This is a genomic window from Alteromonas sp. KC3 (assembly GCF_016756315.1).
Taxonomy (GTDB): domain Bacteria; phylum Pseudomonadota; class Gammaproteobacteria; order Enterobacterales; family Alteromonadaceae; genus Alteromonas.
Genome location: NZ_AP024235.1, coordinates 3,460,291 through 3,517,961, shown reverse-complemented (window position 1 = coordinate 3,517,961; position 57,671 = coordinate 3,460,291). Strand labels below are relative to the sequence as shown.

Below are 57,671 nucleotides of genomic sequence, written 5' to 3'. Positions count from 1 at the left end.
GTATACATCAATATTGGCGAGTCAAACAATACGCGGTCTGCGTAGCCTGAGGTTTCGCTAAATACGTTTTGTTCACGACCAATACAGGTTGCTAACGACATAACGTGGTTTTCACGTAGTGGGTCAATTGGCGGGTTAGTTACCTGAGCAAATTGCTGACGGAAGTAGTCATACACTGTGCGCTGACGCGATGACATCACCGCCATTGGCGTGTCGTCACCCATAGAGCCTACGGCTTCTTGGCCGTCTTTTGCCAGTACCTTAACAACCTGTTGAATTTCTTCGTAGCTGTACGCGTGAAGCTTGTGATACACCGCCATGGCGTCGTCATCGAACACACGCTTACCAATAAGCGATGCATCGAGTTGTTCAATCGGTGTTAAACGACGAATGTGCTTTTCTAGCCACTCTTTATAAGGATGACGTTCTTTTAAGTCATCATCAATTTCGTTTGAGCGCCAAATTTTGCCGGTGTAAGTATCAACGGCAAGCATTTCACCAGGACCAACGCGGCCCTTTTCAATAACGTCGGCTTGCTCGTAATCCCAAATGCCCACTTCTGAGGCAAGGGTAATAAAACCATTTTTGGTAATGACGTAGCGAGCAGGGCGTAAACCATTTCTATCGAGGTTACACGCAACATGGCGGCCATTAGTCAATACGATACCGGCTGGACCATCCCACGGCTCCATGTGCATAGAGTTGAACTCATAAAATGCACGAAGGTCGTCATCCATGGTTTTGTTGTTTTGATATGCAGGTGGCACAAGCAAACGCATAGCACGGAATAAATCCATACCGCCTGCCAAGAACAGCTCTAGCATATTATCAAGAGACGACGAGTCTGAGCCTTCAGTGTTTACAAAAGGTGCTGCGTCTTTCAAATCTGGGATAAGCGGTGTAGCGAATTTTGCAGCACGTGCCATTGCCCAGTCGCGGTTTCCTTTAATGGTATTAATTTCACCATTGTGCGCAAGGAAACGGAAAGGTTGTGCCAATGGCCAGCGTGGCAATGTGTTAGTAGAAAAGCGCTGGTGGAATACACAAATAGCGCTTTGCATGCGTTCGTCAGCCAGATCGTGATAAAACGCTGGCAAGTCTTTAGGCATTACCAAGCCCTTGTAAATAGTTACAAGACCTGACAAGCAAGCAACGTAAAAATCTGGATCGGCTTCAAGGCGTTTTTCTGCTCGACGGCGGATCATATAAAGGCGACGCTCTAAGTCGCGTTTACGCCAACCCGCAGGGGCATTCACAAATACTTGTTCAATTTGCGGTACGCCCGTGAGTGCGAGTTCGCCGAGTACTGAGCGGTCGACAGGCACTTCGCGCCAACCCACTACTGATAGCGTTTCTCTTTCTAGTTCTTCATTTAGTATCTCACGCGCAGTTTGCGCAAGTACTGGGTCCTGACTTAAAAAAATCATGCCCACGCCGTATTTTTTGCTGAGTTTCCAGCCATTTTCTTCGGCGATTGCATGGAAGAACGCATCCGGTTTTTGCAGTAGTAAACCACAGCCATCACCGGTTTTCCCGTCTGCGGCGATACCGCCACGATGCTGCATACGGTCTAGGCCGTGAATTGCAGTTGTTACCAATTCATGACTGGCTTCCCCGTGGGTGTGGGCGATTAAGCCAAACCCGCAGTTGTCCCGGGAATCATTGGGATTATATAAACTCATCTCTTAACTCCTTCAACCTTTTGACTGGGCAAGGTATGCGTTGCGTGTAGATGCGCCTAGGTTTGCGTATCACAACATGGTTAGACGTCTTTTGTGCTCACACGCGTTATTGCGTGCGGCCTGCGCCTTTCTTGTCGTTTATTTATTATTAGAGGATTCCAGTCTTTCCGCATTTTTATGCATTATTGCGATGCGGGCCGTACAAAATACCCACATTAAAATCTAAAATCAAACGTAAAAAGTGTCACTGATATAGTGAATTAGTATAACTCGGTAAAAATCTATATTTTTCAGTGTCATATAGTCGTGAAATATAGTTTGTAATGGAGTTGTTATAATTTTATTAACGTCTTGATTAGTGTATCTTCAAATGATAACGGCTCTCATTTAAAAAGTGGTTGTGAATAATTATGCTTTGATTTTATTGTTTTATGTTGTCAATGGGCTAAGGAATGTATTTTTATGTAGATGTAAACATCAAGTTCCACTTGAAATTGATGTTTGCTATATTGGTTAAAAAGTGAGCTAATGTAAAGTGTGGTGATCTTAATCAAGCCAATAAATATGCACTGAATAGATGTACGCAGTGCTACTGCAAACATCTACTTAAAAGGATTTTTATGCCGACTTCATCTTTCGTACCATCAAGTACCCTCGTGATGAAATCCCATTTACTCAATGGTCCAAATGTCAGTTTCTCCCCATCGCCTAATTCTTCTGGCAGTTTTGATGAAGATTTGCCTGACACAATTGTCATTCATTTCACAGCTGGAAGTAGTTTAGCCTCTTCTGTAGATGTAATGACAAATCCTGATAGCAACGTTTCCGCCCACTTTGCGATTGGCAGAAATGGTGACATTGTCCAAATGCTGCCGACCAATAAGATTGCATGGCATGCGGGTAAAAGTAGTTACAAAGGCAGAACAAATCTCAATCGGTATTCAATAGGCATTGAGTTAGATAATGCAGGACAGTTAACGCAAAATAGTCGAGGCGAGTTTAAAACGTGGTTCGGAAAAACATGCCACCAAGATGATGTTGTTGAAGCTGTACATCGAAACCAAACGGCAAAAACCTACTGGCACAAGTTTACCGATGAGCAAATCGCGAGAACGTATGCTTTGTGTAAAGCGTTGTGTCAGCGTTATCACATAAAGGTGATTGTTGGCCACGAAGAAATCGCACCAGTAAGAAAGATTGACCCGGGTCCTGCGTTTCCCCTTGACGAATTGCGCGCGAGGTTGCTGAACATAAAAATAGAGCCTGCGAGAGAAACAAAAATATCAGCGAAAAGTGCTTTTAACAGCGCTGAACGGGAAGTTGTGAGCAAAAAGCGAGCTAGTGTGAATGCAAGCACACTAAATGTCCGCTTAGGCCCGGGTACAGACTTCGAGAAAATACAAGGTGAGGTCAACAAAGGCGATAAGCTTACCATTATCGAAAAGCAGGGAGAGTGGGCCAGAGTGTCATACACTGCTACGGGTTGGGTAAACACGCGATACATCAATGAAGTTAGTGAAAAGTTACCAAGTAAATGACGGCAATTACGTTGTACATTCCCGAAGCGCACAAAGCCTGCTAGGATAGGGGCAAAATAAGCTTAGATTAGACGTACATGCATTCAGATTCACCAAACGATTCTTGGGCAATTCGGTTTGCTCAATTTGTTCAACGTTTTGGCACATTGAAACTCAGCATTCTCTTCGTAGTGCTGTCATTGGTGTTCACGTTGGGCGGTTCATATGTTATCCGCGTGAGTATGGGAAGCCAAGTTCAGCCCGATGATTTCATAAGCGCAGTTGTGCTCACCATGCTATCCGCTCCATGGGTGCTGTATTTTTTCAGCGAGCTTATTAAGCAACTGGAAAATTCACGCACAAATTTGAAAGAAGTGGTAAGCCAACTTGAAAGTCTTCGCGAAGAAGACGTGTTCTTGAATCGAGAGCTTCAAAGCAATATTCGCCAGCTTAACCATGAAATAGAGCAGCGTAAGCAAGCACAAGAAGAGCGCGAAGCCCTGTTTAAAGACTTGGAAAAAGAAATACAAGACAAATCTGAACAGGAAGCACAAGCCAGACGTTTATCAACACTCTTGCGGTCAATTATCGATGCGTCACCGGATCTTATCTACTATCGCAATGAAGAAGGTCGCTTTGCAGGTTGTAATCGTATTGCCGAGTTGATGACAGGCAAAACGGAACAAGAGCTTCTTGGGCTAACGCCAAAAGATGTGTATGAAGAAGAACTCGCTCGTCAAATCGTTGCTAGTGACCATGAAGTTTTAGAGACAAATGCAAGTATCACCGAAGAGTTATGGCTGCGCTTTGCCGATGGGCGTCGTCGCTACTTCGAAATGAAGCGTGTGCCGTTTTTCGATAAAGAAGGTAACCGCTTAGGTTTGTTATCGTTTGGTCGAGACATGACAGAGCGCAAGCAAGCAGAAAATGCAGCAGCGAAAGCGAGTACCGACAAAACGCGTTTTATTGCAACGATTAGCCATGAGTTGCGTACGCCGCTTAACGGTATCGTTGGGCTTAGTCGTATGTTACGTGACACTGATTTAAGCGATGAGCAGTTCAGTTGGGTAAGTACAATTTATGCCAGTGCAATTACGTTAGGTAACATTTTTAACGACATTATCGACCTAGATAAACTCGACAGAGATAAATTAGAACTTAGCCTTAAAACGGTATCGCTTAAAGATTTTACGGAAGAGCTAAGCAGTATTATTCGCTTACTTGCTGCGGATAAACAGTTAGAACTGAAAACGACAATCAACGAGCCGTTGCCACGCTTGGTTGAAATTGACGGTACACGCTTACGCCAAATTTTGTGGAACATATTGTTCAATGCGGTCAAGTTCACGCAAAAGGGGCACGTAAGTTTGTCGGTGTCATCGACGAAACCTGACGGTGATAAGGCGTATGTTACCTTCATTATTGAAGATACCGGCGTGGGTATTCCAGAGAGCGAAATAGAGAAGATTTTCGCCATGTATTACCAAGTCGATCATCCAGATCATCAGTCAGCCACAGGTACCGGCATTGGACTTGCTATTTGTAAGCAAATGGTCGACTTGATGAAAGGCGAAATCCACGTTTCAAGCCAAGTGGGCAAGGGAACTCGATTTGAAATTGTACTACCCGTGCAAATTTCAAATAGCCCGATGAAAGTCGCGCAGCTAGAAGTGACTGGTCTTAATATCCTACTGGTAGAAGATATCGAGCTTAACGTTATGGTAGCGAAGGCCTTGCTTGAAAAGCTAGGTCAAAGAGTGGATGTCGCTATGACAGGGCAAGAAGCCATTGATAAAGCACGCGCCAATCAATATGACTTAATCCTACTTGATATTCAGTTGCCTGATATGACAGGTTTTGACGTTGCCAGTACGCTCATTGAGGAAGACTTGGTCATGCAAACTCCCATTGTGGCGTTAACCGCAAATGTCATTAAAAAGCGTGATGAGTATTTAGAAAACGGTATGGATGATGTCATCGCCAAGCCTATCAAAAAGTCTCGTGTGATCGAGGTGTTTAATGAACTGTTTCATGCGCCACCGGCGCCTCTTGAAGTTGACGGTGAAGTAGAACGTCCTGAGCCGAATAAAACATTAAGTAACATTTTAGATATGGACTTACTACAGATGTTGGTTGATACCATAGGCGACGAAATGGTGCGTGCTAGCGTGAAAGTATTCCAAGAGAAAATGCCAGAGTATATGGAAATACTGCAGTTGAGCTTAAGTGCTGATGAAAAATCAGAAGTATGTTCTCAGGCACATAAAATAAAAGGTGCAGCAGGCTCTGTAGGTTTGGCACGTGTGCAGCGTATAGCAAACCAAATTCAGCAAGGCGATCACCCTACATGGTGGGAGAACGTGCATGACTGGGTTGAAGAGCTTCAGATGGCGGTTCAACACGATATGAAAGCACTTCACGACTGGTTGAATGAACAACAAGTTGACGATTAAAACAGGCCTATAATTAAAATAACGAGACTATTCGTTCATTTAAAAAGGGGCTTTTGCCCCTTTTTTAGTGGCGGCGAAAAAGCATAAGGAAGATGAGTATGATGAACCAAGTAGATTTGCAGCCTGATAATGTTCAATTTTCAAATCAGCAAGTGCGTTACGATGAGTTACCACATTTAGACGCGCTAGTGCTCGAGCCTATTAGCCCCAAGTATCGAATGCTCAACCTCGTGTTTGTAACACTCCTAGCGCTTATTTTGATTGGGGTTGTGTCCGTTTTACGGTTTAACCCCTTTTTCGATTTGCCTGAAGATTTAGTTTACGCTTATCCCTTTATTGTTGGGGTTATTAGCACATTGGGACTTGTTTGGTTTATTTACCACTGGTTTGCCGACACCAAAATTATGTACGCCGTGCGAGAGCAAGATATAAGCAAACAGTCTGGTTTAGTGTTCAGAGGACTTTCTTGTCAGCCAATTTTACGAGTACAGCATGTTGAAGTAAAAAGAGGTCCATTCGATAGATGGGCGGGGCTGGCGAAACTGCAAGTTTTCTCTGCAGGTGGCGAAATGCATACCTTCGAAATACCGGGTCTTCCCCTTGAGCGCGCACAACGAATTCGCCAATATATCCTCGATCATAAAGATGTGAGTGCACGCTAATGTCAGAGCAAACCACGTCTATGCCACAAGAGGCAACACCGACAAAAGTTGAAACCGGTGATGATTGGAGAAGGCTGTCACCCATTGCCATTGTTTACTTTACGGTGCGCAATATTATCAATACTGCACAAGGACTGGTCTATGCCATCCCTGCAATTGCGGTGAGTCTTAATATCTTCGAAAACCTCAACTCTCCGGAAGCCCATATCGGTATTGCCGCTGTCATTATTCTTACCACATTAAGCGGCGTTGTAAGTTTCTTGATGTATAAGTTTAGGGTTCATAATCAGCATGTAGAAATTCATACGGGTGTGTTTCAACGCCGTTATACCAATTTGCCGCTATGGCGCATTCAGAACGTTAAAATAGAGTTGCCCTTTTATTATCGGCCATTTGGATATGCGTTAGTTGTGTTAGACACGGCAGGTAGCGGAAAAGAGGAAGCTAAAATTGTCGCAGTGCCGCTAGACTATGCCCATGCACTCAAAAAACGCGTGTTATTTGAGAAAGCCCACCGCGATGATTCCGCCAATACTTCATCGACGGATATGAATGATACCGTGGATGAGACAGCGGCTTCGCAGCAAGACGCCTCTGAAGAAATTCTTAATACTCGCTCAGTAGGTGACATTGTGATCCACGGCATCACCAACAACAGAGTGTGGATCATATTGGGAGCGGCAGCGCCGTTTTACGATGACGTTATAGGATTTGTATCTGAGTGGCTTGCTGAAAAAGGGCTGCAACTCAACCAGTTAGTAGGTGAACAAGCGATAGCGTGGTGGCAGTTTAGTTTGTACGCATTTGTCATTATTATGATGGTGATGGCTGCAATGGCTTTACTTAGCGTAGGCGGGGCACTATTTACGTTTTATGGGTATACACTCTCTCGGGCTGGCGACAGGTATATTCGAAGAAGCGGACTCCTTAATAAGCTAGAAGTCAGCATGCGTGCGTCGCGTATTCAAATGATAACTGCAAAACAGGACTGGCTAGATAAAGTCCTCAAGCGGGTAAATTTGTACTTCGAGCAAAACACAACGGCAAGCCAACAAGTGCAAGAGTTAATGTCGCCTAACAAGCTTATTGTGCCTTCTGTAACCGAGTCGGAAGCCTTAGCCTTAAGTCGTGAAGTTATGCCAGGGTGTGATCTTCATCATCAAACTTATCAAACCATTAGCAAGCGCTTTATACTCCATTGGTTAGCGGTTGCCTGGACGGTACCTTTCTTATTCGCACTTTGTGTGGGCATTATTAGTGATCATCTAGATATTATCTTGTTGTCTTTAAGTGGGTTTACTGCCGTTGGTCTACTATTGACTCTACGCTGGTGGCGCTGGGGTATTGCGTTTGATAAAAACTACGTTTACGTCAGACGCGGCCGAATAGGGGTAGACTATTTGTGTTTTGAGCCCTACAAAGTGCAACAAGTTATGGTAAAACAAAGTGTATTTATGAAGCGAAGAGGGCTCGCTACGTTAAAAGTTGTCCTTGCTTCCGGTGCGGTGACCGTTCCTTTTCTACCTGAAACCTATGTGCATGAACTTGCAGATAGTATTTTACATGAGGTGGAATCGACTAGGCGTTCGTGGATGTAGAAAAGCATCAATGCGCAGGGCTAGTTCGTTAGGCCTGCGCTTTTGTTTCATCCCGGGTGACAATACGATCCTTACCACTGTGCTTAGCCTGATAAAGTCGTGCATCTGCAACGTCCAGTTGCGATTCAAGACAATCGAACTCTTCTGCACACACGCCAATACTACATGTAATATTAAATTTATGATTGGTAAACTGTGTGGTACGAACCGCATTCATAAATTGCGATAGCGCTGCTAAATAGGCTTTCGGCGGTCTTAAAGAAACAACCGTGAATTCCTCTCCGCCATAGCGCACAATAAGGTCATCTGGGAAATATTCTTGCAATAATGCAGCGAACTCCTGTAGCAACATATCACCGGTTTTGTGGCCCAGGGTATCGTTTACGTTTTTGAAGTTGTCAGCATCTATCATCGACACAATAACCTGATTGCGCGACGCTTTGTTGGCATACAATTCTTCAGCAACTTCGTAAAGGTAGCGGCGGTTGTAGACTTTTGTAAGCGGATCTAAATTGGCAGAATCTCTAATGGTTTGGATCATTTCTTGAGACTCTAAGTTTTGCATTACACGGCAATAAAACTCTTCGTGATAAAACGGCTTCGAAAGGAAATCGTTTGCTCCGCTTTTTATAAATTTGGAGGTGAGCACGCTGTCGCCAGTCGCAGAAAGCCCGATGAAAACTAAGTCTTGCATGCGCTTTTCGTGACGAATAGCCTTAACAAGTTCATATCCGTCCATGTTGGGCATTCTATGATCGGAAATTACCATCTTTATATCGCGATGTTGTTCAAGTACTCCAAGTGCTTCTATACCATCAGAGGCTTCGTGGACTTGGAATTTAAATTTCTTCAATAACGAACAGATGTGGTTGCGACTGGTTTTCGAGTCTTCAACCACTAACACGCGAGTTGTGAGGTTCTTACGTAAGCGATCGATAAGCTTCGATACTTGTAAATAAGAGTACCGAGATTCTTTAGTGATATAGTCTAATACGCCCTGATCAAGCAGTTGGGCACGAGTAAATTCATCAAAATTACCAGTAAGTACAATGGTAGGGAGGTTGTATGACAGCGCCAACTCTACACTTTCGCCATTCGGTGCATCGGGCAAATTCAAGTCGACTATCGCTGCAAGGTAATCTGAATTGTTAGCAAGCGCAGTGCTGGCCTCAGCTAAATCTTCACAAAGATCGCAAGTAAAATGAGGGTTATCCTCAATAAGTTTATTAACGATCTTTCGGACAGTCGCGCTATCCTCAACAACAAGAACTTTGTACATGTGAACCACTCGTAACGCTTATGCAATTATCATAACCAATAAATTTAAAAAAAGCCCTTCAAATAAGAGCTTTTCATACGAATGTCTATGGGATTGCATACGTAAAAGTGTTGTTCTGTGATCAGCTTTGTTCCTCTGGAACACGAACAAACCCTTCCATTAATACACGGGCGCTGCGGCTCATAACTGCCTGATCAATAGACCACTTATCGTCATTGAAAGACGCCTTAGCACCCACTCGCAATGTGCCAGAAGGGTGTCCAAATGTCACAGAATCCCTATCTTCGCCACCTGCCGCTAAGTTCACTAAGGTTCCCGGAATAGCTGCTGCCGCAGCAATGGCAACAGCAGCCGTACCCATCATGGCGTGATGCAGTTTGCCCATAGACAATGCACGTACTAATACATCAATATCAGACCCCAGCACATCTTTGCCACTTGATGCTTTATACGCTTTAGGGGGAGCAACAAACGCTACCTTGGGAGTATGTTGACGACTAGCAGCTTCACCAATATCTTTAATCAATCCCATTTGCACTGCACCATGGGCACGAATGGCTTCAAATTTATTAAGCGCCTCGTTATCGCCATTGATGTCATCTTGAAGCTCTGTTCCCACATACCCAATATCTTCAGCGTTAATAAATATAGTAGGAATACCAGCATTTATCATTGTGGCTTGCAGCGAGCCTACACCTGGGACATCAAGCGTATCGATCAAACGTCCTGTGGGGAAAATAGCGCCTTCGCCATCTGCAGGGTCAACAAAAGCGACTTCGACTTCCGCGGCAGGGAAGGTAACGCCGTCTAGTTCAAAATCGCCGGTTTCCTGCACTTCGCCATTTGTGATGGGCACCTTAGCGATAATGGCTTTATTGATATTGGCTTGCCAAATATTTACTGTAGCAATGCCGTTATCGGGTATTTTAGCCTTGTCGACAAGACCATTACTGATAGCAAACGCACCAACGGCCGCGGTTAAGTTGCCGCAGTTTCCGCTCCAGTCAACAAAGGGCTTGTCGATAGCGACTTGACCAAACAAATAATCAACGTCGTAGCCTTCACGTTCACTTCTACTCAGTATAACTGTTTTACTGGTACTAGAGGTTGCACCGCCCATACCGTCGGTTTGTTTTCCGTAAGGATCGGGGCTACCAATTACGCGTAACAGCAATGCATCGCGAGCAGGACCTGGCTTTTGTGCGGCTTCTGGCAAATCAGTTAAGTTAAAAAACACACCCTTACTGGTACCGCCACGCATGTAGGTAGCCGGTACTCGAAGTTGTGGCGCATACTTTGTCATGTTTTTTCCTTTCGTCGGTATGAGTGCATTGAGGCACAGTTGAAACACGCCGTAAATACATCCTTGTAGGCTCTCGGGGCGCGTCCATGCGCCCCGAAGGTTTCAACTGTGCCTCAACGCACTCTTAAACTAAAAACCATTTTATCTGGAGAGAAGTAAGGTTGTTCGCGATTTGAAACACGCTGTGAACACGTCCGTGTGCGCTCCCCAGCCGCATCCTTGCGGCTGGAGGGTTTCAAATCACAAACAGCTTCCACCCAAAAGTAATAAACTCTTTCGAGAGGGGAGGTCTATGCCCCGAAGGTTTCAACCGTGCCTCAACGCCATATAAAATAAAAACCACTTTATCTGGAGAGAAGTAAGGTTGTTCGTGATTTGAAACACGCTGTGAACACATCCGTGTGCGCTCCCCAGCCGCATCCTTGCGGCTGGAAGGTTTCAAATCGAAACCAACCTCCTTCCCCAAAAATAGTAAACCCTGCTAACAGAAGTTAGCTGATTTAGGGAGTACTGAGTCGGTTACGGGACCCTCAATTCGCATGGATGCGAATTGGGAGCCTACATGGATGTATTCACGGCGTGTCCCGTAACCGGCTCAGTTCTTCCCTGCTGAGCTGACGGAATCAGCTAGCTTCAGCCTCTAAGAAGTCCTTGGCGAAGCGTTGTAATACGCCGCCTGCGCTGTAAATAGAGACTTCTTCTGCAGTATCTAAACGACAGGTTACTGGCACTTCTAGCTGCTCACCGTTTTGACGGTTTACTACTAGCGTAAGCGTTGCACCGGGTGACGGTTCGCCACTAACGTCGTACGTTTCTGTGCCATCTAGCTCAAGGGTTTTACGTGTTGTGCCTGGTTTAAACTCAAGCGGTAGCACGCCCATTCCAATAAGGTTGGTGCGGTGAATACGCTCGAAGCCTTCTGCCACAATTACTTCAACACCGGCAAGACGTACGCCTTTAGCTGCCCAGTCGCGTGACGAGCCCTGACCGTAGTCGGCGCCAGCAACAATGATTAGCGGTTGTCTGCGGTTCATGTAGGTTTCAATCGCTTCCCACATGCGCATTACTTGGCCTTCTGGCTCAACGCGGGCAAGTGAACCTTGCTTCACTTCACCGTTCTCTAGCACCATCTCGTTGAACACTTTCGGGTTAGCAAGGGTAGCGCGTTGTGCGGTTAAGTGATCACCACGGTGTGTGGCGTACGAGTTAAAGTCTTCTTCAGGCAAGCCCATTTTGTGAAGGTATTCACCCGCTGCACTGCTGGCTAGAATAGCGTTTGAAGGCGACAAGTGATCGGTAGTGATGTTGTCACCTAAGATTGCCAGCGGACGCATACCTTTCATGGTGCGCTCGGCATCCATTGCGCCTTCCCAATAGGGCGGACGACGAATGTAGGTGCTCATTTCACGCCAGTCATAAAGCGGGTTAATGTCTTTGCCGTAGTCAACGCTTAAGTCGAACATAGGTTCATACACTTTTCTGAAATGCTCTGGCTTCACTGACTTCGCTACAATGGCATCAATTTCTTCGTCGCTTGGCCAAATGTCTTTAAGCGTTACGGGGTTGCCGTCTTTGTCAGTGCCTAAAACGTCTTTTTCAATATCAAAGCGAATAGTACCGGCAATAGCGTACGCTACGACTAGTGGCGGCGATGCCAAGAATGCTTGTTTAGCATAAGGGTGAATACGGCCGTCGAAGTTACGGTTACCCGACAACACTGCTGTAGAGTAAAGGTCGCGGTCGATAATTTCTTGCTGAATTTTAGGGTCTAGCGCGCCGCTCATGCCGTTACAGGTAGTACAGGCAAATGCTACTACGCCAAAGCCTAAATCTTCCAACTCGCTCATTAGGTTAGCTTCTTCAAGATAAAGCTTAACGGCTTTAGAGCCTGGGGCTAACGAGCTTTTTACCCATGGCTTACGGGTTAAACCGCGCTGGTTTGCGTTGCGTGCAAGCAGACCTGCCGCAATAACATTGCGCGGGTTAGATGTATTGGTACAACTTGTGATAGCCGCGATAATAACCGCGCCATCAGGCATTTTGCCTTCTTCTTCTGTCCATTTGGCAGCAATGCCGCGGCTTTCTAAGTCGCTGGTAGGTAAGCGAGCGTGAGGGTTAGAAGGGCCTGCCATATTGCGGCCAACTGCAGAAAGGTCGAACGTAAGTACGCGCTCGTATTCGGCAGTTGTTAAGTCATCTGCCCACAAACCAGTGTGCTTGGCGTATTGTTCTACCAATGCAATTTGCTTTTCTTCACGCCCTGTCAGGCGCAAATAATCAATAGTTTGCTGGTCAATATAGAACATGGCTGCAGTGGCGCCGTATTCCGGTGTCATGTTCGAAATAGTAGCACGGTCGCCCAGCGTAAGATGCGATGCACCTTCGCCGTAGAATTCCAAATACGCTGATACCACACGCTCTTTACGTAAGAATTCGGTTAGCGCTAACACGATATCAGTTGCGGTAATGCCTGGCTGTGGTTTGCCGGTAAGTTCAACACCTACAATGTCAGGCAAACGCATGTAAGACGCACGGCCTAGCATAACGCTTTCGGCCTCAAGGCCGCCAACGCCTACGGCAATTACACCAAGCGCATCAACATGTGGCGTGTGACTGTCGGTACCTACCAGAGTGTCAGGGAAGGCTACGCCATCACGGGCTTGAATAACGGGTGACATACGCTCCAAGTTGATTTGGTGCATAATGCCGTTACCCGGCGGGATAACATCCACGTTTTTAAACGCGGTTTTTGTCCAGTTGATAAAATGAAAACGGTCGTCGTTACGTCTGTCTTCAATAGCGCGGTTTTTCTCAAATGCGTCTTTTTCGAAACCAGCATGTTCAACCGCTAGCGAGTGATCCACAATCAGCTGCGTTGGTACTACTGGGTTAACCTTGGCCGGATCGCCGCCTTTTGCTGCAATTGCATCGCGAAGACCTGCTAAGTCTACCAGTGCTGTTTGGCCTAAGATATCGTGGCACACCACGCGAGCAGGAAACCACGGAAAGTCCAAGTCGCGCTTGCGATAAATAAGCTGTTTAAGCGAGTCAGTGAGCATCTCAGGTGCGCATTTGCGCACCAAGTTTTCAGCTAGTACACGCGACGTGTAAGGTAGTTTGGCATAGGCGCCTGGTTCAATAGCATCTACCGCTTCACGAGTATCGAAAAAATCGATACCTGCGTTAGGAAGCGGTTTACGGTAATCAATATTCATAAAACCCCAACCTTAAGCGCGTTCGCTAATAGCTGGCACTGGGCGTAATTCTTCGCCTGTGTATTCTGCTGATGGACGAATAATACGGTTGTCAGCGCGCTGTTCCATAACGTGTGCCGCCCAACCGGTTAGACGAGACATTACGAAGATTGGCGTAAATAGCGGCGTAGGAATTCCCATAAAGTTGTACGCAGACGCGTGGAAGAAATCGGCGTTACAGAAAAGCTTCTTCTCGCGCCACATCACTTCTTCACAGCGAACTGACACAGGATAAAGCACGTCGTCGCCCACATCGGCAGCTAGCTTCTCAGACCATTGTTTAATGATCTCGTTACGCGGGTCAGACTCAGAGTAAATTGCGTGACCAAAGCCCATGATCTTCTCTTTGCGCTCAAGCATGCCCATCATTTTTTCTTCAGCATCATCAGGTGAAGTGAAGCCTTCAATCATTTCCATAGCGGCTTCGTTAGCGCCACCGTGAAGTGGACCACGCAGTGAACCGATAGCACCGGTTACACAAGAATGCATATCAGATAAGGTTGAAGCACAAACACGTGCAGTGAAGGTAGACGCGTTAAACTCATGCTCTGCATACAGAATTAGCGATACATGCATAACTTGCTCATGCAGATCACGAGGCTTTTCGCCATGAAGCATATGAAGGAAATGACCACCAATTGAGTCGTCATCGGTTTCAACGTCTACGCGCACGCCATCGTGCGAGAAGCGGTACCAGTAACAAATGATGCTTGGGAAACATGCCAACATACGGTCTGTCACGTCTTGCTGCTCATCGAAGCTGGTTTCCATTTCAAGGTTACCTAGCATTGAGCAACCTGTGCGAAGTACGTCCATTGGGTGGGCATTTTTCGGAATACGTTCTAATACTTCTTTCAGTGCTGTTGGAAGACCACGCATGCCGCGAAGCTTAGTTTTATAAGCGTCTAGCTCAGACTGGTTAGGTAGCTTGCCCTTTAGAATAAGGTACGCTACTTCTTCAAATTGACAGTTTTGCGCTAAGTCTTTTACGTCGTAACCGCGATACGTTAAACCTGAACCTGATTTACCCACGGTTGATAATGCTGTTTTACCTGCAACTTGGCCGCGTAAACCCGCGCCACTTAACTGTTTAGCCATCTTGTTGTCTCCGGTCTTGTGTAATTTGTAAGGTACTTAAAAACTTCATTTAAAAATAAAAAGCGAAATACTCAGCTTCGAGTGGGGTGCGAGGCACCGAGAGAGTGGGGGCGGTGCGTAGGGCGTTACCCCTCCGAGGCATGGATGCCGAGGCGGAGCCCCCATGGATGGGTTCATGGCGTGGTAACGCCCTGCGTATCGCTCCCGGTCCAATGGTGCCTCGCACCCCACTCGTTCGCAGCTGGGTCGTATTGGTTCTAATTTTTGCCTTGGGCGAATAGGGCATCTAACTTTTGCTCGTATTCGTGGTAGCCAAGATAATCGTACAATTCCATACGTGTTTGCATGCTGTCGACAACGGCTTTTTGGTCACCGTTTTCAAGTATAGATTTGTACACCATTTCTGCTGCTTTATTCATGGCGCGGAATGCACTTAATGGGTAAAGCACCATGTCTGCTCCCCATTCGCCAAGCTCTTCTTTGTTCCATAGTTCGGTTTTGCCGAACTCAGTAATGTTGGCAAGGATAGGTACGTCTAATGCTTCTGAGAATGCGCGGTAGTGCTCTTCAGTTTGAACTGCTTCTGCAAATATGCCGTCAGCACCTGCTGCTACGTAGGCTTTTGCGCGCTCAATGGCCTTATCTAGGCCTTCCTGCGCGAACGCGTCAGTGCGGGCCATGATGAAAAAGTCGGGGTCGGTTCTGGCATCAACTGCGGCTTTAATACGGTCCACCATTTCTTCTGTACTAACAATTTCTTTGTTTGGGCGGTGACCACAGCGCTTTTGGGCAACTTGGTCTTCCATATGAACCGCTGCTGCGCCTGCTTTTTCCATGTCGCGAATGGTTTTAGCAATGTTAAATGCGCCGCCCCAACCTGTGTCGATGTCTACCATAAGCGGAAGGTCACATGCGCTCGTTATACGCTGTACGTCTGCAATTACGTCGTTTAGTGACGTCATGCCCAAATCAGGTAGGCCGTATGATGCATTGGCTACGCCGCCACCGGATAAGTAAATAGCTTGGTGGCCAATGGCCTTTGCCATCATGGCGGTGTAGGCATTAATGGTACCTACAATTTGTAGAGGTTTATTGTTCTCTAACGCGGTTCTGAATTTCTTTCCTGCACTCATGATTGTCACTCACTTATTTGAAAGTAGGGTAGAGGTGAATTGAATACAAAGAAGTCTCTAAGGTGTTAGTCATGATTGAGCTTCTTCTCGATATTATTTTTTGAATAAAGAATATGGCGTCGCATTAACATTTCCGCCAGTTCTTCGTCGCGATTGGCAATGGCGTTAACAATGTGTCTGTGCTCGTCAAACGCGGTGCTGACTCGAGGACCTGCCATACCAAGCTGCACGCGATACATGCGCACAAGATGATAGAGTCCGTCGATAAGCACACTTATTAGATGATCGTTTTTACTGCCCGTTACAATGCGGTAGTGAAAGTCTACGTCGCCAGCTTCTTGGTAGTAGCTATGACTGTCTTTTACCTTGTCAAAGTGGCTGTCGAGTAACGATTGCATATCTGCAATTTCTTCGTCAGTCATATACCTGGCGGCTAATCGCGCGGCCATGCCTTCTAGTGCTTCGCGCACTTGATATAGCTGAATAAGACCTTCGGGAGATAGTGCGACCACGCGGGCACCTACGTTGGCTTTACGCTCAACCAGATGACAGGTAGCAAGCCGGTTAATGGCTTCACGGATGACAGCACGACTGACTTCGTACTTTGTCGACAATTCTGTTTCACTGAGTTTGCTGCCAGCAGCAATAACACCCTCAACAATATCCTTTCTCAATTTGAAGAAGGTTTTGTCTGCATTCGTTATTGCTTGTTCGGTAATTTTGATCACGGTTCTAAATTTTCTTGCTAGAATGTCGACAATATAGCCTCTTAAAACTCAATTTTCAATATTTGAGGGTTTTATTGTCGACAAAATTGGGGCGAGGGCAGTTTATATGATAAACAGCTGCCTCGTTAAACTTACTTAGCTTAAACTTGCCTAGAACGAGCAAAAAATTAGGTCGAAAAGGTCAGCATGTTCTACTATTTGCAGTTGTAGATACGAGTAAATAGGTGTCGTAATTTTGCCCAATTGGTCAGCACGAAAGCGCTGAGTGATATTAGAGAGGTTGATACCGATTTTTTTGGGTATCAGTATGAAAAATATAGCTTTATATTATTTTTGTGAGTGTTGTTAGTGAAATGTAAAATTTAACCAATTAGTCTAATTTTGAAAGAATAGTTTAGTAAAAATGTAATATTTCACTTTCCAATATAGAAACATGTCGGTATCATACCGTTCCAGTCTTCAAGCCTAAACTCTTTCACTGAGATACTGAGGGCTGGTAAAGGTAACTTCCACTTTTAAAGCGAAGTATTATTGAAAGTAAGTCTGTAATTTTTCATTGCAACTTACTTTTTTATTGCCCGAAATCAGCACTAAGCACTTTGCTGCTCCTCTTACTATCCCCTCGAGTTTGGGTTGCAAAAGTTCCACAGAAGAACTTGAAGCAATTGATAAATAGATTAAATACCTAACACTCAAGCAAAGGGGTTACACCATGAAAACCAATACTGACGTGTCTAAGACACTCGCCAGTAAGCTTTCGCCTGTCGCACTTGCAGTAGCGATGACCGTTCCAGCTCTTACGAATGTTGCCGTAGCGCAAGAAGCAGAAGCGACAGAAGAGCAAAAGTTCGAAGCCATTACCGTTACCGCTACTAAGCGTCCCCAAGTTATTTATGAAGTACCGATTGCCTTGAGTGCATTCGACGGTGACAAATTAGCTGAACAAGGCATCACTGATCTAACTGACGTAGGTAAGTTTGTACCAAACCTAAACGTAACCGGTTTCTCTGCTGGTCACACATCGTCAGTTAACCCGTTTATTCGTGGTATCGGTCTTCAAGACCACCTTATTACCACTGATCCAGGTGTAAGCGTTTATGTTGATGGTGTTTACCTAGGTCGCCAAGTTGGTCAAAACTGGAGCCTTAACAACATCGAGCGTATCGAAGTACTTCGTGGTCCACAGGGCACACTATACGGTCGTAACTCTATCGGTGGTGCAATTAACATCATCACTAAAGAACCTGATCAAGGCGACGTAACTAAGATCAACACTGAGTTTGGTACTCGTGGTCGCGTAAAAGCAGATCTTTTTGTTAACCACGGTTTGTCAGATGAGTTAGCGTTCAACATGAACCTGTCGTTTAACAAGCGCGACGGCCTTGGCGAGTTCATCAATGTACCTAACGCTGAATATGATGTGGGTGAAACAGAAGATATTTCTGGTCGTGTGTCAGTTAAGTGGGAGCCTTCAAACGACTTCCGTATGGTACTAACTGCTGATGCAAACAATGGTGACGGCGGTCTTCGCCCGTATACTGTACTTATTGATGAAGTAAGCTCTGCGCGTTACTTCGGTGGTGGTAACGGTTTAGGTGTAGAACTTCGCAACTCTGACGTTATCCCAGAAGGTTATGACCGTTATGACAATGCAACAGGTACTGCTGCAGTAACGTCTGTATCAAATGAAGCTCGTGGCCTTTCACTTACTACTGAGTGGGATATCAACGAAGATTACACAGCGAAAGTTGTAGCAAGCCAACGTACCTCTAAGTACAAAGCGGGTCTTGATGATGACGGTACGGTTTTCTCGCTTGATCAATTCCCAGAGCGCGGAGAAGCAGATCAAACTTCTGTTGAACTTCAGCTTAACGGTTACATTAACGAGTACACTGACTTCGTAGCTGGTCTTTACTACTTCAACGAAGAAGGTAGCAACCGTCAAGGTGACGACTCAAACTTCGACGGTGGTCCAAACCTTTTAGCACTCGACCAAGAAACAACATCGAAAGCCGCTTATGTTAACGTTCGTCATGACATTAACGACGAGTTGAGCATCTCTGGTGGTCTTCGTTATACCAAAGATGAGAAAGACGCGTCAGCAAACGTATTTGGCCCACTAGGTACTATTTTCGATTCAAACGATTGGGACGAAGTAACGTGGGAAATTGCCACAAACTACACGTTTGAAAATGGTTTGACAGGTTACGCAACGATTCAGTCTGGTTATCAGTCAGGTCAATACCCTGCGCGCCCTTACTGCCTAATTGGCCAGTTCTTTGGTGCTGGTGGTTTTGATGACATCGAAGGCGCTCAAGCGGCGGTTCGTGCAAACAACTGTTTTACAGCATCAGATAACATTACTGCGACTAACTACGAAGTGGGTATTAAAGGTCGTGTAAACGAATATTTCGATATGAGTATCGCGGTATTCAACACTGAGTTTGAAGACCTACCTTATCAGGTAAGCCGTGTAAGTGAAGGTGGTTTTGATACTGCTAACCTAGTTGTTGAACAAACTTCTCGTGGTATTGAAGCTGACGCTACGTTTAGCTACGGCAACTTTAGCGTGATGACCAGCATTGGTTATATGGACGTAGACGTTGAAGAGCAGGCTGGTTTTAGCCCTGTTGCCCCACTTACGCCAGACCTAACACTTGCCATTGGTCCTCAATACACCTTTGAACTTGATGGCGGCGACTCAATTCGCGTGCGCGCTGACTACTCTTATCGTTCAGAAATGTACGGTGAGCCAACATCTGCGCCAGAGCGTATGACCGAGCTTGATAGCCGTGAACTTGTTAACTTTGATATCGCGTACACGCCAGCAAACGATGCATACACCGTAGCGCTTTACGGCCGTAACATCTTTGATGAGCGTTATGACAATGCGCGTTTGAATACAGGTGATTACATCCTTCAAATTCTAAGCAACGATGCAAGTGAATTTGGTGTGAGATTCTCTACTGAGTTCTAAGAGATAGATAATTGAGCAAAGCCGGTTTTAAACCGGCTTTTTTTTGCTTGTTTTCTAGCACTATTTAGCATAGTTTTAAATTCCTAGAAGATTAATTCAGGGAGTGAGTATGCGCGTAATAGCAGGGTTACTATTGATAATAGGACTTGTTGGCTGCACGCATACTGACCAGTCGAACACCGCGCGACAAACGGTCGAAAGAACTGAATTTGGTAGCGTATGCCGCTTTAGTGGAAGCGGAGAGCATGGCTCATGCCCGTTGGCAGGCAGCGACATGGTAGGGGCGTCGTGCTCATGCCCATCTCCGTTTGGCCAAATGATGGGTACGGTGTCGAAAAACTAATATGGAGCAGTAACATGGGACTGTTGACGGGTTTCAAAAAATCGAGCCTTGAAAAAAAGTTTAGAAAAAGTGATTGGGTGATTATCCAGTCAATCCCTTTCGCGCAATTTGAACAGCTTATCGTTGATTACGTCGACAGTGGGTGGGAAATTGAAGACGATTATGTTCGTCTACAAGAAGATACACCCAAATGGGAGTGTATACTAAAAAAAGGGACGAGCATTCTGACATGCATTTGGACAATGAAAGCGCATGGCCAGGTATACGGTCCATCCAGAGTGTTAAATGGATTGGCAGAAAAACTTAATATGAAACCTACAACCACTATTTCTCAGCCTTGGTTTTAGTACCTCATAGCCGCAAGTGTTCTATCAAAACGTGTATTACAGCCATCCTTTCTGTTTGGCAATGCGCGCTGCATCTACGCGATTAGTTGCGTCTAGTTTCGAGATAGCTTCCGATAAATAATTACGTACGGTACCTTCTGAAAGAAAAAGCTGCTGTGCGATGGCCCGTGTTTTTAGGCCGTCTGAGGCAAGTTTAAGGGCTGACATTTCTTTTGGCGAAAGTGGGTTTTTGTCATCAAGGGCCATAATAGCGAGCTCTGGCGAGATGACCTTTTCCCCGCTTATTACTTTGTGTATTGCGTCAATTAGGTAGTCACTATCAGACTCTTTTAAAATAAAACCTTTTACGCCAGAACCGAGTGCTCGCTTAATGTAACCAGGTTTGGCAAAGGTCGTCATCAATACAACGCAGGTATTAATCGCCTTGCTTGCCACATGATTTGCGACATCTAGCCCTGTCACTTGAGGCATTTCTATATCGCTCAGTATGACGTTTGGTGTTTCGTGGTGCTCTAGGTAAGTGATTGCTTCCTGTCCATTGCTGCATTTACCCACAACATCAAACCCTTCTTCTAACGAAAGTAACATGGCAATTGCGTCACGTACCAATGATTGATCTTCAACAACGAGAATAGTGGTCATATAGCGCAATCCTTTTTAGTCGCTTACTAGTTTGTGAGGCAATATAAGCTCGCAGTGAAATGCACAGTCTGGTGAGGTGCTAAATACAACCTCGGCACCAATTGTGTTTGCGCGTTCGCGTATGCCCGTTAATCCATTGCCTTCGATAACCGAAAGTTGAGCGTTTTCTCTACCGTAGTCAAGATACTTAAGGATGATTGCAGTTTCAAAGTACTCTAGTATTAACGATACGCTTTTACCTTTCGAGTGACGAAGCGTATTCGTGGTAAGTTCTTTAATAATGAGCGAAAGTTGCGACTCTTCCATTGATGTAAGCGTATTTGCTAGCTGTTTTGCCACATCGAAACTAGTTTCAAACCCATTTTCCTCTAGCAACGCGATATTTTTGGCAATTTCGTCACTAAGCGATAAGTGTTTAATATCAGAAACTGCATAACGAATATCACTGAGCAAAGATTGCGATAGCGTCGCTAGCGCCTTTACTTCCTGCTGCGCTAAGGTGATCTCGTTTTTACTAAGTAGCTTATCGGCCAATTGTGCTTTTAGTGCTATGGAGCTAAGTGCGTGGCCTGCCACGTCGTGAAGGTCCCTCCCAATACGTTCTCGTTCTGCAATGGCTGATAGTGTCTTCATTGATTCTGCGTGCTTCGCCTCTTTCATTTGAAATTCAGTTTCTTTCCTTTCCATCGCACCAAAGCCAAAAAGAACCACACTATTAATCGTTGCCGCTAGCAGATACCAGCCCTGCTCCTTGAAAATATAAAGCTGAAGAAGTGCGAGTGAGAGTGCAATTAGGGAAATAAATGCAATACCTTTTTGCAACGTATAGTAGTAGCCAATAATAAAGCCGACGAACCCGAAAATTATGGCGCCGCCAGGGTTTTGAAAGCTGACAGCGTAACCAAGTAAGAGTAAAAAGGATAAAAAATAGGGCAGAACCTGAGGCGGCGAGTTTATAGCACGAATATATATCGCGACAAAAAGGCCATAGCCGCCCAGTTGCAAAAGCCACACCGAGCTTGGGAGTGGCATAGAGAGAACGAGAGGCACAAAATAGAATAGTGAAAAAAATAAGCTGCTGTATGACCAACGTTTTTTGCGACCACTGGCTAAAAGTGGCATTACGCTTTCACGGTGTGCAGAGGATGCATTGTTTAACACAAGTATTTCGTCCTTACTGAAATACAACAGCAGATTTACTGGTGATCAATAATGTGCCCGAGATGATTAATATAATACCCAGCACGGCATAGATGTCGAATGTTTGTTTCCAAAATACCACGGAGGCTGCTGTAATTAGTGCTATACCCATGCCGGACCAAATGGCATAGGCGATTCCGACCCCCATATTCTTAAGAACGAAGGCGAACAACATGCCGGATATCGCGTAGAAAAAGATGGCACCATAACCAAATGCCCATTTTTCCCAGCCGTTTGAGGCTTTGAGCAGCATGGTTGCTGTCACCTCAGTTACAATGGCAATAGCGAGAATAAGATAAGTCATGCTTGTTTCCTTTTACGTTAAAGCTTGCGATAGCGCTGTTCTAATGCGTACAGAGAAATAATGTAGATAATGACAATAACGGTACTAATCGCTTCAACGCGGGCTTCAGGGAACAGATACCAAACGGCAACTATAGAGGCGGTGCGAGTAATGGTATGGAAGTAGCCTACCCAATGTTGAATGGCCCATGAAAGGGGCATCCACATTAAACCGGCTAGAATGCCCAATGAAAGTGGTACTGTAGTGTGGTCGATAGCAGCAACGGGTAAGGCAATGCCAAATACCATTAAGCTCATTATCAACCCCACAAAAAACAGACGGTCAAAACTTGTTGTCACTTTATCTTTGGCAAAGAAACGTTCTCCCGTAATGTAAGACAGTCCCGCACCAAGGTAGAAAATCGCTCCCGTTCCGATGTAAAGAAGCCACGTCATAACAAATTCAGATACAAAAGGCGCGGTGATCCCAAGCATTGCCCATACAATAGTGCCTGCCAACGGCATAGCTATGAATCGGTTTTGTTTAAATAACGTTCTTTCCTGCTCTAATGTTAACGCGGTTTGCGAGGATGTTTGAGTGGGGCTTGAAATGCGAATGGCTTCTATCATTGTCTTTTCCTATTATGCTAATTAAGCGTTGGAAAAAGTATGACGGGTTTGGTTTTAAGAAAGTATTCACAAAGGTCATCAAAAAGACATGACAAAAGTCACTTAATTTTGGTTGTTATGCCAGCTGCTTTTTTGCCTTGCGTTTATTCAGTACGCTATCTCCATCTTCTTTTGATAACAGCAAGCTGTCAGCAATGCTGACAAACGCCACACATGCCATAAATAACATAGCTAGAACAAAGGTGTCTAAGTTTGGTGAAGAGGGTGTTTGATCAAGGATAAACGTCGCAAAGGCAATGGCAAGTGCTGAAAGTGTGATACCAAGACCTCTGTTCATTTGCATTAAAATTGCGCCCAACGTATTGGCGTCGCGCATCTTATCAGTGGGGACATCAGCAAACGCAATCGTATTTAGCAAGGTTAGATGCATTGAACGTGTCATCCCGTTGATAAACAAGATTACACCTATGGTAGTTGATGCCGTTGTATGGGTGATACAGGCAAGGGCGATAAAACCTAACGAAATCAATATGCCATTTGCTATCAAAACGCGCTTAAAGCCAAACGAATTCATTATCCATGTCGTGGCGGGTTTGATAGCGAGGTTTCCAGCAAACAGCCATAACAGTAAGGTCCCCGCTTCGACAGGCGTATAGCCAAGCCCTAGCTGTAGCATTAGCGGCACAAGAAATGGCGCACTTCCAAGAGCAACGCGTACCACAGACCCGCCGTATACTGATAAACGGAATGTTCTATGTGCCATTGCCTCAAATGAAAACAGAGGAAATGCTGCTCGTTTTACATGTCTTATGGCAAGCAACATGAGCATTAAACCCGTTAGAATAATGCCGATTGCACCAAACAAAGCATCTGTTGCACTGGCGAGATACTCAATTCCAGCCATAAAAAGTGCAAAACCAACGCCTGTAAGTAAAAAACCTTTAAGGTCGAAACGGCCCACATTGGCTTTCGTGTTTTTCAACAAATACATTGAGGCAATTATTGCAAGAATACCCAGTGGAATGTTCATGTAAAAAATCCACTGCCAGCTTAGGTGGGTAGCAATATAGCCGCCTAGAACGGGCCCTAAAATAGGTGCACTAAGTGCAGGCCATGTAATAATAGCGACGGTCTTAACGAGCTTTTCTTTGGGTAAGTCGCGAAGTACCACCAAACGCCCGACGGGGACCATCATTGCACCACCCACGCCCTGAAGTATGCGCGCTAGCGTGAATTCAATAAGGCTTGTACTCAGCCCGCATAATACCGAAGCGAGTGTAAATACAGCAATTGCGGCAAGAAATATTGTTCGTGCACCAAATCGATCGGCGACATAACCACTTAAGGGAATAAATAGGGTAACGGCTACTAAATATGCAGAAACGCCTATTGAAAGATGGGCTGCCGGAATGTTGAAGTCGGCAGCGATCACAGGAAGCGCAGTAGTAATTACTGTGGCATCTAAAATTTCCATAAAGAGCGCCCCTGCAACAAGAAGCGCAGTGGCAAACTCTTTATTGAATAATTTCAAAGGCGCGTACCACGCGAGCAACACCAGTGACATTGCGTGCAATGTCCACCGCTGTCGTAGACTCCAAATTGGTTAATCTGCCCATTAAGAATACCTCAGAGTCTTGTACAACGACTTTAACTTGCAAGGCTGGTACACGCTCATCAGCAACAATTTTTGCTCTTACTTTTGAAGCCAGCCAGATGTCATTCGCTTGAGTGCCTGCGCCAATAGGCTCGGCCAGTCGAATTTGGTTGTGAATTTTCTTTAGGTAAGACACTTCTTGCGCACGACGCACTGCTTCGTCTACTAGCGCTTGATTGGGCGCCTGTCCAGTGAGTAAAGCCACACCGTTATATACATCAACTTGTAGATTAGTTTGCTCTTTTAGTGCTTGGCTTTTAGACCATTGGTACGCCACTGAACTGTCGGCATTTTGGTCATCTAGCTGAGTACCTACTGTACGCCTGTCGTTTGCTACTTTTGCTGCCATTGCGCCAGCGGCACCAACGGCAACAACACAGCCTTGTAGATTGACAAGTAGGGCTGCACATAGCCCAAATGCTCCGATTTTTTTAGCGCTTATCATAATTTTTTTAATTCTTATTCATCACCGTGATCAGCAGGGAACAGGCTATCATCAATGCACTCACACAAATTGTGGATCACTAATAAGTGAACTTCTTGAATACGCGCAGTACGATTTGACGGGACGCGAATTTCAACGTCGTGCTCGCTCAAAAAGCCTGCCATTTCACCACCGTCTTTACCGGTAAGCGCCACAATAGTCATATCACGAGAAAGAGCAGCTTCCATCGCTGCAATGACGTTGCGTGAATTACCGCTAGTTGAGATGGCAAGAAGAATATCGCCAGGCTGACCTAGTGCACGAACCTGCTTTGCAAAAATTTCATCGTAACTGTAGTCGTTAGCAATTGAAGTAAGTGTCGAGGTGTCTGTGCTAAGTGCAATCGCGGGTAGGCTAGGGCGATCTCGCTCATAACGGTTAAGCATTTCAGAAGAAAAGTGCTGCGCATCACCCGCTGAACCACCATTACCACAGCTTAACACCTTATTGCCGCGAATAAGCGCTTCAACCATCATGTTCGCTGCTTTTTCAATAGACTCAGGCAGTATTTCAGAAGCGGCAATCTTGGTTTGAATACTCTCTGTAAAATTCGCTTTAATTTGTTCAATCATACTTCACTTTCTCTTATAAAAGGCTCACGGCTGACGACACATTGGTCGTTGTGGCAGGGCGGAGGCCTTCATCGCTTATGTGCGCGGGGAAACTTTTCCTCGTACACAGCAATAAAGACTCCGCCTTTACACAAACTACGATAAGGCTTGCAGAGCTTGGTGGGGGAATACCGTAGAAAACCCTCCGCTGCATGGATGCAGCGGCGGAGCGCCCATGGATGGGTTCACCGCGTGTTTTCGGAGGTATTCCCCCACCTAGTTCCATGCAAGCCTTGCTCAGCCGATATTTTTTAGCCACTGAAGGTTGCTTCCATCAATGGCGATAACGTCTATGCGCAAAGGGGTAGACGTTGAGTTTAGGTTATTATCTAACAAATAGAATTCAAACGCAGCCCGAATTCTGTGTAGTTTCTTGGCGGTGACAAACTCAATGGCACTGCCAAAGCGTTGTTGCTTGCGATATTTCACTTCAATGCAGACTATCGTGTTGCCGTCTTGCATAACTAAATCAAGTTCACCGCGTCTTGTTCGGTAGTTACGACAACGCAGCGACAGTCCTTGTTCCACTAAAAATTCGCACGCTTTGTCTTCGGCTGCATTCCCTTGCAGTAATGACATGAATTCCTTACTCCATCAGCATTTGTACCGCTTCATTGCGAATAATAGCTTGAGGTTGCTTTCTTACAACCTCACCTTTTGTATTCACTGACAGCGTACCTGTTAGTCCTTCGTGGGTTAAATAGTTGAGGGTGTTTAACATACCAAGTTCAGGCAATAACTGGTAAGCATCATAGCCAAACGCAAACAAACGTTTTTGCATGGTGTTTTGATTTTCCCATGCGTTGGCTACCTCATCTTCGAGCACTTTCCAGTTATGCTCGGGCATTAGCCAAGGCATGTCGATAAAGTGCACGTTCTGTAAATCGCGCCATTGATTTTTACCACTGTCGTAATCCATGGAGCGCGATGTCGCATAAACGGGCACTTGCTTTCCATCATAAGGATTTAAACTGGCTTCAATAATCGGATTTAGCAATTCGGTATCTTGCGGAGAAGCGAACGCAACAATGGCATCAATATCTCTGCGGCTACGCGGCATGTTGTACACTTCATCGTTGGTCATGTATTCGATTTGATTTATCCGCGCATTACTTTGCGCCACGTCTAATGCTTGGGTAATCCCTTCACGCAGTGACCCACTGTCGTTGAAAGAAACCGAGGTAATGTTTGCCCGCTGCTTGTTTTCTTGTTTGTGCAATTCACGCCAGTGCGTTTTAAAGGTCTCGTCCATACGCTGATAAAGACTGCTTTGCGCTGCAATAACGATAGGCGCTCTATAGCCTTTGTTAAAAATAAACTGAGCTAATTGCTTAGCTTCATCTTCCGGTGCCAAACTGAAAAAGTTCAACGAAGTAGGTAGCGCAATCGACGATAATTCGCTGCTTGCGTTGAGTTCACTTTCACTATCAATTAAGGCATTTGTCGTGGTAACGCTATCAATGTTGTCAGGGCGATTGAGGGCAAGTACGTTTACGCCGATGGGAAGCGCGGGTATCAGGCTTTCAACGGTTTCTTTTAGCAGTGGACCAATGACAAACTTGGTTTCACCGAGTTGAGCCAACAAACTAGCGGTATCTGCATTGTTTGTATCGATAAATCGAAGGCGAGGCAACTCTCTCTCATGCTGGCGCTTCTCTACATCGCTGTAGTAGGCGCTGATAATACCGTTTTTAACGACATCCCCGGTTCTGGCCAGTCTGCCCGACAAAGGCAGCAAAACGGCAATGTCGTTAGCTCCTGTTTCTTGCAGTTGGGTGGCTTCAATAATTTCTTGAGGAAGGGCATTGGCTAATACATGGCCACGATACACTTGTTTAAATTGAGAGAGGTTAGCATCGAGTTGGCGCGGTGTTGCGGCATATTGCTCTGTAAGCTTTCGAAGCGAGATAAAAGGCGCAAGATCGGGGTATTGCTTATTTATTGTTGTCAAATTATCCGCTGATACTGTCGTTATCCAACGCCATATACGCGCCACTTTGTCTTCGTCTGACAAGTCCGTTTTGAGGATACTATTGGCGGCGGCTGCGCCGTTGCCTTGTTGAGAATAAAGCTGTGTTTGTAAGCGCGCTTTTTCCACGCGCGTATCTTCTGAGTCTTCAACATTGTTGAGCAAGGCAAGCAGTTCATCGACAGGAGCATTCGATGTGCTTGAATAGGCTTTTGCCGTCAGCAGTGAATAGTACGAGGAAAGACTGTTTGGTACACCGTCTTGTTTTACTTCAAACAAGACCTGCTGAGCAAGCACTGGCTTATCGTCATTTAAGTAAAGTTCGGCAGCTTGAAGTAGTAAAAGGTCTCTTTGGTTTTTATTGCGTGATTGAGCCCATACTTTTTTTGCTTCAAGGAGTTTGTGCTCTGGGGTGAGGATCTCTTCAACTTTTTGCACAGCGGGTTTCGGTGTGACCACACTCGGCGCTTTTGTTTGTTTTGGTGTGCTGCCACAGCCACCAAGCAACAACAATGACGTGATTGCAGAGAGCGTAAAATATTTTCCAGCTTGTCCAATATGAGGCACAGTCTCATTCCTTTTACATCAATATGGGTCAAGTTTATCTTAACCAGTGTGAAAATCTACGCTTGCCAGCATAAACTGGACCAATGGCGTGTTACACTTATCGCAACCCTTTCAAACTTGATCATGTTTAACAACTTTTATGACTGACACAGCAACGCTATATATTGTTCCCACGCCAATAGGTAACTTAAATGACATGAGTACGCGAGCAATCGAGGTGCTTCGCGAGGTAAGTTGGATAGCTGCTGAGGATACCCGTCATAGTGCTAGACTATTGCAACACTTTAACATTGACACCAAAACGTTGTCATTACACGAGCACAACGAAGATAAACGCGCTGCAATGTTGTGTGAGCGGTTAAAAGGCGGAGAAGCCGTTGCACTTATTAGTGACGCAGGTACGCCGCTCATTAGTGATCCAGGTTTTGTACTCGTGCGCCGTTGTCGTGAGCAAGGAATACCAGTAAGTGCATTACCTGGCCCGTGCGCAGCTATTACGGCGTTAAGTGCTTCAGGACTTCCCACTGATACCTTTATTTTTGAAGGCTTTTTACCCGTTAAGAGTCAGGCTAAAGAAACTGCATTGTCGGCTTTGAAAGATAGAACATTTACAACGGTTTTTTACGAAGCGCCTAGACGTATTCTTGATACGGTATGCGCCATTCAAAAAGTGTTAGGTGAAAGGCAGGTGGTGGTTGCAAAAGAGCTGACGAAAACATTCGAGACCTACGTAAGTGGCACGTCACAAGATGTGATTGATTATTTAGAGTCTGACGCAGCACACCAAAAAGGTGAGTTTGTCGTGATGATTGCGCCTGCGCAACTTGATGAACAAGATATACCGAGTGAAGCGATGTCGTTGTTAATGACGTTGTGCGAGCATATTCCGCTTAAGAAGGCGGCGGGGATAGTGGCAAGTCATTACAATTTAAAAAAGAATGCGCTATATCAGGCAGGCCTTGATGCTAAAGCGTAATCAATAATGTCGAAATAGAGTAAAAGAAAACCCGCTTTAGCGGGTTTTCTTTTTGTCGAAGTTTTTCGCAGACGTTTCTTTTGGCCTACGATAAGCGACCCTTGAAGTCTTCGTAAGAAAATTCTCTAACGAGTTCAAAGTCACCGTTTGAACGTAAAATGCCGATGGCAGGGTGCTCGACACCGTTGAAGAAAGTTGTCTTTACCATGGTGTAGTGCATCATGTCTTCAAACTGAAGACGGTCACCAGCTTTTAGCGGTTTGTCGAATGAATAGGTATCTATGACGTCACCGGCAAGGCATGAATTCCCGCCTAACTTAACGTTAAAGGCTTTTTCATCAGGCATACCTGCGCCCAAAATGGTTGGGCGATAAGGCATTTCCAACACATCTGGCATGTGAGCTGTCGCTGAAATATCCAAAATAGCGATATCACCGTCGTTATTTACAACATCAACCACTTCACTGATTAACGGGCCTGTTTGCCACGCCACAGCAGAGCCAGGTTCTAAAATAACATCTAAATGCGGGTAGCGAGCCTTAAAGTCTTTAAGTGTGTTGATAAGATGTTCAACGTCGTAGCCTTCTCGTGTCATGAGGTGACCACCACCTAGATTTAACCACTTAAGATCGCCCAACCACTTACCGAAGCGTTTCTCGATAGCTTGAAGAGTTCGCGCTGTGGCAAACGAATCGCACTCACACAAGTTGTGACAATGAAACCCTTCAATACCACTAAGGTCAACGCCTTCAAGCTCACTTGCTCTTATGCCTAAACGCGAACCCGGTGCTGCAGGGTCATAAAGCGGAGTATCTGCTTCTTGATGTTCTGGGTTAATACGCAAGCCTAGTGATACATTTGCCAATGTCTCTTTGTGGGCTTGCCATTGGGCCAAGCTATTAAACGATAGGTGATTGACCAATGACGCTAGTGCTTTGGCATCATTTACTTTGTAAGCGGGTGAGTATGCGTGAACTTCTTTACCCATTTCAGCGGCTAACTTCGCTTCCCACACAGAACTTGCCGTTGCGCCGTGCAGATACTGTTTAATAATGTCGAAGCACGACCACATTGAAAAGCCCTTAAGCGCAAGAATGATGCGAGCACCAGACTCGTCTTGAACTCGCTTCATTAATTCAAGGTTACGAATAAGCTTAGCTTCTTCTAGGACATAACAAGGAGAAGGAATGTCAGTGCGTTGCGTTAAATCGGTCAATGGGGTCAAACTCCATAAATTTTGCAATAGTATTGGTGTTGCGTAATATCGCGAAACAGTCAAACAAAAGGGCGCCTTGGCGCCCTTTATTGGTATTACTTAGTGAAAGGGCTGCTTTCACACTCGATCACGTGCCATGGTAGACCGTGTTCGTTTAGCATGTCCATGAATGGGTCTGGATCGAATTGTTCCATATTCCATACACCGGCTTCTTTCCAAGTCCCATTTAGCATCAGTGCAGCACCAATCATAGCGGGAACACCTGTTGTGTAAGATACCGCCTGTGCGCCCACTTCTTCATTACATTTGGCGTGATCACAGTTGTTGTAAATAAAGATAGTTTTTTCTTTACCATCTTTAATACCTGTGATGTACGTGCCAATACACGTCATGCCGCTGTAGCCTTCGGCCAACGAGCCTGGATTAGGTAACACAGCTTTTAAGAACTCAAGCGGTACAATTTGCTGACCTTGGAATTCTACTGGCTCAATGCTAGTCATGCCAATGCCTTCAAGTACACGAAGGTGGTTAAGGTATGCATCGCCAAATGTCATCCAGAAACGTGCACGTTTTAGCGTAGGGAAATGTTTAACCAGTGACTCAAGCTCTTCGTGGAACATGAGGTATGACGCACGAACACCGATATTCTGGTAGTCCAAATCTTCGCGTACGCTTAATGGATCAGTTTCTTTCCACTCACCGTTTTCCCAGAAGCGACCACGCTGCGTGATCTCGCGAATATTGATCTCTGGGTTGAAGTTAGTTGCAAATGCTTGACCGTGATCACCACCGTTACAATCAACGATATCCAAGTAATGAATTTCATCGAAATAATGCTTTGCTGCATAGGCAGTATAAACGTTAGTTACGCCTGGATCGAAGCCACTGCCAAGTAGTGCCATGATTCCCGCATCTTTAAACTTGTTTTGGTAAGCCCATTGCCACGAATACTCGAATTTAGCTTCGTCTTTTGGCTCGTAGTTTGCGGTATCTAGGTAATCAGTATTTGTTGCCAAGCACGCGTCCATGATCGGAAGATCTTGATACGGTAGCGCTAGGTTAATAACAAGATCAGGTTTCACTTCATTGATAAGTGCTTCAACTTCTTTTGCGTTGTCTGCATCAAGGGCAAATACACCCTTAACACGATCTTCGCCCACTTCTTTTTGAAGCGCTTCGCATTTTGATACCGTGCGGCTTGCAAGATAAATTTCGTCGAAGTGCTGTGGCAAACGTGCACACTTTTTAACAGTTACTGACGCAACACCGCCAGCACCAATAATTAAAACGCGAGACATATAAACTGATCCCTAATTTTGCTAATGAAATTTGGGCTGAATGCTAGCAGACCAATCTAATTTGGCAAGCAAAGTCAGCACGCGAGAGTACAAAAAATTTTAATCGTTACAAGCGACAAAAGGTTACTACTTCACCCTACTATCTGGTGACAGCATCAATGGGTGGTGAAATAACCACTTTACCATCAACCTTATAGTAAGGGTACAGCAACAATCGCTCTTCGTGATTTGGCGTGGCCGTTGCCACCGCAATGGCATCAAGGGTTTTGCTATCTTGGGTGTTAACCGTTGCTGCATACACCAGCACACTGTAGCTGTTACTATCAGTAGTGGCATCAATGATCCGCCACTGCAATTGTTCAATTAACTGTGACTCGCGCTTTCTTGTGTTGGATTCATCACTGAATACACAGCCTATTCGGCCATTGTCGTAAATTGCTGCGAAGGGATAGAAAACATCACACACCGGTAACATGTGTTTGCATAACTCGAGTGACCTAGCAACTAATTCATTTATGGGTTTTGGCAATGTAACTGGTCGGTCGATCATAATGTCATTCCTGTAAGTTAGCCTTGCTGTACAACATTTATGATTTAGTTACGCGATTACAGCGCATATTGATCTTTACGGTACGCTTTTTGTTCATTTACAAAAAGGCTAGCCGTTCTACTCACAGTAGTTTATTGATTGTGTTCTCGACAGTTAAATGCCTGATTAATTGAGATAGCGCATAAAAATTAAAAAAAAAGCTCAGCGATTTAGCATTGAGATAGTGGCCTAACCTACGACCTTGCGCCTTGCAAACCACCAGTGTGAAGTACAATTATGTTGGACCCCTTTGGGAAGTAGCCCTCTTTCAGCAGTTGTTTCAATGCCCAAAACAACTTTCCTGAGTAAACAGGCTCTATAGTGAAGGGCATAGTAGCATTGAACTCATCGCAGAAAATACGCAATTCGCTGGGGGCTTTGGCATACCCGCCCAAATGAAAACGATGATCTATCGACCAAGCTGAACATTCATCGCTGATAAATTGAGATACCAATGACTCCAAATAATTTTCACCCTTTAGTACACCAATGCCTAACGCCTGTTGGGTATTCGATAGTTTGTTTATGATGCCGGCTAAGGTGGCGCCGCTGGCAACGGGGGCCATTATGACGTCAAAAGGTATGGCTATTTCATCAACCATTTCACCAATACCATGTAGTGCCGACTGCTGGCTTCCACCCTCTGGAATAATCAAGGCATTGTTAAACCTCTGTTGTAATTGCGATAAGTAGTCAGGGTCATTACGTTTTTGATAGGTAATACGGTCGACATACTCAATATCCACATTCCAATTCATCAAATCATTAATCATAGGGGAGGGCGATGCGCTGTAATTACCTCGGACGATTGCGGTTAGCGGTATACCAAGCTGGTAGCTCGCATAGCCTAAGGCATGTAAGTGGTTGGAGAATCCACCGCCAAAGCTCACCATAGCGTTCGGTTTTGTGCTTTTAAGGGTATAGGCCAATTTGCGCCATTTATTTCCTGACATAATTGGGTGAATCATGTCATCTCGCTTTACCCATATCGTCACTTCGTTCGCTCCTGTCCAAGAAGGTGAAAACGGCATTAACGAGGAGGGGAGCGTAAGGCTAGCTTCAAGTTCAGAGAGCTTATTCAATAGTCCAAAACCGTAGTTTGATCAAAGTCGAGTGAACCGAAGTATAACCATTATGTGATGTAAACAAAATCGAACTACTAAAGGTTTCCTATGCGGTACATCGGCGCGCTTTTACCTTATCAATTAAACTCAAAAGCTGGCTTAAACATCAATAGCACATTACTTCGTGTGCTTGCTGTTATGGGTGTTTTGAGTTGCATGGCAGTGACAGACAAATCAATGGCACAAGATACCCTACCTGAAGAAATTCAAGATAATGTCCCCAATGCTGCGCTTGTGGGAGAGGATATGTTCACTTACTACTTTTGGGATGTGTATTTAGCCTCTTTGTACGCACCAAACGGACGCTATAACACTGAAGATGCCTTTGCCCTTCGGCTAAAGTATCAGCGAGATCTTGAAGGCAAAAAAATAGCACAACGGTCTATTGATGAGATGAAAAAGCAAAGCTCACTTTCACAAGAACAAGCTAAAGCATGGCTAAGTAAAATGGAATCCATATTTCCTGATGTCAGCGACGGCGATGTATTAACGGGAGTGGCAACGAAAAATGGGACTAGCGTCTTTTATTTTAATGGGGAAAAAGTAGACAGCGTCGAAGATGCAGATTTTACCACTCGGTTTTTTAATATTTGGTTAGGTGAAAGCACATCAGAGCCCAAGTTTAGAAAAGCGCTGTTAGGGGAAAGCTAAATGAGATTATTCAAAAAAATTGCAGTGAGTGCACTTGGTGCGGGATTGTTTTTGGGGGCGTTAACAGGTTGTTCTGTCTCAGTAGATGGGAACGACTACAAAGCCGTGAGCCCAGTGTTTGATATAGAACAATTTTTCGACGGTGATGTTAAGGCATGGGGTATTGTACAAAATCGCTCTGGTGAAGTAGTACAGCGTTTCACTGTTGATATTAATGGTCGCATTGACGGTGACACATTAACCCTCGATGAGACGTTTATTTATGGTGTTGGAGAAGGCCCCACATCGCGAACTTGGACCATAGTGAAGCAAGCAGACAACAGTTATATTGGGCGCGCAAGCGATATTGAGGGACCAGCTAAAGGAACGGCGTTTGGCAATGCATTTAATTTCCATTACGAAATGGATTTACCTGTAGACGACACTACGTATTCGGTTACCTTTGATGACTGGTTTTGGGCATTCGACGACAGCACAATGATGAATCGTTCATACATTCGTAAGTTTGGTATCGTCATGGCTGAAGTCACTATTTTTATGCAAAAACAGCCTTAATGCTTGAAGCTAAATACCACGCCTAGCCCGCGGCCTTGCATAAGCGGGTCGTGGACAAACCAAAGTTTACCGTCGTGTAGTTTCACAATAGCGGAAACCAGTGACAAACCGAGTCCGTTACCTTTGCTGGTTCGACTCGATTCCGCACGATAAAAGCGGCGCTCCAAGCTTTCTATTTCTTGTTCTTTTACACCTATGCCGCAGTCATTGACTGACAACACAATGCGCCCGTTAGTGTCGCTCAACGATACCTCAACACGTCCCCCGCTAGGTGAATATTTAATGGCGTTATCGAGCACATTAGCGACAGCCTGAAACATCAAGTTTGGGTCTGCATTCATCAACACAGGCTGTAACGATGAATGCAGACTTATCTCTCGTTCTTCCGCTAGCGGGTGATAAAGGTCGACAACATCGTCGATAATGTCGCGCAGCTCAGTAGGGCAAAAACCCTCTTTTTTACTGGTTGTTTCTAGACCGCTAATTCGCAATAAACTGTTAAACATGTTTAGCAGATTGTCTGCCTCTTGTGTCGTTTCTTCGCGAAGGTTATCGTCCTCTATCTTTTCAAGAGTGTTGCGCAGTCGGGCAAGAGGGGTGCGTAAGTCATGTGCAATACTGTCAGTCACCGATTTGATGTTATTCACTGAGTTTTCGATGGTGTCTAACATTTGGTTAAAAACAAAAGAAAGACTGCTTAAGTCATCCCAGCTGCTATCAATTTCAAGCCGCTCTTCAAGGCTTCCTGTCTTAATTATCTTGTCAGCGGTTTGTGACATGCGATTTATTCGGTTGACGACGTAAACGGCAATGGCGAAGCTTAAAACGCTCAACAAACACAAGAGAATAACAATAATCCAACTAAAGGTTTTGCCAAACCATTGGGCGCTGTAAAGGTCATCGATACCGCGCCCCACATGCAAGACATAATCGCCAAGTTCAACTTGCTTTAACAATGCTTGGTGAAGCGTTTTGGGCTCTTGGTCACCATTATAGGTAACAATCAACTCAGCCGTGTTGTAGTTATCAAAAAGGTGTCTTGTAGTAATAACGGGAATGCTTGTTAGGTTGCCTGCCACCACTTGATCATTTCGACTGATAACAAGAAATGTGCGATAAGCTTCGTACTGTGATAAACCAGACTGATTGGGCGAAGAAGCGGTAAAGCTGCCATTGTTTACTACCTCGATTACGGCATCAATACCCAGCTTTTTATAAAGCGTTGTTATCGCGTCGGCCTTGGCGTTTATCGCAGCATTAGACTCTGTAATAAAAACATCGCTACTGGTTAAACGCCAGAAATAAATAATAAGAACAATGGCAATGCTTGCCAGTGTAGTAAGCAGCGCGCCTACACGAAAACTAGAGCTTCGCGTAAAGTCGCGAATCGCTATCATGCAAGGTTATCCGCAATACGATACCCTGTGCCTCGTACTGTTTCGATAAGTGGAACATTAAATGCCTTATCAACTTTTTGGCGTAACCGGCTTATATGCACGTCAATTACATTAGTTTGAGGGTCGAAGTGATAGTTCCATACTTGCTCAAGTAGCATACTACGCGTGACGACTTTACCCTTGTGACGCAACAAGCATTCAAGTAACTGAAACTCTTTTGATTGCAAGTCAATTTCAGTTTCACCCCGTAGTACTTTACGATTAACCAGATCGAGTGTGAGATCCCCCACTTTAATTTGGGTTTTATCGTCGCTCTCGCGGTTCCGGCCTGCTAGCCCTTCAACACGCGCTAACAATTCTTCAAATGCAAAGGGCTTGGTAAGGTAGTCGTTGGCTCCGGTGCGAAGGCCTTTTACCTTATCTTCTACTTGGCTTTTCGCGCTAAGCAATAGCACTGGTGTTGTATTTCCAAGTTCCCTTAACTTTTCAAGCACAGTAAAACCATCTAATTCGGGAAGCATCACGTCAAGAATAACGGCGTCCAACTCATTTGAAACCGCTTCGCTTAAGCCAGCAGCACCGTCTGCCACTGTTATACATTCATGCCCCTCGCCAGATAGGCCACTTGAGATGTGTGAGGCAACTTTTGGATCATCTTCTACCAGTAGGACTCTCATTTTTACGCTTCTTTTAATTAATTCAACGCAACATGACTTCACCTAAGAGAAGTCGTATGACGATACACGGCGGTACCCTATTCAGTAGCTTCTACGTTAAAAAAGGCAAAATGCGATCACTTTTCACATCCCTTTATTCGCCGCGGTCAAAACGCATTTCCGCGTTGTATGGCGTAAAGTGTTGAACGTCTCCTCGCTCACACTTTTCTTGTACTTCGTGCCAGTACTCTGGCGTCATTAGATCGCCATGTAACGATTTTAGGATATCTTTAAATTTTCGCTTACCAACAATGAAATGCTCGAATTGTTCTGGAAATACATCATTAGGTGCTACCGATAAAGTGTCAATGGCGTAAGGGTCATCAGACTTTGGTAGCGCTCTGAAATTACGTTCATTCATCAAACAAATTTCGTCATAGTCGTAAAAAATGACGCGTCCGTGGCGAGTAATGCCAAAGTTCTTATGCAACATGTCGCCAGGGAATATATTTGCCATGGCAATCTGCTTGATGCATAGGCCTAACTCGTCAAGCGCACTAGTTATTTTGTCTTCGTCGGTTTCTTGCTGAAGATACAAATTAAGCGGTGTCATTTTCCGCTCAATGTATAAATGCTTAATAATAAGTTCACTTTCAGTAAACTCGAGGCTTGATGCACAAGTTTCCTGTAACTCTTTGATAAGTTCAGGCTCAATTCTCTCAAGCGGGAACCTAAAATTTACGTATTCGTGAGTATCGGCCATGCGGCCAACACGGTCAGACATTTTTACCAGCTTGTAGCATTCTTTAACGTGCTCTCGTGTAATCTTTTTACTCTCAGCAAATTCATCCTTAATAATTTTAAACACCACTCCATAAGAAGGCAGATGGAAAACCATCATTACTAATCCGCGAATACCCGGGGCCGCCTCGAACTTGTCATCTGAACTATCCATATGTTGCAAGAAGTTGCGATAAAAAACGGTTTTTCCATGCTTGTAATGGCCCAAGGCCATGTAAAGCTCAAAATGCTTCTTGTTCGGCAATAGCTCTTGTAGGAACGCGGCAACTTCTGCGGGGTTTTGGGTATCAGCCATAAAATAGCTACGAGCAAAACCAAATATAACGCTTAAATCTTTTCGGTCTGTTAATAACGCATCAACGAACATGTGTGGCTCGTTGTATCGGCGCATGGCAATAACAAAAGGCAGAGTTTCATCGGGCATACAAATACGACCAATCAGATAGGCTGCTTTTCCTCTGAAGAAGGTTGGTTTTAGTATTTCAACTGCCTGAACGCTGGCAAGTTGTTCTTTATTTAGTCGTGCACGCAAGGCTTTTTCTAAGCTTTGAAGGTCGCGTTCGTAATTTTCAAAAGGAATGTTGTAGCGGTATATTTTGAAGATAGACTCATACATTTCGCGAACCGTCGTCGTCGTATCGAAACTGTTGATCACTTTGTGCCTATCTTGCCCGGGTAAAAAACATCGACTTGGCAAAACAAACATCATGTCGTTGTCTATCTTTCTATGCTTGAAAAAGCGTCCAATCACAGAATTATAAAAGGTTTCCGCTAATTCAAATTGTGGATGTCCTTCCAACTGTGTCGCAAACACTTTCTTTAACTCTTGCCAAAAAATGTCATCTTTTTGATGTACTTCTGTTAACTGATAAATTTCGGCAACCGCATCGGAAAGGCTTTGTTCGTATATGGTAATGCGCTCTTTAGACGCGGCTTGCGTCTCTCGCCAGTTTCCGTTTTCAAAGCGCTCCTGCGCACCACGGGTAATGCGCGTAAACCACCGATAGCTTTTGTCGAAATGTGCCAGTATTAAGTAAGCCACTTTTTTCACTAATGGCTTTTCTATGTGGGTAGACGCAGTATCCATAAGGTAAGTTCCTCTCATTCTATGGCGATAGATTTACCATAAAAAGTCTGCAAAGTGAGAGAAGTTTGAAGCAGATCGCCAATAAGTCGTTAAAAAAGGCCTTTATTTTTTGTTTTACTAAACTTTTGATTAATGTATTCTGAAGTTTGATTAGTGAACAGAACTAAAGTTTTTCAGATGGGTTTTAATATTCTTATTTGTGATGATTCAGCGCTTGCGCGTAAGATGGCAAGAAGAAATCTGCCAGAAGGTTTCGCTGAAACAATCTATGAAGTGTCGAATGGAATGGACGCCTTAGAAGTATTGGCACATCATACCATCGATTTAGTTTTACTCGATCTTACTATGCCTGTTTTAGGTGGCATAGATGTGTTGCGCGAAATCAAACGTCGACAGTTAGAAACCTTTGTCATTGTTGTCTCGGGTGATATTCAACCTATGATGCAAGACAAAGTAATGGCGTTAGGTGCACTCGGCTTTATTGAAAAGCCGATAAAAACCACACTGTTGAAATCGCTCCTACAACGTTTTGGTTTTCTATTACCGGAAACACAAAAAAGTGCGATGGCGGTGTAAAAGGTTTACCCCGCCAAAGGTATTCACGCTCTAGTTAAACCAATGTCTCGTTTTATTGGCAAACCAAACCAGCGATAGCATCACTGGTACCTCTACTAATACTCCCACTACTGTTGCAAGTGCAGCGCCGCTATTAAGACCAAATAGTGAAATCGCAACGGCAACAGCTAATTCGAAAAAGTTCGATGTTCCTATCATACAAGCAGGTGCAGCAACATTATGCGGTAACTTCATTCGCTTTGCTGCAAAGTAGGCAATCGCAAAAATACCGTATGTTTGTATTAAAAGCGGTATTGCGATTAGCACAATATCCTGAGGTTGAGCCAATATGGTATTCGCTTGTAAACCAAACAGAATCACGATAGTGAGTAGCAACCCGCATACCGAAAAAGGTTTAAATCTTTCTACCAACTTTGTTACCGCTTGTGGCCCTTTTTTCTCAATGTGCTTACGTGTTATAAACCCAGCGAGTAACGGTAAAACGACATACAGAACAACCGACAGTAGCAGTGTGTCCCACGGAACAGTGATATCGGTAACACCAAGCAGCAGTGCAGTAATAGGGGCAAAAGCAACAACCATAATTAGGTCATTGATTGACACCTGCACTAACGTGTAATTGGCATCGCCTTTCGTAAGGTGGCTCCATACAAACACCATTGCAGTGCATGGGGCGACGCCCAACAAAATCATGCCGGCTATGTATTCCGTTGCTGTTTGAGGGTCAACCCAATCGGCAAAAAGCCCTTTAAAGAAAAGCCAGCCAAGTAATGCCATAGTAAACGGTTTAATCAGCCAATTTACTACCAAAGTAAGAATAAGCCCTTTGGGCTTTTTACCTACATCTTTTAGCGATCCAAAATCAATTTGGACCATCATGGGATAAATCATTAGCCAAATAAGTACCGCTACAACCAAATTAACGTGAGCGTACTCAAGCGCTGCAACATGTTCGAAAAGAGTGGGAAAGGCGTAGCCCAAAGCAACGCCCGCTATAATACATAGACCGACCCACACTGATAAATAGCGTTCAAAGAAACCCATGTGCAACTCCGTTAAATTGACTTTTGATTGACGCGCTTGCTCACTTCTTCCGCGCTTTCAACACGCTCTGAATAGCGATCTACTAGAAAGGTTTTGTTGTCGCGAGTAAGTAGCGTAAATTTAACCAGCTCTTCAACAACATCAACAATGCGGTTGTAATAGGGAGAGGGTTTCATGCGACCATCTTCTTCAAATTCCAAAAATGCTTTGGCTACTGATGATTGGTTGGGAATGGTGAGCATCCGCATCCATCTTCCCAGTATGCGCATTTGATTTACGGCGTTAAATGACTGAGAGCCCCCGCAAACTTGCATTAGGGCAAGTGTTTTTCCTTGAGTGGGACGGATACCGCCTATGCTAAGTGGAACCCAGTCAATCATACTTTTCATTATGCCTGTCATACTGCCGTGACGCTCTGGGGAGCACCATATTTGTCCTTCAGACCACATCATTAACTCACGGAGCTCTTTTACCTTGGGATGATTTTCGTCCTCGGTGTCAGGCTGTGGTAATCCCTTGGGATCAAAAACCTTAGCTTCTGCACCAAAATACGTCAGTAAACGCACCGACTCTTCAACAACAAGGCGACTGTAGGAACGCTCCCTAAGCGAACCATACAACAAGAGAATACGAGGTTTATGCTGAGAAAAAGTGCTCGCGAAATCCGTCATTAGTGGCGTGCGCATTTCTTCCATCGATAAATTGGCTGACGGCGCAGTGGTGTCTGTTGCCATTTATTGTGCTCCTAAGGTAGTTAGTGCTTCTTTTAGCGCATCGGTAGACAGTGACTGCTCTGCTAATTCGGTTAAGCTTTTTACGCGTTGCTCAATAATGTTCATCGTTTGATGAAATGCCGCAGCTTTGTCTTCTTCGCTTCCCTCCAGCTTTGACGGATCTTCTAATCCCCAATGCACTTTTAATGACTTTCCAAAATAAACAGGGCAAGACTCACCTGCCGCAGAATCGCACACAGTAACGACAAGATCTGGTGCATAATCCTCAAACTCATCCCATGATTGACTTTTCAGACCATCTGTTCGATAGCCACGTTCAGCCAAGTATTTTAATGAAAGCGGATGAACCTCTCCCACAGGTTGACTGCCCGCACTGCGCGCTTCAAGTGCACTTGGGGCTGCATTAGTGATAGCTTCACATAAGATGCTTCTACAACGGTTGTGAGTACAAATATATAAAATCTTCATTTTTTCTCTCAAATTAGTAAGTTAATTGCTTAGCAGTTGTCACAACACAGGTTGTTAATAGCCTCTTCAATATAGCTAAGGTTGTGCGTAGCGGTTTGTTCAATAATCTCGCGTGCCCAAACGGGGAGATTGGGGTGAAGTCGGTAGTAAACCCATTTACCTCTACGTGTATCTTGCACGAGTTCACACTTTCTTAAGTCTGCAAGATGACGAGATATTTTGGGTTGGCTAATGTTCAGCGCATCGGTAAAGTCGCAAACGCAAAGTTCTTCTTTTTGACTCAGCATAAGCAGTGTTTTTAGTCGGGTCTCTTCTGATAAACACTTGAAAAAAGACAGCGGAGACAAGGTACAATCCGACATAAATTTCTCACATATGAATTTTCGTATGTGTTACATCGTATATGAAATTTCATATGTGTCAAATCATATCTGTATTTCCATATGTGTTCAAGTGCTCATGGCCACAACGCCTCAAGCGCTTTTTATGACGTGGCAAGGCGTCGGAACCTCGAGCGTGTTGACCCATTGCTGTAATAATGTACCGCAATACTCAACACGTTCTGGCATTGCTGATACCGTAAAAATCGTTAATACTGGTCATTAACCTCATTTAAAAAAATAACAAGAAGTGACGTGTCTATGAATATTCGCAGCAAACTCATCACCGCTTTTCTGGTTGCCGTTACCGTACCCATTATCGCATTGGTTATTACAACAACGGTGCAAACATTTACCCAGTCGCGTGATTATTTTATCAATAGTGCTACGCAAGAAATTCATCAGATAGACAATGCTTTTGAGCTGTTCTTCGAGGGGATGAAAGAACATGTACGTTATATGGCAAGCGATGAGCGATTACTTGCTGCGGCAGAGACTTCTATTACCAACTACATTGGTAGACGAGCTGATATGACGCCCCTGCAAAATGGTGTAATTGAGAGCAGTATTTTTAAATTTCACGGTCAATTTAGAGACAAGCATCCTAACTTACTTAATGTCTACATGGGAACTGAGACCGGCGGTTTTATTCAATACCCGCCTGAAACGATGGAAAACTATGACCCGCGTAAAAGGCCGTGGTATCAACAAGCAAAAGCAGCCCCGGGGGAAGCGGTAATAACGTCGCCATATCAGGGGATTTCGGGTGGGCCAATGATTTCCATTGCCACTACAATTAAAGGAGCAAGCGGTAACACCATAGGGGTTCAATCTATTGATGTCACCCTAGATACGCTAACTAAGCTCGTCAATGGCGTTAAATTGGGAGAAACTGGCTATGTCATACTTGTCGACCAAAATGGCGTAGTGCTCGCAGACCCGCGTAATAAAGCGAACAACTTCAAAAATATCAAAGAGCTTGGCGGCAGCCCACTTTACAAAGCACTAATGACTGAACGGGACAGCCATTTTACGGTAGATGGCGAAGATGGTGATCTTACCGTTACTACCTACCGCTCACCGGCGTTGAACTGGCAGTTTGTGGGCGTTATTGAAAGCGCAGATATTGAAGCGCCCGCATGGAGTATTGTTTCCACAATGATGGTGGTGCTGGTGGTTATGATCATTATTTGTAGTGTTCTAGGTGTTGTAATGGCTAATCGCATCGTTGCGCCAATTCACCGTATAAGCCGAAGTTTGCGTGCGATATCTGAGGGGAGAGGTGATCTGACACAACGCCTGGAAGTACGTGGTAAAGACGAAATTAGTGACCTTGCAAATTACTTTAATGCTTTCTTAGATTCTATTCGCGATTTGATAACCGAAATAAAACAACAGTCTGAACATTTGTACTCAGCGTCTAACAATTTCACGACGATGGCATCGTCACTACAGCAGGCTAGTGATAAGCAAGAGCGCTCAATAGAACAAGCCGCAACAGCCTCCAATGAGATGGCCGCAGCAGCACAAGAAGTGGCACAAAGCTGTATTTCTACGCAAGAAGCTACAGAGCAAACAGATAAAGCGAGCCATAGTGGTTTATCTATAATTCGCGAGACAGTGGCACAAGTCGAAATGTTGAAAACGCTGACACAGGACTCCTCTGAAGCGACCAAAGAGCTTGCCAGTGAAAGCGATAACATTAATCAAATTCTAAATGTGATTAGAAGTATCGCTGAACAAACTAACTTGTTAGCGCTAAACGCGGCGATAGAATCAGCCCGAGCGGGTGAACAGGGGCGTGGGTTTGCAGTGGTCGCCGATGAAGTGCGCTCATTAGCTCAACGGTCTTATGGTGCTACCGAAGAAATTGATGGCATGTTAACTAAGCTCATTGAGAGAACACAGTTTGTGTCAGGGAAAATGGCTACTGGTTTAGAACAGTCGGAACAAGCGACTGACCAATCCAACCAGGCTCGGGCTACGTTCGAGCAAATAGGTCGGTTGGTGCAGCAAATAATGGATCAAATCACACAGATTGCCAGTGCTGCTGAAGAGCAATATCAGGTATCAGAAGAAATTAGCCGAACAATATCAGGTATGCAAAGCTCAACCACCGATGTCAGTCATGCATCAAAAGGGCTATCGAGTAATGCCGACAACTTATTGTCTCTTTCAAAAAGCCTTAATGAGTTGGTTGGACAATTTAAAGTGTAGGACAGTGAAGATGTTTCGATATGGTGCCCCTTGTACTACCGAGGGCACCATCGTTTTTAGGTCAGGTCAGCCTTCGATTGGGGCTGGGTCAAATGACATCGCAACGCGTGTGTTGTTTACGCTATTGTAGTAATTAACCACATCTGACATAAATGCGTGCCACGTCGGATTTGGGTGCCACACTTTCATCAGGTCAGCTTTGGCTTGCGCTTCACTTTCACCTAACACGGCAACACGATAAAGGTAAGTAAAAGACGCTCCCCGCCAATTGAGCTTACAATGCGTGAGCACTTTGCCATCAGATTGTTTTACTCGGTCCATATAGGCAGCGTAATTTAAAAAGTTAGCTACGCTTGGCGCTTCCCAGTCTACAGGCACATTAAAATAATCAAGATCTAATGAGGTGGTATAGTGAATCTCATCAGCTCTGTCTCCCGGAATAAGGTCGATGACGTGACTGACGCCTTCTTGTTTAAGCAACGCTAAATGGGTTTTGGTAGGTAACCCTGACGAGAGCATGAAGCTATTATTGTGCTGAAGGTTAGTGAGTGAGCCAAGACTTTGTGCGTCTTCATTTTCCGTAGTTTGAGCGTGATCGTGATTATGTGAATGGCTTAACTCTAGCGCAGAAGTGTGACAGTGAAATAGTGCACTTGCAAAGCAAAGAGTAATGGCAAACGCAGGCAGTGCAGACACGCTTTTATTCTTTTTTAATGTCATTGTATATGGCCTTCAGGTGAACTGCTTTGCACCAGTATAGCGTTACTTTTTGTTATTTCGCCACAGGTTGACGAAAATTACGTACGCTTTTCACGAGTGGTTTGCAGTTCACATCAGTGCCGTCAATTTATACGCCGTCGTTCACTATGCGTTTTTTAATGTGCGTTGGCGAGGCTTGTACTTGCAGCTTAGCCAAAGCGAAAATGGTACGCCTATAAGACTTGGCAGCACCCAACTTGCTATTTGCAAACTCGGAATCCCTTCAAACAAGGTTCTGCCGCCAAAGGCAAAGAAGGCGGTATAAGCACCAATACCTGAACCAATAATGTGTCCAATATGTTCAACTATCCATTTACCTGCAGGCACCTCTTTTTGTAGTGTATAGCGAACAATGCCAATGGCATTGAGTAACGCTATAGGCGCAAAAATGCAGGTAAGGGTAATGTTGTATTTAATGCCTTGATAAAGCGCGATAGAGGCTACTGCAAATAGAAGAATGGGTAGCCACAAGTACGCTGGCGTTCGCATTTCAGCAATATCGCTTTTTACCTCAAGCACTCGCTGGGCATGACGAACATTATTCCAAACCAGCAAACTCAACATCAGCAGAAAAATATACTGCCCTTTTAGGTAGGCGACAAAATAGGCCACCGATTCAAAGTGCTCAGGCATAGAAGGGTAGATGGCCAATGGCATGAGTAAAACAATAGTAGAACTCACTACTCCACTGATTGAAGTGAACAGCATGGCTTGCACGTAGTAGCGCCCAAATTTTCGATGTTGTGGACCTCCTTTACGCGTCAAGCAGGGGATCCAAAACAAAAACAGGGAAAGTGCACCTGAAAAAATGTGAAAGTAAACCAGTGTACTGTGTATGGTTTGCATAATGGTGGCTCCAATAACCAAAATTGATGTGACACAGTGTGTTTAATTTGCTGTTTTCAAGTAAGTGCCAAAAGTCATTAGATAAAAAGTGACTTTTGGCCTATGTGTTTAAATGCTATTTCTGCAACAATGTGCGCAATTACCTCGATGTAGCGGTGCCTAAATGGAATTATCGTCAACCTTAAAATCATGGCTGGTTAACAACGTAGAGCGGTTTTCAGCATGTTTAACCTGGCTATTTGTAAGTGTGTCGGCGCTTTACTTTCTGACCATGCAACTTACATTTTGGCATTGGCGACCTATCGCCGCATTTGCCTTATTTATTTCGATTGCCATTTGCTTTGTGTTGGTTACTCGCCATGACGAGTCTTTACCTCGTTGGCGATATTTGCTGCTGTGGGCCATGTATGCGTTGTCGGTAGCGAGCCAACTGTTATTACCTTACGCTTATATCGCCATTTTTGTGGTGATTTGGTCTGCGGTGCTTCCCTACTATTTATCATGGGGCAAGTGCCTAGTGCTTAGTATTCCATTGGCATTGCCTACGGTTTTTATTCAAGAAGTCGTTTGGGAGGAAAATCAAGCATTGCTCACTGGCGCTTTGTTCTGGACGTTTAATTTGTTCGCAATGATGATGTCGAATACCGCCATTAAGGAAACTGCCGCGCGAGAAGAAGCCGATGCGCTCAATAGACAGTTGATCAGTACACAGCACTTAATGAAACAAGCGATTACACAAGATGAACGCTTGCGCATTGCGCGTAATATTCATGATGTGGTGGGACATCACCTTACTGCTTTGACCATCAATTTACAGGTGGCGTCTCGCAAAAGTAATTTAGCTGGAAATGACGACGTAAAGGCGCAAGTTGACCAGTGCCATGCTATCGCAAAACTATTGTTGTCAGATGTGCGAGAGGCGGTATCGGACATTAGAGAGAATGCCGCTATCGATTTCAATGGTGCTCTACAATCTCTTATTAGTGACTTGCCACGACAACAAGTGCAGTTAGACATTCAGCCTGATTTTATACTTAGCAATGTGAAGATAGCAGATGCCTTGCTGCGCATTATTCAGGAAGGATTAACAAATGTGATACGGCATACTCAATCCCATAGATTCAACATTGCGCTTAGTAAACACGACAACGTATACACACTTATCATGCAAGATGTGCAGGTGAATGTAGAGAAGCCTATTACAGAAGGCAATGGTTTAATTGGAATGAGAGAGCGCGTGAGTGCATTAGGTGGTGAGTTACAGACAGGTTTCAACGCACAAGGGTTTTGTATTCGCGCGACATTGGTGGAGGCAGAATGAGCACAAGGGTTTTACTGGTCGAAGATCAGATGCTAGTTCGACAGGGTATAAAGTCACTTCTTGCTCTTGATGACAGCGTCAATGTAGTGGGTGAATGTGAAGATGGCAGTCAGTTAATTGATACGTTGAACCGCATCAACTGTGATGTGATCTTAATGGATATTCGCATGCCAAAAATGTCGGGCATTGAAGCGCTAAACGCACTTAGCGCGAATGCTATTACTATCCCTGTGTTAATGTTGACGACATTTGATGATCATACTTTGGTGAGCGGTGCGATAAGCGCAGGCGCAAAAGGTTACTTACTGAAAGATGTGTCTCTTGAAACATTGGTTGACGGTATAAAGGCCGTAGAGCGAGGCGAGACTCTAATACAGCCGGCAGTCACTGAAAAAGTACTAAAAGGCTTGCAAGGGCTTGATGTTACTTTCGAGTCGTTTGAGACGCCTGAAACATTAACCACCAAAGAGCTTGAAATATTGCGCTTAGTCGCGGCGGGATACAGCAATAAAGAAATCGCGGATACTATCTTCAAATCTACTGGCACAGTGAAAAACCAAGTATCTGCCATTATGGCTAAATTAGGCGTTCGTGATCGAACGCGGGCGGTGCTAAAAGCACTTGAGTTGGGATGGATCTAGCATAGTGAAGCAAAAAGGCTCGTTTGATACGAGCCTTTTTAGTGTTGCGTATTTCTTTATCGGGCTGAGGGCTATTTTTCCATATGTACTACTTATCCATGTGTACTACAGAGCGAATGCTTTCACCTTTATGCATTAAATCAAACGCATCGTTGATATCGTCAAGACCCATGGTGTGAGTGATAAATTCTTGCAACCCAAAATCGCCGTTTAAGTATTGCTCTACAATACCCGGTAGTTGAGAGCGGCCTTTCACTCCGCCAAATGCGCTGCCGCGCCATACTCGACCTGTAACTAACTGAAAGGGACGAGTTGAGATTTCTTGACCAGCGCCTGCTACACCAATAATGACAGATTCTCCCCATCCCTTGTGACAGCATTCAAGGGCTGAGCGCATAACATTGACATTGCCGATACATTCAAATGAAAAATCCACACCACCGTCAGTCATTTCAACGATAACGTCTTGAATAGGTTTGTCGTAATTTTTCGGATTAACGACATCAGTGGCACCAAGCTGCTTAGCGAGATCAAATTTACTTTCATTGATATCAATACCAATAATGCGGCCTGCACCCGCCATACGTGCGCCGATAATAGCGGATAGACCAATGCCCCCTAAGCCGAAGATGGCCACGGTATCGCCTTCTTGTACTTTCGCCGTGTTCAACACTGCTCCCATGCCCGTCGTGACACCGCAGCCCAGTAAACATACCTCTTCGAGAGGAGCGGCTTTATTGACCTTAGCCAATGAAATCTCTGGTAGTACCGTGTACTCAGAAAATGTAGAGCACCCCATGTAATGATAGATTGGCTCACCATCCTTAGAGAAGCGGCTAGTACCATCTGGCATTAAACCTTTGCCTTGCGTCGCGCGCACAGCCTGACAGAGGTTGGTTTTACCTGATTTACAAAACTTACATTCGCCACATTCTGCGGTGTAAAGTGGAATAACGTGATCGCCAACCTCAACACTGGTAACACCTTCACCCACCATTTCGACAATACCACCACCTTCATGCCCTAAAATAGAGGGGAAAACGCCTTCGGGATCATCACCAGATAGAGTAAATGCGTCAGTGTGACAAACACCGGTAGCAACGATGCGAACCAACACTTCGCCTTTTTTAGGTAGTTCCACATCCACTTCTTCCATTTTAAGTGGCTCCCCAGGCCCCCACGCGACAGCGGCTTTCGCTTTAATATGAGTTTGGCCTGGCTGCAATGAATCTTTAAACGTCGTCATGAAATGACTCCTTGATTACAAATATAAGTGTTTTGATATGAAGCCAAGTATAGGAGAGCGTTTGTGATAGATAAATACAGATTTAGTAAATCACTATTGCATATTTGTAATAGTTGGGAGGGGATTCTATTATAAGTCCTACGCGCTGTATGTACCGTTTCACTGTGAGGTAGTAAGCCTATGAAAATATTAGAGGGGGTATCAGAGTTTTGCGCCGTGGCAAATGTGGGCAACTTCACTGGTGCGGCGACGAAATTAGATACTTCAGTGGCACAAGTTAGCCGAAAAGTAGCGACGTTAGAAAGGCAGTTAGGCGTAAAGCTGTTACAGCGTACTACCCGAAGCGTATCGCTAACAGAGGCCGGGACGTTGTACTTTGAGCAAGCTTATCCTGCATTGCAGTCGCTAGAAAATGCTCAGCTTGCGGTAAGTGCACTGCAGCAATCGCCGCAGGGGTTGATAAAGATGACAGCGCCAGTAGCCTTTGGTGAGGCCTATATTGCACCACTGCTCAATACCTTTATGAAACAATATTCAGGCATTAGCGTGCACTGCACATTTACGAATGAAAAATTGGATATTGTTGAGCAAGGGTTGGACCTTGCTATTCGAATTGGCAAGCTGGGAGACTCTACTTTAGTGGCCAAAAAGTTAGCTACCCGTCACCTTTATGTGTGTGCGAGTCCATCTTATTTTGAGCAAAATGCTAGGCCTCAGACGCTCGATGAATTAAAACAGCACGATTTGCTAGTAGGGTCTCAGGCTTACTGGCGATTTGTTATTAATGGCAATACAACCTCTTTACCTGTGCAGGGAAGAGTGCGCTATAACAGTGGTAATGCACTTCGCAGCGCAGCGCTTGACGGCTTGGGAATTGCTCAACTACCCGGCTTCTATGTACGCCACGATTTAGAATGTGGAAATTTAGAAGAGGTATTACCAGCGCACAAAGATAAGCAGGAAGCGATTTGGGCAGTGTTTCCTTCAAACCGCAATGTCGCGCCAAAAATACGATTACTTATTGATTTTCTTGCACAAAACATTGTTGATGATAATTGACAGAATACTGCTGAAACATGCTTTGTACCCTAATTCGAAATGTTGGCTGGTTAATATTTCACTTTATGCAATACAGTGTGGTGAAAACTGCGGTTGACAGATAGACGTCTATACGGCAAATTGCTTGTATGAAAAAGATTCTACGCACCACCACCACAATGATGTTGATTACCACCTTAAATAGGGCGGTCGGTGACTAGTGCAAGTAAGCAAAAGACAACGAAAGCCCGCCTAACACAGAGCGGGCTTTTTTTTACACATGTTTTAGCATGCGAAACCTTAAGGAGCAGCATATGAAAGTCTTAAAGTTTGGGGGTTCTTCTCTAGCCGATGCACCGCGATACATGCGCGTGATGGAAATTAGCACGGCAACCCACCAAACCGACGGTGCTGCGGTTGTACTCTCTGCCCCAAAAGGGGTGACGAATGCGCTTTCATTACTTTGTGAACAAGCAGCCGCTGGTGAAGATTTTAAACCGCTATTCAACAAACTCAACGACACCGTAACCAGCATTGCCAACAATCTAGACAACGCACTAGACGGGTTCGCTCATGCACAGGTTATTGATTTTATCGATAGTCACTTGTCGGTATTGCATCAGCATTTAGAAGGCATTTCCTTGCTTGGTGTGGCGCCTGACAATGTGGCAGCGGGCATTCTAAGTATCGGTGAATATATTTCTGTAACCCTGTTTAGCGCGATGCTGTCAGCAAAGGGTATTGCCAATCGCATCATAGACCCTGTTAAGTACGTACTGGCTGACGGCGAGTATCTAGACAGTATTGCTGATGTAGCGCTGAGTAAAGCTCGTTTTTCAGATGTGCCTGCCGATGGTAGCCAGCTATTGGTGATGCCAGGGTTTGTTGCTGCAAATGAAAAAGGTGAAAAGGTAACACTTGGGCGAAATGGCTCCGATTATTCTGCTGCTATCCTTGCGGCGTGTATTGATGCAAGTTGCTGTGAGATTTGGACAGACGTAGACGGTGTTTATAACGCCGATCCGAACCAAGTTGAAGGCGCTGTGTTACTTGATAAGCTGACGTATCAAGAAGCCATGGAATTGTCTTATTTCGGTGCAAAAGTACTACACCCTAAAACGATTGGTCCCATTGCGCAGCACCATATCCCGTGCCTTATTCGCAATACATTAAATCCTGCAGCGCCCGGTACTCTGATCAGCAACGAGAAGAGTGAGAAGTGGACATCGGTTAAAGGTATTTCACAGCTTGATAATGTGACCATGTTTAACGTCGCAGGCCCCGGCCTTAAGGGCATGGTCGGTATGGCGAGCCGTGTATTTGAAGTCATGTCAAACGCTAATATTTCGATTAGCCTTATCACGCAGTCGTCTTCAGAGTATTCAATCAGCTTTTGTATTCAGAGCAAAGACGCCAATCGCGCTTTAACATTGCTCGAAGATGCCTTTGCCCTTGAGTTACAAAATCAATTGCTTGACCCTATTGAAGTTCGTCACGATCTAGCAATTGTAACCCTTGTGGGTGACGGTATGCGCCAAACAAAAGGTTTGGCCGCGCGCTTCTTTAACTCACTTGCACAAGCTCGAGTGAATAACGTAGCGATAGCGCAGGGCTCTTCTGAGCGCTCTATCTCGACAGTAATTGAAAGTAAGCGAGCAAAGAAAGCCGTTAAGGTTATCCACCAGAATTTTTTCTCTGACCGCCATACCATTGACGTATTCCTAGTAGGGTGTGGCAATGTAGGGACAGAACTACTAGGTCAAATTGCTAAGCAGCAGCCTGAATTGCTAAAACGCAATGTGCAATTGCGCGTTTATGGCATTGCGAATAGCCGTAAATTACTGCTTAACAGTCAAGGTATAGATTTAAGCGGCGATTGGAAAGCTGCCCTTGAATCAGCCAGCGAAGGGCTAAGTGTTGAGCGGTTACACCAGTTTGTAAACGACAATAGTTTGGTTAATCCTGTTATTGTTGATTGTACCAGCCACGATGTTATCGCTCAGCAATATGTCGACATGATGGAAAGCGGCTTTCACGTTGTTACGCCGAACAAAAAGGCCAACACAAGTGAGATGGCGTACTACCGCAAACTTCGCAAAACGGCACAATCTACAAACCGCCAGTATTTGTATGAAACCACAGTAGGTGCTGGGTTGCCGGTAATCGATAACTTACAGAAACTATTTAGTGCGGGTGATGTACTACATCGTTTTGAGGGAATCTTGTCAGGTAGTTTGTCATATGTCTTCGGTAAGCTTGAAGAAGGATGAGCTTATCTCAAGCCACGCAAACGGCTAAAGATAATGGCTTTACTGAGCCAGATCCGCGCGATGACTTAAGCGGCATGGATGTAGCCAGAAAACTACTTATTATGGCACGTGAAGCTGACTTAGGATTAGAGTTATCAGATATTGAGATTGAGTCTGTGTTGCCCGACGGTTTCGCTGAAGACTGTTCAATTGATGAATTCATGCAGCAGTTGCCACAGCTTGATGCAGATTTTGCGGAAAAAGTAGCAAAAGCGAAAGCCGAAGGGAAAGTGCTGCGTTACATTGGCAGCATTGAAGATGGTAAATGCAAAGTAAGCATTCAAGCCGTACCTGCATCTAATCCGTTGTCTCAGGTGAAAGACGGTGAAAATGCACTGGCGATTAACAGTGATTATTACAATCCGATCCCATATGTTATTCGCGGGTATGGTGCAGGTGGCACGGTAACAGCTGCGGGTGTCTTTGCTGACATTCTTCGCACAATGCCATGGAAGCAAATGGCGCATTAAGCGCATGAAAAGTAGTAAGGTAGTAGGTAGAACGTAATGAAAGCACTTAAGGCCTATGCGCCAGCCTCAATAGGAAATGTCAGTTTAGGGTTTGACGTACTTGGCGCAGCCCTTGCGCCAGTAGACGGCACTAAACTGGGTGATGAAGTGGAGATTAAAGCGGCTGAGGTATTCTCACTTAACGTGACGGGGCCATTTGCGCACAAACTCCCCGGTGATGCTGACAGCAATATTGTGACTAAGTGCTACCACTACTTTTGCGAGCAGATGGAAAAGGCGGGTAATCCTACAAAGTCTGTGGCGTTAACGCTTTACAAAAATTTACCGATAGGCAGTGGGCTTGGTTCAAGTGCAAGTTCAATTGTGGCTGCCTTTGTTGCGTTAAATGCCTACTTCGATTATCCATTTGATAAAGACACGTTACTTACCATGATGGGGGAGCTTGAGGGCCAAATCAGTGGTAGCGTGCACTATGACAACGTAGCACCTTGTTATTTGGGCGGTATGACGTTAATGACAGGCGCACAAAGCCCTGTCACCTTGTCGCTGCCGTTAAATGACCAGTGGTATTACGCTATTTGTTATTCAGGGATTAGTGTATCGACGGCGGCTGCCCGCGATATACTGCCAAAACACGTTGATATGGCGACTGCATTAACGTTTGGGCGACAGCTTGGCGTATTTGTACACGCGCTACATGCCGGTGATTTCGCCCTTGCGGCCTCGGTGATGAAAGATGTTATTGCGGAACCGTATCGCAAGTCATTGTTACCCGGCTTTGACGATGCTCGCGCATTCAGCGAAAGTGTGGGTGCACTGGCGTTTGGTATTTCGGGATCTGGCCCAACAGTCTTCGCAGTATGCCCAAGCAAAGCCCAGGCAGAAAAGGTTGCGGCGTATTTAACCGAAAATTATATTCAAAATGAAGATGGCTTTAGCCATGTGTGCCGAATTCCTCAACAGGGCACAACAGTGTCACAGCAGTAGATGCGCATAAAAACAAAATTTTGAAGGCGCTCTGCTAAGGCGCATCAAACGAATTATTAAAGATTTTAAAGGCCGAGTGATTGTGGTTAAGGCCAAAACAAGAAAGGTACAGCAAGTGGAATTGGTTAATTTAAAAGATTCATCGGACACAGCGAGTTTTGCACAAGCCGTTAAGCGTGGTTTAGGAAAGCACCAAGGTCTGTATTTTCCAGAACATATCCCCACACTTGAGAACATTGACGCCTTATTAGAGAAGCCGTTTGTAGAGCGCAGTATTGAAGTACTGCGAGCGTTAATTGGCGACGAGCTAGACAATGGTGAGTTGGAAGCGATTGTTGAAACCGCGTTTGCATTTGGTGCGCCAGTCGAGCAAGTGAACGACAATGTATATTCGTTAGAGCTATTCCACGGCCCTACGCTTGCGTTTAAAGATTTTGGTGGTCGTTTTATGGCGCAAACCCTTTCACGCATCAGTGAAGGTAAACCGATTACTATTTTAACGGCAACCTCTGGTGATACTGGCGCAGCCGTTGCTCATGCTTTCCACGGTATCGATAATATCAACGTGGTTATCTTGTTCCCGAAAGGCAAGATTAGCGCGTTACAAGAAAAGTTATTTACGACATTGGGTGGCAACATCCACACTGTCGCTATTGAATCAGACTTTGATGCTTGTCAGGCACTGGTAAAAACCGCATTTGATGATCCGGACGTAAGGGAAGGGCTGCACCTAAACTCGGCAAACTCAATCAACATTAGCCGACTACTTGCCCAAGTATGCTATTACTTTGAAGCCTTCAGTCAGTTGCCTAAAGACAAGCGCGACCAGCTAGTGGTTTCTGTACCAAGCGGTAACTTTGGGAATTTAACCGCAGGTATGATTGCAAAAGCGCTAGGTCTTCCTATTAAGCGTTTTATTGCAGCTACTAACCTTAACGATACTGTACCGCGCTACTTGAAAACCGGTGAGTGGGCTCCGAAAACTACGGTTGCCACTATGTCAAACGCCATGGATGTGAGTCAGCCAAACAACTGGCCACGTATTGAAGCGCTAATTGAACGCGGATACATCGATAAGGCATGCCTGAAAGGTGAAATGGTTGATGAAGAGTATACGCAGCTTGCTATGCGCCAGCTTGCGCAGCAAGGCTATACCAGTGAACCCCATGCGGCTATTGCTTATCGTGCCGTCAGTCACGACTTAGAAGATGGCGAAATTGGTCTATTCCTAGGGACAGCGCACCCAGCCAAGTTCAGAGAGACTGTTGAGAATGTTCTTGGCAATCCTATTAGTTTGCCGAAAGCGCTGGCTGATGTTGCTGGCGAAGACAGCTTGGCAGTGGACCTTCCTGCGTCTTACGATGCACTAAAACAGCATATGATGGATTTGCTCAAGGCATGAGTACATGGGACAACGCGCTTGCTGATGAAAAACAGCAAGCGTATTTCATTGAGCTTCTTTCTCGTATTCGCAGTGAACGAGACGCGGGAAAAACCATTTACCCCCCTGAAAACGATGTGTTTAACGCCCTTACATTAACGCCGCTTGATAACGTGAAAGTGGTTATTTTAGGACAAGACCCATACCACGGCCCAAATCAAGCTCACGGTTTAGCATTTTCAGTGTTGCCTGGTGTCAAAACGCCGCCTTCTTTGGTGAATATGTATAAAGAGTTGGCTACCGACATTGACGGCTTTGCTATCCCAGAACATGGCACGCTAACTTCATGGGCGCAGCAAGGTGTGCTGTTACTTAATAGCGTACTTACTGTGGAACAAGGGCAGGCTAACAGTCATGCCAAATGGGGCTGGGAGCGCTTTACCGATAAAGTGATCAGCACCGTTAACGAACATTGTGAAAACGTGGTGTTTTTGTTGTGGGGCAGTCATGCACAAAAAAAAGGAAAGCATATTAATCGTGACAAGCATCACGTCTTAAGTGGCCCACACCCGTCTCCGCTATCAGCATACCGCGGTTTTTTTGGTTGTGCGCACTTCAGTCAAGCAAATGCTTATCTCGCGTCAAAAGGGAAGACGCCTATCGATTGGCAAGTGTAACTGTTGGCTAGCAGAACTGGTGGCCAGTATATCTGGAACGTTGCTACACAGATAACGTACGAGGGTAATAAAACGCTAGTTTCACAACAAAGCATATAAAGCGTAATCGCGCATAAATAATCATACGCGGTTGCGAATTACCCTTAAGAAAGTAAAAAGGCCGCCTGAATGTTCAGGCGGCCTTTTTGTTATCTTTCCAGTGTTTCCAACTCGTATTCGAAACCACAATCTAGTTCGGCGAGTTCTTTTTCTAACTTGTAGCGATCTTGCAGCGCTTCGATTTCTCTCCACTTACGTTTTTTGCTTTTGGTTTTTGCTGGGCTTGCTTCGATGTCTAACATGGCAAATAGATCTGATTTATCCACTGGGATCTCCTTTTTATACCACTACAACTAATACAGAGCGTTATTATTTTTCCCTCTGTACAATTTTGTATCACAGCCGCCACTAAAATAAAATAGTTTAATTTACCTTTTATTAACAAAATGTGACGTTATGATGACACAGGCAAGGATTCGTTAGATATGTTTAAAGCGTGAACAAAATGGCTATCCAATTGATACTATTTGTATTTTTAGTAGCCAATTGAGCGCAGCAATGTCGTGCATTTTTATTTGTCGTTACGTGCTTAATTTACATTGCTATAAAAAAACGGCCATCTTTCATTTGTATAAAAGATGACCGCTCAGTTTGTTTTTTGCACCAAATGGGCAAGCTTAGCTTACCTCGGTTTCCTTATTTTGGTGCATTCGCTGCTCTGAATTTAGCAATCAGTTGTTGGGTTGATGCATCGAAGTTGTCTTTGTCTGCTTCACCCTGAATGCCTGCAAGTACTTGGTTTCCTAGTACTTTACCTAATTCTACGCCCCATTGGTCAAAAGAGTTTAGGTTCCAGATAACACCCTGAACGAATACCTTATGCTCATACATTGCAACCAACGCGCCAAGAATTTTAGGGGTTAAGCTTTCAAACAAAATCGTGTTGCTAGGTTTATTGCCCGGCATCGTCTTGTGCGCCGCTAAACGCTTACGCTCTGCATCATCTAAGCCCTTACCGTCTAAATCGGCGTAGCATTCTTCAAAGGTCTTACCTTGCATCAATGCTTGTGTTTGACCAAAGCAATTCGACGCAAGCATGGCGTGGTGCGTGTCGTCTTGATTCGGTACTTTAAGCGGAAGCATGAAGTCAGCAGGAATAACGCCAGAGCCTTGGTGAATAAGCTGGTGGAAGCTGTGCTGGCCATTTGTACCCTCACTGCCCCAAATGATAGGGCCGGTGGGGTAATCAACGCTCTCGCCTTCTTGCGTCACTTCTTTACCGTTACTTTCCATATCCAACTGTTGCACGTAGGCAGGAAGACCGCGCAAGTAGTGATAGTAAGGTAAAAGTACGTGAGATTGCGCATCAAAGAAGTTGCGATACCATACGCCTAGTAACGCCAGTAGTACTGGCATGTTTTGCTCAAGTGGCGCTGTGGTAAAGTGCGTATCCATGTCAAACGCACCCTCAAGCAAACCTTTAAAGTTCTCAAAACCCAACGCCAGTGAGATAGGGAGGCCAATGGCCGACCAAAGAGAATAGCGACCGCCAACCCAATCCCACATAGGGAAAATGTTTTCAGCGCTAATGCCGAACTCTGTCGCCGCTTTCACATTTGATGATACGGCAACAAAATGCTTTGCAATATCCGCTTGAGTACCGCCCGATTTCAAGAACCAATCTTTTGCCGTTAGCGTATTTTGAAGTGTCTCTTGAGTAGAAAATGACTTTGAAGACATTACTACAAGGGTTTCTTCAAAATCGACGCTTGAGA

General features: G+C 44.9%; 50 protein-coding genes and 1 pseudogene (2 of these 51 only partly in view). 19 read left to right on the top strand and 32 right to left on the bottom strand.

The genetic code is table 11. From position 1 onward, the window contains the following. Positions 1-1,682, bottom strand: the start of a protein-coding gene (gene gltB / locus JN178_RS15595) for a glutamate synthase large subunit (protein ID WP_202262325.1). 2,785 nt of this gene lie to the left of the window's left edge; only the first 1,682 of its 4,467 coding nucleotides appear in the window; the start codon lies at positions 1,680-1,682; its stop codon lies off the left edge, out of view. A gap of 620 nt (positions 1,683-2,302) precedes the next feature. On the opposite strand from gltB, the gene JN178_RS15590 reads away from it, so the two are divergent. The 4 genes from JN178_RS15590 to JN178_RS15575 all read left to right on the top strand — a co-directional run bounded on the left by JN178_RS15590 (position 2,303) and on the right by JN178_RS15575 (position 7,912). Then, a complete protein-coding gene (locus JN178_RS15590) occupies positions 2,303-3,220 on the top strand; it encodes an N-acetylmuramoyl-L-alanine amidase (RefSeq protein ID WP_202262324.1) in 918 nt (305 codons plus the stop codon). A gap of 77 nt (positions 3,221-3,297) precedes the next feature. Continuing rightward, entirely contained in the window at positions 3,298-5,652 is a 2,355-nt protein-coding gene (arcB, locus tag JN178_RS15585) for an aerobic respiration two-component sensor histidine kinase ArcB (RefSeq protein WP_202262323.1), read from the top strand. Positions 5,653-5,750: 98 nt separating this feature from the next. After that, positions 5,751-6,314, top strand: coding sequence for a PH domain-containing protein (locus JN178_RS15580; RefSeq protein ID WP_232369596.1), 564 nt, complete (start codon positions 5,751-5,753; stop codon positions 6,312-6,314). Next, positions 6,314-7,912 (top strand): PH domain-containing protein, encoded by a 1,599-nt coding sequence (locus JN178_RS15575; protein WP_202262322.1) that lies wholly within the window; start codon positions 6,314-6,316, stop codon positions 7,910-7,912. The genes JN178_RS15580 and JN178_RS15575 overlap by 1 nt, the downstream gene beginning before the upstream one ends. Positions 7,913-7,940: 28 nt before the next feature. Here the strand turns inward: JN178_RS15575 and JN178_RS15570 are convergent, their stop codons facing one another. The 6 genes from JN178_RS15570 to JN178_RS15545 form a co-directional block, all read right to left on the bottom strand. Then, a complete protein-coding gene (locus tag JN178_RS15570) occupies positions 7,941-9,191 on the bottom strand; it encodes a diguanylate cyclase (protein ID WP_202262321.1) in 1,251 nt (416 codons plus the stop codon). 121 nt (positions 9,192-9,312) lie between these two features. Further along, a complete protein-coding gene (prpF, locus tag JN178_RS15565; RefSeq protein ID WP_202262320.1) occupies positions 9,313-10,494 on the bottom strand; it encodes a 2-methylaconitate cis-trans isomerase PrpF in 1,182 nt (393 codons plus the stop codon). A 623-nt stretch (positions 10,495-11,117) separates the two neighbouring features. Next, positions 11,118-13,709 (bottom strand): Fe/S-dependent 2-methylisocitrate dehydratase AcnD, encoded by a 2,592-nt coding sequence (gene acnD / locus JN178_RS15560; RefSeq protein ID WP_202262319.1) that lies wholly within the window; start codon positions 13,707-13,709, stop codon positions 11,118-11,120. Positions 13,710-13,721: 12 nt separating this feature from the next. Continuing rightward, a complete protein-coding gene (prpC, locus tag JN178_RS15555; protein WP_202262318.1) occupies positions 13,722-14,846 on the bottom strand; it encodes a bifunctional 2-methylcitrate synthase/citrate synthase in 1,125 nt (374 codons plus the stop codon). A 257-nt stretch (positions 14,847-15,103) separates the two neighbouring features. Beyond that, positions 15,104-15,979 carry a methylisocitrate lyase gene (gene prpB / locus JN178_RS15550; protein ID WP_159626627.1) on the bottom strand — a complete coding sequence of 292 codons (876 nt, stop codon included), beginning with the start codon at positions 15,977-15,979 and terminating at the stop codon, positions 15,104-15,106. Between the two features lie 65 nt (positions 15,980-16,044). Next, positions 16,045-16,707, bottom strand: coding sequence for a GntR family transcriptional regulator (locus JN178_RS15545; RefSeq protein ID WP_159626629.1), 663 nt, complete (start codon positions 16,705-16,707; stop codon positions 16,045-16,047). 712 nt (positions 16,708-17,419) lie between these two features. Here JN178_RS15545 and JN178_RS15540 point away from each other — a divergent pair. The 3 genes from JN178_RS15540 (at position 17,420) to JN178_RS15530 (ending at position 20,374) form a co-directional block, all read left to right on the top strand. After that, complete coding sequence (locus tag JN178_RS15540) at positions 17,420-19,684, top strand: TonB-dependent receptor (protein WP_202262317.1); 2,265 nt, start codon at positions 17,420-17,422, stop codon at positions 19,682-19,684. A gap of 109 nt (positions 19,685-19,793) precedes the next feature. Continuing rightward, positions 19,794-20,027: a hypothetical protein gene (locus JN178_RS15535; protein ID WP_232369595.1), complete on the top strand. Its 234-nt coding sequence runs from the start codon at positions 19,794-19,796 to the stop codon at positions 20,025-20,027. Positions 20,028-20,041: 14 nt separating this feature from the next. Beyond that, positions 20,042-20,374, top strand: a complete 333-nt coding sequence (locus tag JN178_RS15530; RefSeq protein ID WP_159626635.1) for a hypothetical protein — start codon at positions 20,042-20,044, stop codon at positions 20,372-20,374. 36 nt (positions 20,375-20,410) lie between these two features. Here JN178_RS15530 and JN178_RS15525 read toward each other — a convergent pair whose 3' ends face one another. The 9 genes from JN178_RS15525 to JN178_RS15485 form a co-directional block, all read right to left on the bottom strand. Beyond that, complete coding sequence (locus tag JN178_RS15525; protein ID WP_202262315.1) at positions 20,411-21,016, bottom strand: response regulator transcription factor; 606 nt, start codon at positions 21,014-21,016, stop codon at positions 20,411-20,413. 15 nt (positions 21,017-21,031) lie between these two features. Further along, positions 21,032-22,177, bottom strand: a complete 1,146-nt coding sequence (locus JN178_RS15520; RefSeq protein WP_232369594.1) for a sensor histidine kinase — start codon at positions 22,175-22,177, stop codon at positions 21,032-21,034. A 13-nt stretch (positions 22,178-22,190) separates the two neighbouring features. Continuing rightward, complete coding sequence (locus JN178_RS15515; RefSeq protein WP_202262314.1) at positions 22,191-22,520, bottom strand: DMT family transporter; 330 nt, start codon at positions 22,518-22,520, stop codon at positions 22,191-22,193. A gap of 17 nt (positions 22,521-22,537) precedes the next feature. Beyond that, entirely contained in the window at positions 22,538-23,128 is a 591-nt protein-coding gene (locus JN178_RS15510; RefSeq protein WP_202262313.1) for a DUF7010 family protein, read from the bottom strand. Positions 23,129-23,243: 115 nt separating this feature from the next. Beyond that, entirely contained in the window at positions 23,244-24,659 is a 1,416-nt protein-coding gene (locus tag JN178_RS15505) for an MFS transporter (protein ID WP_232369593.1), read from the bottom strand. Then, a complete protein-coding gene (locus tag JN178_RS15500; RefSeq protein ID WP_202262312.1) occupies positions 24,643-25,227 on the bottom strand; it encodes a BON domain-containing protein in 585 nt (194 codons plus the stop codon). Before JN178_RS15500 ends, JN178_RS15505 begins: the two co-directional genes overlap by 17 nt. Positions 25,228-25,241: 14 nt before the next feature. Then, positions 25,242-25,838, bottom strand: coding sequence for a phosphoheptose isomerase (locus JN178_RS15495; RefSeq protein ID WP_105929513.1), 597 nt, complete (start codon positions 25,836-25,838; stop codon positions 25,242-25,244). 276 nt (positions 25,839-26,114) lie between these two features. After that, positions 26,115-26,456, bottom strand: a complete 342-nt coding sequence (locus JN178_RS15490) for a YraN family protein (RefSeq protein ID WP_202262311.1) — start codon at positions 26,454-26,456, stop codon at positions 26,115-26,117. A gap of 7 nt (positions 26,457-26,463) precedes the next feature. Beyond that, positions 26,464-28,413 carry a penicillin-binding protein activator gene (locus JN178_RS15485; protein WP_202262310.1) on the bottom strand — a complete coding sequence of 650 codons (1,950 nt, stop codon included), beginning with the start codon at positions 28,411-28,413 and terminating at the stop codon, positions 26,464-26,466. A 139-nt stretch (positions 28,414-28,552) separates the two neighbouring features. Between JN178_RS15485 and rsmI the strand changes: the two genes are divergently transcribed. Further along, positions 28,553-29,389, top strand: coding sequence for a 16S rRNA (cytidine(1402)-2'-O)-methyltransferase (gene rsmI / locus JN178_RS15480; protein ID WP_202262309.1), 837 nt, complete (start codon positions 28,553-28,555; stop codon positions 29,387-29,389). 85 nt (positions 29,390-29,474) lie between these two features. On the opposite strand, the gene nspC is transcribed toward rsmI, so the two are convergent. From nspC to JN178_RS15460, 4 genes are all read right to left on the bottom strand, one after another. Continuing rightward, on the bottom strand, positions 29,475-30,605 hold the full coding sequence (gene nspC / locus JN178_RS15475) for a carboxynorspermidine decarboxylase (RefSeq protein WP_202262308.1): 1,131 nt from the start codon (positions 30,603-30,605) through the stop codon (positions 29,475-29,477). A 95-nt stretch (positions 30,606-30,700) separates the two neighbouring features. Beyond that, the gene (locus tag JN178_RS15470) at positions 30,701-31,903 is read right to left on the bottom strand and encodes a saccharopine dehydrogenase family protein (protein ID WP_159626669.1); all 1,203 of its coding nucleotides are present in this window, start codon (positions 31,901-31,903) and stop codon (positions 30,701-30,703) included. Between the two features lie 139 nt (positions 31,904-32,042). Continuing rightward, positions 32,043-32,453, bottom strand: coding sequence for a hypothetical protein (locus JN178_RS15465; RefSeq protein ID WP_202262307.1), 411 nt, complete (start codon positions 32,451-32,453; stop codon positions 32,043-32,045). A gap of 233 nt (positions 32,454-32,686) precedes the next feature. Next, positions 32,687-33,574, bottom strand: coding sequence for a 1-aminocyclopropane-1-carboxylate deaminase/D-cysteine desulfhydrase (locus JN178_RS15460; protein WP_232369592.1), 888 nt, complete (start codon positions 33,572-33,574; stop codon positions 32,687-32,689). 90 nt (positions 33,575-33,664) lie between these two features. Here JN178_RS15460 and JN178_RS15455 point away from each other — a divergent pair, with 90 nt between their 5' ends. Both JN178_RS15455 and JN178_RS15450 read left to right on the top strand, forming a co-directional pair. Then, positions 33,665-34,267, top strand: a complete 603-nt coding sequence (locus JN178_RS15455; RefSeq protein ID WP_232369591.1) for a chalcone isomerase family protein — start codon at positions 33,665-33,667, stop codon at positions 34,265-34,267. After that, a complete protein-coding gene (locus tag JN178_RS15450) occupies positions 34,268-34,822 on the top strand; it encodes a DUF3833 domain-containing protein (protein ID WP_202262306.1) in 555 nt (184 codons plus the stop codon). It abuts the gene before it with no gap. Here JN178_RS15450 and JN178_RS15445 read toward each other — a convergent pair. The 3 genes from JN178_RS15445 to aceK form a co-directional block, all read right to left on the bottom strand. Then, positions 34,819-36,219, bottom strand: coding sequence for a HAMP domain-containing sensor histidine kinase (locus JN178_RS15445; RefSeq protein WP_202262305.1), 1,401 nt, complete (start codon positions 36,217-36,219; stop codon positions 34,819-34,821). The genes JN178_RS15450 and JN178_RS15445 overlap by 4 nt on opposite strands. Then, on the bottom strand, positions 36,216-36,896 hold the full coding sequence (locus JN178_RS15440; RefSeq protein ID WP_202262304.1) for a response regulator transcription factor: 681 nt from the start codon (positions 36,894-36,896) through the stop codon (positions 36,216-36,218). Before JN178_RS15440 ends, JN178_RS15445 begins: the two co-directional genes overlap by 4 nt. Positions 36,897-37,029: 133 nt before the next feature. Then, positions 37,030-38,763, bottom strand: a complete 1,734-nt coding sequence (aceK, locus tag JN178_RS15435; RefSeq protein WP_202262303.1) for a bifunctional isocitrate dehydrogenase kinase/phosphatase — start codon at positions 38,761-38,763, stop codon at positions 37,030-37,032. Between the two features lie 177 nt (positions 38,764-38,940). Between aceK and JN178_RS15430 the strand changes: the two genes are divergently transcribed. Further along, entirely contained in the window at positions 38,941-39,339 is a 399-nt protein-coding gene (locus JN178_RS15430; RefSeq protein ID WP_159626683.1) for a response regulator, read from the top strand. A 30-nt stretch (positions 39,340-39,369) separates the two neighbouring features. Here JN178_RS15430 and arsB read toward each other — a convergent pair whose 3' ends face one another. From arsB to JN178_RS15410, 4 genes are read right to left on the bottom strand one after another with little or no spacing between them, the layout of a single operon-like run. Continuing rightward, complete coding sequence (gene arsB, locus JN178_RS15425) at positions 39,370-40,383, bottom strand: ACR3 family arsenite efflux transporter (protein WP_202262302.1); 1,014 nt, start codon at positions 40,381-40,383, stop codon at positions 39,370-39,372. Positions 40,384-40,394: 11 nt separating this feature from the next. Continuing rightward, the gene (gene arsH / locus JN178_RS15420) at positions 40,395-41,078 is read right to left on the bottom strand and encodes an arsenical resistance protein ArsH (protein WP_202266093.1); all 684 of its coding nucleotides are present in this window, start codon (positions 41,076-41,078) and stop codon (positions 40,395-40,397) included. 39 nt (positions 41,079-41,117) lie between these two features. Beyond that, positions 41,118-41,585, bottom strand: a complete 468-nt coding sequence (locus tag JN178_RS15415) for an arsenate reductase ArsC (protein WP_202262301.1) — start codon at positions 41,583-41,585, stop codon at positions 41,118-41,120. A gap of 29 nt (positions 41,586-41,614) precedes the next feature. Then, a complete protein-coding gene (locus JN178_RS15410) occupies positions 41,615-41,947 on the bottom strand; it encodes a metalloregulator ArsR/SmtB family transcription factor (protein ID WP_202262300.1) in 333 nt (110 codons plus the stop codon). Positions 41,948-42,226: 279 nt separating this feature from the next. On the opposite strand from JN178_RS15410, the gene JN178_RS15405 reads away from it, so the two are divergent. After that, positions 42,227-44,182: a methyl-accepting chemotaxis protein gene (locus JN178_RS15405; RefSeq protein WP_202262299.1), complete on the top strand. Its 1,956-nt coding sequence runs from the start codon at positions 42,227-42,229 to the stop codon at positions 44,180-44,182. Between the two features lie 66 nt (positions 44,183-44,248). On the opposite strand, the gene JN178_RS15400 is transcribed toward JN178_RS15405, so the two are convergent. Both JN178_RS15400 and JN178_RS15395 read right to left on the bottom strand, forming a co-directional pair. Continuing rightward, a complete protein-coding gene (locus JN178_RS15400; protein ID WP_232369590.1) occupies positions 44,249-44,902 on the bottom strand; it encodes a protein tyrosine phosphatase family protein in 654 nt (217 codons plus the stop codon). 144 nt (positions 44,903-45,046) lie between these two features. Then, positions 45,047-45,787: a hypothetical protein gene (locus JN178_RS15395; RefSeq protein WP_202262298.1), complete on the bottom strand. Its 741-nt coding sequence runs from the start codon at positions 45,785-45,787 to the stop codon at positions 45,047-45,049. Positions 45,788-45,950: 163 nt separating this feature from the next. Here JN178_RS15395 and JN178_RS15390 point away from each other — a divergent pair, with 163 nt between their 5' ends. Together JN178_RS15390 and JN178_RS15385 are read left to right on the top strand one after the other, a co-directional pair. Beyond that, positions 45,951-47,108: a sensor histidine kinase gene (locus tag JN178_RS15390; protein ID WP_202262297.1), complete on the top strand. Its 1,158-nt coding sequence runs from the start codon at positions 45,951-45,953 to the stop codon at positions 47,106-47,108. Then, the gene (locus JN178_RS15385) at positions 47,105-47,749 is read left to right on the top strand and encodes a response regulator transcription factor (RefSeq protein ID WP_202262296.1); all 645 of its coding nucleotides are present in this window, start codon (positions 47,105-47,107) and stop codon (positions 47,747-47,749) included. Before JN178_RS15390 ends, JN178_RS15385 begins: the two co-directional genes overlap by 4 nt. Before the next feature lie 88 nt (positions 47,750-47,837). Here the strand turns inward: JN178_RS15385 and JN178_RS15380 are convergent, their stop codons facing one another. Next, entirely contained in the window at positions 47,838-48,995 is a 1,158-nt protein-coding gene (locus JN178_RS15380; RefSeq protein WP_202262295.1) for an S-(hydroxymethyl)glutathione dehydrogenase/class III alcohol dehydrogenase, read from the bottom strand. Positions 48,996-49,175: 180 nt separating this feature from the next. On the opposite strand from JN178_RS15380, the gene JN178_RS15375 reads away from it, so the two are divergent. The 5 genes and pseudogenes from JN178_RS15375 to ung all read left to right on the top strand — a co-directional run bounded on the left by JN178_RS15375 (position 49,176) and on the right by ung (position 55,857). Continuing rightward, a complete protein-coding gene (locus JN178_RS15375; protein ID WP_202262294.1) occupies positions 49,176-50,054 on the top strand; it encodes a LysR substrate-binding domain-containing protein in 879 nt (292 codons plus the stop codon). A gap of 293 nt (positions 50,055-50,347) precedes the next feature. Beyond that, a pseudogene (gene thrA / locus JN178_RS15370) lies at positions 50,348-52,812 on the top strand (bifunctional aspartate kinase/homoserine dehydrogenase I). A 36-nt stretch (positions 52,813-52,848) separates the two neighbouring features. Further along, positions 52,849-53,799, top strand: a complete 951-nt coding sequence (gene thrB / locus JN178_RS15365) for a homoserine kinase (protein ID WP_202262293.1) — start codon at positions 52,849-52,851, stop codon at positions 53,797-53,799. Between the two features lie 115 nt (positions 53,800-53,914). Further along, positions 53,915-55,201 (top strand): threonine synthase, encoded by a 1,287-nt coding sequence (gene thrC, locus JN178_RS15360; protein WP_202262292.1) that lies wholly within the window; start codon positions 53,915-53,917, stop codon positions 55,199-55,201. Continuing rightward, positions 55,198-55,857 carry a uracil-DNA glycosylase gene (gene ung / locus JN178_RS15355; RefSeq protein ID WP_202262291.1) on the top strand — a complete coding sequence of 220 codons (660 nt, stop codon included), beginning with the start codon at positions 55,198-55,200 and terminating at the stop codon, positions 55,855-55,857. The genes thrC and ung overlap by 4 nt, the downstream gene beginning before the upstream one ends. Positions 55,858-56,045: 188 nt before the next feature. Here ung and JN178_RS15350 read toward each other — a convergent pair whose 3' ends face one another. Both JN178_RS15350 and pgi read right to left on the bottom strand, forming a co-directional pair. Next, positions 56,046-56,222, bottom strand: coding sequence for a DUF3545 family protein (locus tag JN178_RS15350; RefSeq protein WP_012519516.1), 177 nt, complete (start codon positions 56,220-56,222; stop codon positions 56,046-56,048). Between the two features lie 370 nt (positions 56,223-56,592). Beyond that, a protein-coding gene (gene pgi, locus JN178_RS15345; protein ID WP_202262290.1) for a glucose-6-phosphate isomerase crosses the window boundary here: on the bottom strand, positions 56,593-57,671 show its 3' portion. The gene runs 571 nt beyond the window's last position; 1,079 of the gene's 1,650 nt are visible here — the last part of the coding sequence; the start codon falls outside the window, past its right edge — the gene reads right to left on this strand; the stop codon is at positions 56,593-56,595.

Bases quoted from the DNA above. Each gene is read 5' to 3' on its own strand.
- JN178_RS15590 (WP_202262324.1), top strand. From the start codon at position 2,303: ATGCCGACTTCATCTTTCGTACCATCAAGTACCCTCGTGATGAAATCC.
- arcB (WP_202262323.1), top strand. From the start codon at position 3,298: ATGCATTCAGATTCACCAAACGATTCTTGGGCAATTCGGTTTGCTCAA.
- JN178_RS15580 (WP_232369596.1), top strand. From the start codon at position 5,751: ATGATGAACCAAGTAGATTTGCAGCCTGATAATGTTCAATTTTCAAAT.
- JN178_RS15575 (WP_202262322.1), top strand. From the start codon at position 6,314: ATGTCAGAGCAAACCACGTCTATGCCACAAGAGGCAACACCGACAAAA.
- JN178_RS15570 (WP_202262321.1), bottom strand. From the start codon at position 9,191: ATGTACAAAGTTCTTGTTGTTGAGGATAGCGCGACTGTCCGAAAGATC.
- prpF (WP_202262320.1), bottom strand. From the start codon at position 10,494: ATGACAAAGTATGCGCCACAACTTCGAGTACCGGCTACCTACATGCGT.
- acnD (WP_202262319.1), bottom strand. From the start codon at position 13,709: ATGAATATTGATTACCGTAAACCGCTTCCTAACGCAGGTATCGATTTT.
- prpC (WP_202262318.1), bottom strand. From the start codon at position 14,846: ATGGCTAAACAGTTAAGTGGCGCGGGTTTACGCGGCCAAGTTGCAGGT.
- prpB (WP_159626627.1), bottom strand. From the start codon at position 15,979: ATGAGTGCAGGAAAGAAATTCAGAACCGCGTTAGAGAACAATAAACCT.
- JN178_RS15540 (WP_202262317.1), top strand. From the start codon at position 17,420: ATGAAAACCAATACTGACGTGTCTAAGACACTCGCCAGTAAGCTTTCG.
- JN178_RS15535 (WP_232369595.1), top strand. From the start codon at position 19,794: ATGCGCGTAATAGCAGGGTTACTATTGATAATAGGACTTGTTGGCTGC.
- JN178_RS15530 (WP_159626635.1), top strand. From the start codon at position 20,042: ATGGGACTGTTGACGGGTTTCAAAAAATCGAGCCTTGAAAAAAAGTTT.
- JN178_RS15525 (WP_202262315.1), bottom strand. From the start codon at position 21,016: ATGACCACTATTCTCGTTGTTGAAGATCAATCATTGGTACGTGACGCA.
- JN178_RS15515 (WP_202262314.1), bottom strand. From the start codon at position 22,520: ATGACTTATCTTATTCTCGCTATTGCCATTGTAACTGAGGTGACAGCA.
- JN178_RS15510 (WP_202262313.1), bottom strand. From the start codon at position 23,128: ATGATAGAAGCCATTCGCATTTCAAGCCCCACTCAAACATCCTCGCAA.
- JN178_RS15500 (WP_202262312.1), bottom strand. From the start codon at position 25,227: ATGATAAGCGCTAAAAAAATCGGAGCATTTGGGCTATGTGCAGCCCTA.
- JN178_RS15495 (WP_105929513.1), bottom strand. From the start codon at position 25,838: ATGATTGAACAAATTAAAGCGAATTTTACAGAGAGTATTCAAACCAAG.
- JN178_RS15490 (WP_202262311.1), bottom strand. From the start codon at position 26,456: ATGTCATTACTGCAAGGGAATGCAGCCGAAGACAAAGCGTGCGAATTT.
- rsmI (WP_202262309.1), top strand. From the start codon at position 28,553: ATGACTGACACAGCAACGCTATATATTGTTCCCACGCCAATAGGTAAC.
- JN178_RS15470 (WP_159626669.1), bottom strand. From the start codon at position 31,903: ATGTCTCGCGTTTTAATTATTGGTGCTGGCGGTGTTGCGTCAGTAACT.
- JN178_RS15465 (WP_202262307.1), bottom strand. From the start codon at position 32,453: ATGATCGACCGACCAGTTACATTGCCAAAACCCATAAATGAATTAGTT.
- JN178_RS15455 (WP_232369591.1), top strand. From the start codon at position 33,665: ATGCGGTACATCGGCGCGCTTTTACCTTATCAATTAAACTCAAAAGCT.
- JN178_RS15450 (WP_202262306.1), top strand. From the start codon at position 34,268: ATGAGATTATTCAAAAAAATTGCAGTGAGTGCACTTGGTGCGGGATTG.
- JN178_RS15445 (WP_202262305.1), bottom strand. From the start codon at position 36,219: ATGATAGCGATTCGCGACTTTACGCGAAGCTCTAGTTTTCGTGTAGGC.
- JN178_RS15440 (WP_202262304.1), bottom strand. From the start codon at position 36,896: ATGAGAGTCCTACTGGTAGAAGATGATCCAAAAGTTGCCTCACACATC.
- aceK (WP_202262303.1), bottom strand. From the start codon at position 38,763: ATGGATACTGCGTCTACCCACATAGAAAAGCCATTAGTGAAAAAAGTG.
- JN178_RS15430 (WP_159626683.1), top strand. From the start codon at position 38,941: ATGGGTTTTAATATTCTTATTTGTGATGATTCAGCGCTTGCGCGTAAG.
- arsB (WP_202262302.1), bottom strand. From the start codon at position 40,383: ATGGGTTTCTTTGAACGCTATTTATCAGTGTGGGTCGGTCTATGTATT.
- arsH (WP_202266093.1), bottom strand. From the start codon at position 41,078: ATGGAAGAAATGCGCACGCCACTAATGACGGATTTCGCGAGCACTTTT.
- JN178_RS15415 (WP_202262301.1), bottom strand. From the start codon at position 41,585: ATGAAGATTTTATATATTTGTACTCACAACCGTTGTAGAAGCATCTTA.
- JN178_RS15410 (WP_202262300.1), bottom strand. From the start codon at position 41,947: ATGTCGGATTGTACCTTGTCTCCGCTGTCTTTTTTCAAGTGTTTATCA.
- JN178_RS15405 (WP_202262299.1), top strand. From the start codon at position 42,227: ATGAATATTCGCAGCAAACTCATCACCGCTTTTCTGGTTGCCGTTACC.
- JN178_RS15400 (WP_232369590.1), bottom strand. From the start codon at position 44,902: ATGACATTAAAAAAGAATAAAAGCGTGTCTGCACTGCCTGCGTTTGCC.
- JN178_RS15395 (WP_202262298.1), bottom strand. From the start codon at position 45,787: ATGCAAACCATACACAGTACACTGGTTTACTTTCACATTTTTTCAGGT.
- JN178_RS15390 (WP_202262297.1), top strand. From the start codon at position 45,951: ATGGAATTATCGTCAACCTTAAAATCATGGCTGGTTAACAACGTAGAG.
- JN178_RS15385 (WP_202262296.1), top strand. From the start codon at position 47,105: ATGAGCACAAGGGTTTTACTGGTCGAAGATCAGATGCTAGTTCGACAG.
- JN178_RS15380 (WP_202262295.1), bottom strand. From the start codon at position 48,995: ATGACGACGTTTAAAGATTCATTGCAGCCAGGCCAAACTCATATTAAA.
- JN178_RS15375 (WP_202262294.1), top strand. From the start codon at position 49,176: ATGAAAATATTAGAGGGGGTATCAGAGTTTTGCGCCGTGGCAAATGTG.
- thrB (WP_202262293.1), top strand. From the start codon at position 52,849: ATGAAAGCACTTAAGGCCTATGCGCCAGCCTCAATAGGAAATGTCAGT.
- ung (WP_202262291.1), top strand. From the start codon at position 55,198: ATGAGTACATGGGACAACGCGCTTGCTGATGAAAAACAGCAAGCGTAT.